This window comes from Halobacillus trueperi (assembly GCF_003386945.1).
Taxonomy (GTDB): Bacteria; Bacillota; Bacilli; order Bacillales; family Halobacillaceae; genus Halobacillus; species Halobacillus aidingensis.
Map to the genome: position 1 here is coordinate 173,015 of NZ_QUAE01000006.1, position 57,671 is coordinate 230,685.

Consider the following 57,671-nt stretch of genomic DNA (forward strand, 5'->3'; position numbering starts at 1 on the left):
TCCACATCTCTTTCCTTTTCAAGAGACGGGCCTTCTTTATTCAGCTTTTTCATCATGGAGAAATACTTAGGCGGTTCTGGTTGTCCATCCAGCAATTCTTCTGTGAATGCTTTTTCATCTGTGTGATTTAAAGCCCAGTTGTTCTCTTTTTCATAACCTACAGTTGAAGAAGGGACGGCTCCTAATGATTTCCCGCAGGCACTACCTGCCCCGTGCCCCGGCCATACTTGCACGTAATCAGGCAGTTCTTTGAAGCGCTGGACGGATTGATACATATCCGCAGCACCTTTGCTTGCTGTGCCCTCGGCTCCGGCAGATTTCTCGAGCAAATCCGGACGCCCTACGTCACCAACGAAGACAAAGTCCCCTGTAAATATTCCCATAGGTACCGAAGAACCTCCCCCTTCGTCAGTCAATAAGAAAGAAAGGCTTTCAGGGGTATGGCCAGGGGTGTGAATAACATCAAGTCTCACATTCCCTACATAAATTTCATCGCCATCTTTCACAAGTTCGTGATTGATTTCATTAAGGTATTGATACTTCCAATCATCATCACCTTCATCTGATAGATACAATTTCAAATCCTTTTCGGCGTTAGCCAGTTCTCTCGCACCTGAAAGGAAGTCTGCATGGATATGGGTTTCGGCAGCTGCAGCCAGGTGAAACCCTTCCTTTTTGGCTGTTTCATAATAAGGAGATAAATCCCGAGCAGGGTCAACGACCATGGCTTCCCCTGTCTTTTGGCAGCCAATCATGTAAGACATTTGCGCTAACTCTTCATCAAAATAAGATTTAAAAAACATTCAATAACCCTCCATTTATGAAATCCTTGTTATGTAATATACCCTCATGTGTATAAAACAAACATAACCCTTTATTATTATTATCCACCAATGCTAAAAAATCCTTTATAAAAGAAACGTATCCAAATTCGCGAACAACGGAAAAGGAAACAAAAAGCAGCAGTGCCTAGACACTACTGCTTTTCAAAGTAACGAGCAAATTCTTTATAAGGAGTAATCTGATCCAAATTAGAAAATACAAGTTCCTTATTATTAAATTCATTAATTTCAGCAGCATCAATATCTTCATAAGCTTTGCCTGCTACCTTATCCTCAGAGAAAAATTTAATTTCATTCAGCATCCCGAGTACTCTCCGGCTCTTCGTTTTCGTATAAACGATTTCATCAGCCGCCTCCAACATTTGGTCGGCAATCTTTTTCTCAACGCCTAACAGCTGGAACAATTGCTTTAGAGAGCCTTTAATGACACTGTCGAGATGTTGGAATTGCTGCTTTCTTAAGCCAAACAATGTCAAGTTCAATCCTGTTGCATTATTCATTAAGAGAAGACATTTCCTTCGATTAATGGTAACAACATTCGCATGCCATTGGTAAATCTCTGGTACATTCTGATATTCTTCTACATTTTCAATCGGTTGATCAATTTCGTTTTGTAACTTTTTTGTTGCTCCGATTACGAACAATTTGTCCACCTCGTCCTTACTAGTCGATATTCTTATTCTAACGTGTATAGGTTAAAAAACAAAGAGGAACCAAAAAGTGGTTCCTCTTCATCTTATACCTTTGTTCTCCGCGCAAAATCGACGAATTGAAATTTATCCGGTCTGTGTCTGGATTCTGTGAATTGAAAGGCTGTCGTATCTCCTAAATAGACATAACTACGAATTACCACGACTTGATCATGTCCATTCAAATCCAGAAATTCTTCATCTTCAACCGTCACCGGTTCAACAACGATTTCCTTTTTCGCAAAGCTGATATCAAGTCCGAGTTCATTTTCGATATAGTGATAAAGAGAAGTTTCGGCAATATCTTTTGTCAGGTCATGGACAAGATCCTGCCTCAAAAAATCTTTATCTAAAATGATTCGTTCACCGCCAATTTCTCTTGATCGTACGACCTTCCATAGGTAAGAACCTTCCTGGCAGTTGAGCTGACGGCAGACTTCCGCCTCTTTGACAAGAGTCAGTTCATGGACATGTGTTTGAAAACTTTGGCCCAATCGTTCCGAGAGTTCCTTGAAGCTCGTCAAACCTGAAACCGGAAACTCGAATTTATCCCGGTCCAGCACCACAGAACCTTTCCCACGTACTTTTTGAATGTAACCATTCTGGGAAAGCAGGGTTAAAGCTTTACGTATCGTCTCTCTTGATGTCTCAAATCGTGCACACAAATCGTGTTCAGAAGGGAGAGTACCACCTGCGGCGTACTCTCCCTTTTGTATGTCTTTGACGAGTTTATGATAAATCTCGACATATTTATTTTTCATTCTATGCCCCCTCACCTGTTAATCGGTAAGATGATAAACGACCGACTCGTATGGGCGAAGGCTGATTTCACGGTAATCCTTTGCTGAATCTTCATAGTTGCTTAGAAGAATGTCAGCCTCACCAGATACCTGAACATCTTCTGGTAATGTGAACGTCGTATCTTCACCATAGAAGTTATTCACAACAAGCAACTGTTCCCCATTCCATTCACGAAGATAAGCGAAGACCTGATTGTGGTCTGGTACCAACAAACGATAATCTCCATGGGTTATGATGTCGTGAGATTTACGCAGTTCGATCAATTTTTGATAGTGGTTGAAGATGGAGTTCTCTTTGTTCATCACCACTTCTGCATTGATTTCCTTGTAATTATCCGCGACATCAATCCAAGGGGTTCCTTCAGTAAAGCCGGCATTTTCTTCTCTGTTCCATTGTACAGGAGTACGGGAATTGTCACGAGACTTCTGTTTTAAAATCTCTATGATTCCTTCCTCACTAACACCTTTTGCTTTTAACTCTTCATGCATATTCAGGGACTCCACATCACGGTAACGGTCAATGCTTTCGAATTTAGGGTTTGTCATTCCGAATTCTTCGCCCTGGTAAATGTATGGCGTCCCCTGCATCATGTGAATGGTCGTTGCAAGCATTTTCCCGGACTCTACCGGATAGTTTTCATCGTCCCCGAACCTTGACAATACGCGGGGCTGGTCGTGGTTACACCAGAACAAAGCATTCCAGCCATTTCCTGCATTCATTTCGCGCTGCCACCTTGAAAGGATCTGCTTCAACTCATGAAAATCAAAATCAGCGACTGTCCATTTTTCACCGTTCGGATAGTCCACTTTTAAATGGTGAAAGCTGAACGTCATACTCAACTCATCCCGATCTGGAGCCGTGTATTTGACGCAATGTTCAATGCTCGTCGAAGACATTTCTCCAACGGTCATAAGATCATAAGGTTTGAAAACTTCACGGTTCATTTCCTGCATGAATTCATGCACCCGAGGCCCGTCCGTATAGAATTTCCGCCCGTCACCAGGGGCAACACTTCCATCATCGTTAGGGAACTCCTGGTTTTTCGAGATCAAGTTGATGACATCCAGACGGAAGCCATCCACCCCTTTTTCCCCCCAGAAGCGCATCATTTCATAGATATCTTCACGCATCTGTTCATTTTCCCAGTTCAAATCGGCCTGAGTGACATCGAACAAGTGCAAGTAATACTGCCCTGTTTTTTCATCATACTCCCAGGCATTGCCTCCAAATTTAGACTGCCAATTCGTCGGCTCCTCCCCATTCACAGGGTCACGCCAAATGTAATAATCACGATACGGATTATCTTTCGACTTTCTGGCCTCCTGAAACCATTGATGATCCGTTGAGGTGTGGTTGACGACGATGTCCATAATCAGTTTCATGCCACGCTTATGCGTTTCTTCAAGCAGTGTTTCGAAATCCTGCATCGTCCCGAATTCATCATGGATATCGTAATAATCACTAATGTCATATCCATTATCATTTTGTGGAGACTTGTACATCGGGGTCAGCCAAAGGACGTCGACCCCGAGTTTATTCAAGTAATCCAGTTTCTCAATAATTCCCTGGATATCACCGACACCGTTTCCTGTCGTGTCATTGAAACTTTTCGGATAAATTTGATAAACGACAGCTTTTTTCCACCAAGGTTGTTCAATCATTGTAGCACCACCGTTTTTTAATTTTTATACGTCTTTTTTACGCTTCGCATAGAGATACGTTCCTACTAGCGGCAGGACAATGACGATGACCATACCGATAGCAAAGTCTAGCCAGTACTCCGCAACGATCGAGAAGATCCCCGGCACACCACCGACTCCGATGGAGCTTGCCAATACACCTTGTGCTGAGATATAAAGGCCGGCAAGAGCGGAAGAGGTGATGGCAATAATGAATGGATACTTAAAGCGCAGATTCACTCCAAATAAAGCTGGTTCTGTAATCCCGAGCCATGCAGAGATACCAGAAGATACACTCAAACCTTTGAGCTTATCATCTTTTGAAGCTAACCAGATAGCGAATGCGGCAGAACCTTGAGCGATGTTGGATAGAGCAAGCATCGGCCACAAGAACGTTGTTCCCGTGCTGCCAACAAGCTGAATATCAACGGCAAGGAACGTATGGTGCATTCCTGTAATGACGAGTACACCGTATAGCCCACCGTAAATGAGACCGCCTAACCAAGCGAATGTATCAAAGGTGGCGACAAGGCCGTCTGTGATCCAGTTACCGATTGCAAATGTAATTGGTCCAATGATGATGAACGTTAAGAAACCTGTCACTAACAAGGAAATCGGTCCGACGAATAACAATTGTATGTTATCAGGGATACGGTTACGTAAGAATAGTTCGATTTTCGTCAACAAATAAGACGCCACAAGGACAGGCAGGACTTGTCCCTGGTAACCGATTTTCTCAACGGTTAATCCGAATAAGTCCCATGTTGGTACAGAGCCTTCAGCTACGGCATCACCGTAAGACCAGGCATTCAATAGATCAGGGTGTACAAGCACGAGACCTATGACAATACCTAAAATTGGACTACCACCGAATTTTTTAACCGCGGACCAACCGATGAGTCCGGGTAAGAACACGAAGGCGGTATTGGCTATGATGATGATCATGTTCGCTATTCCTGACCACTGTGGATACACATCAATGATGGACTGGTCGTCCCAGAAAATCCCCTGTGCAGTCAATATGTTATTAATACCAAGCAGCAAACCAGCGGTTACGATGGCTGGGAGAATCGGAATGAAGATATCGGCAAGCGTTTTAATTGCGCGTTGAAGAGGATTCATATTCCCTTTGGAAGCCTCTTTCACTTCTTCTTTAGAAGATTCACCGACACCAGCAAGAGCTACGAACTCTTTATAAACTTTATCAACAGTCCCTTGTCCGACGACGATTTGAAACTGACCGTTCGTTGAAAAAGATCCTTTCACAGCATCAATATTGTTCAGTTTTTCCTGATCGACAATCCCTTCATCATGCAAAGCCAAACGGAGACGCGTGACACAGTGGGTCGCAGCAGACAAGTTTTCCTTCCCGCCGATGGCTTCTAAAATCTGCTCGGCCTGTTTCTTATGGTTCATTTTCTCTACCTCCCAATGGTTTTTTTACTTTTTCTTCACAGTCATTAATGGTGTAGAACCGGCGTTCAATTCAACTTCTTCAGCTAACTGCACATCAAAATCATCGCTGTTCGTGACAATGATTGGTGTTACTGTACTTTTCGCCTTTTCTTTCACGAGGTCCAAGTCGAAGGAAATCAATTTGTCTCCTACTTTCACCTTGTCCCCTTGAGACACAAAAGCTTCAAAACCTTCTCCCTCCATTGCCACGGTTTCAAGACCAATATGGATTAGAATTTCTGCACCACTTTTCGTTTCCAAGCCTACCGCATGCTTCGTTGGGAACAATTGAACAATTGTACCTTCTACAGGGCTAAGTACTTCACCGTCTTTTGGATCCACTGCAATTCCTTCTCCCATCATTTTCTGAGAAAACACGGGATCCGGTACTTCCTCCAATGCCACCTTCTTTCCAGTTAATGGTGAAGCCACTTTCATTTCTGTTTCTTTATTTCCAAACAATTTCTTAAACATATGTTTCTCCTCCTCAAACGCTTTCAATGAAGCTCTTATAACTTGTATATACATCAATTAATTATGATTATAATTTGTATATACATGTTTTGCAACCGTTAACAACCCGGCAATATAAATGGAATTCCCTTCCTTATCAATAAGAAACTTATAAATGTAAAAAAGTTGCTGGAATCAGGTCGTTCACGGTTTCCCTTTTTTAAGAATTATGTTATGTATTTAGGGTGTCGAAATAAATAGGAAGAAGGGATATTATCCTTACTAACGAATCTCGGGCAAAACGGAACCTGTGGATCATGTGGTTTGCCAATTTTTTTATAGCCGGAAGTATTACAATGGTCCTGCCGTTTTTATCTTTATATATCGAAGAACTCGGAAATTATACAGAGGCCTATGTCCAGACCTGGTCTGGATGGGTTTTCGGCATTACGTTCGTGTCCGCTTTTCTATGTTCCCCAATCTGGGGAAAAATTGGAGATAAATATGGTAGGAAGAACATTTTAATTATCTCTGCTACAGGGCTCGCGCTCTCCGTATTTCTTATGGGATTCGTCACATCCGTGTGGCAGCTTTTTCTTCTCCGTTTATTCATGGGCATCTTCACAGGATTTATCCCTATGTCACAAGCATTGATTTCTACCCAAACGCCTAAAAGTATCGCCGGTCAAGTACTAGGTTCATTGCAGACAGGAAGCATTACCGGAAGTTTAATGGGGCCGTTGCTCGGAGGTTGGATTGCTGATTCCATTGGCTATGCGACCACTTTTCAATATGTATCCATCACTGTCGCTCTGTCTGCTCTTATTGTTTACTTTGGCATTCATGAACAGCGTATTAAAAAAGAAGGAGACCATGAAAAAACAAGCTATCAATCCAGAGAGGTTCTTGCGCATATATTCAAGCACCCTGTGCTATTAATGGTTATGATTGTTTCTTTATTTGTCCAAATCGCCCATTTCAGTATCCAACCGATTCTTTCATTATTCGTCGGTGATTTACATGGGCCAGAAAATTTAGCCTTGTTCTCAGGAATCGCCTTTTCCGCTGCAGGGCTTGGGAACTTGATGATGGCCAAACAGTGGGGGAAAATCGCCGATCGGATCGGTTATGTGAAGATTCTCGTATTCCTTTTATTTATGGCAGGAATCGTTTACCTCCCCGCTGCCTTCGTTACGAATATCTGGCAGCTGGTTGTTCTCCGCTTTCTACTAGGCGTATCCATAGGTGGTATTATTCCTGTCCGGACCGCTTACATCCGCCAAGAGGCTCCAGTCGCTATGCAAGGTGAGGTATTAGGATACAACACGAGCATCCGTTTCCTTGGGAATATCATCGGTCCGTCAATGGGCGGAATGATTGCAGGGTTTTATGGCTTTTCTATGGTATTTTTCGTTACAAGTGCCCTCCTTGTTATCTCGGGATCACTCTTGTTTCTGGCAATGAATAAAAGAGTGACCTCTGCAAAGCATATTCCCGGGTATTAAGTGCACGTTTCTTTTTTGCATCTGTTAAGATAAGTGTAAAGACATCCGGAGGGGATATAATGAAACGTGCTTTAATCATCATCGATTATACGAAAGACTTTGTAGAAAATGATGGAGCATTGACCTGTGGACCACCCGCTCAAGCTTTGGAAAAATACATCCATGATGTAACGGAGACATTTATGAATGAGAATGACTTAGTCGTGTTCGGGGTAGACGTTCACGAAGAAGATGACCCTTACCATCCCGAGACAGACCTTTTCCCTCCTCATAATATCCGAGGAACGAAAGGACGGGAGTTGTACGGATCGCTTCAAAAACTCTATAAAGAAAATAAGCATGAGCCGAATACTCTTTACATGGATAAAACCCGTTACAGTGCCTTCGTCGGAACAGACTTGGACTTGAAGCTGAGAGAACGCGGGATCACCGATCTCCACCTTGTCGGAGTCTGTACAGATATCTGTGTGCTCCACTCAGCCATCGATGCTTATAATCTTGGTTACCACATTCATCTACACAAGGATGGAGTCGCAAGCTTTAATGAAGCTGGCCATACATGGGCTCTATCACACTTCGAGTCCACCCTGGGCGCAAAAATTCTATAACACCAAAGGCTCCGTCTGGATGTATCTCCAAAGGAAAGTATGTCCAACTCGAAATTTCCAGATCATAAAAACTCCCGTTGCTGCCGGCAACGGGAGTTTTTACGCGTGTCATTTTTCTCTCTAGGAAACTTGTGGTATAGTATTTCGAGTGTCTAATGAAATAATAGAAAGGAAGAAGAGACGATATGCCACTGACTTCTCGTCCTTCCCAGGAACATTTTCGTACGGTCTTCATATTAGCTGCTACAATTTTAATAGTTGTTATGAATACAACGATGTTCAACATCGCTTTACCAAATATATTAAAAGATTTCTCGCTCATGCCTTCAGAAGGAGCCTGGATCGTTTCAGGTTATTCCATTGTATTAGCAATTTTCACGATTACCTTTACGCGCTTGTCTGACTATATGCCGATTCGGACATTATTAACGATAGGGATCTGTATTTTCAGCCTTTCATCCATCATCGGATTTTTGGCGGACAGTTACGTCTGGTTGTTGATTGCTCGGTTATGCCAGGCGGCAGGAGCGGCAGCGATTCCTGGTTTATCCATGGTCTTTGCCGGAAGGTACATCCCGATGACGAGACGAGGAAGCGCCTATGCGCTGATTGCCTCTGCAACATCCTTAGGGTTCGGCCTTGGTCCAGTCATTGGAGGGTTGATTACAGACTATCTTGATTGGAACTACTTGTTCCTTGTGACAATAATGGTTTTCATCGTCATCCCGGTCTTGTACAAGTTTATGCCTGTTGAAAAAGCTGAGAAAGGGCGTTTTGATGTCTTTGGGGCTTTGTTATCCGGAATCAGCGCCACCATGTTTTTGCTTTACATTTCAACATTAACTCCATACTACTTGCTGGGCGGTCTCCTGTCTGCTTCTCTCCTATGGTGGAGAGTCAATCGGACGAAAGCGCCTTTCATCCAGCCAGAACTTGTAAAAAACAGCCACTACCGCCGCATTGTCTTTACAAGCTACATCGGCTTTACTTTGCACTTCGCTGTTTTGTTTTTAATGCCGATCATGCTGGAGCAAGTGTATGGACGTGGGGCAGCCGCCATCGGATTTATCATTTTCCCTGGCGCTATGCTATCCGCCGCAGCCGCGATTTACGTGGGACGACTGATTGATGCCTACGGAAACATCAGAATTCTATTTTTGTCTCAAATTTTACTGATGATTTCAGCCTTCATTTTCTTTTTCCTGGCTGGCAAGAGTCCGTATATGATTATGATTGCTTATATGTTTACAAGTTTCGGGTTCTCTAGTTTATCTTCAAGTTCGACCAATGAAGTTTCACGAATCCTGCCTAAAGAACAGATCGGTGCCGGAATCGGACTCAAGCAACAGATGCAATTCATTGGAAGTGCGACCGGTTCTGTTCTTGCCGGTATATTATTAGAATTTAGTTCACAACCTTATACCGCCGAGAACTTTATCCTACCGTTCGGTTCCCTGATCGTTTTAATGACGGCTTCCACCTTGGTCCTGTGGCTTTATTCATACAAGATCAGACGTATGGAATTTGTTCAAAAAACTGACATTTGAAATCCGATTAAGAATCGAATATGATGAACTATGGACATTTATGTTATTTACTACTGTATAGATATAAATATTAGGAGGAATCACTATGAGCTCAAAAGATTATCGAGTTCTGCTGTATTATAAGTATGTCGACCTTCCTGACTATGAAGAATATTGCCAAAACCACCTGAAATTCTGTAAAGACCTTGGATTGAAGGGACGTATCATCGTTTCTCACGAGGGCATTAACGGAACAGTTTCAGGTACTGTTGAACAAGTGGAAGAATATATGAACTATGTTCGCTCTGATGAGCGTTTCGCAGATATCCACTTCAAAATTGATGAGCATGAAGGACACGCATTCAAGAAGATGCATTGCCGCGTGAAGCCTGAGCTGGTCAACTGGAGTATTGAAGAAGATGATATTGATCCGAAGACGTTCGGTGGAAAACACTTAAAACCTAAAGAGTTCAATGAAATGCTGAAAGATGAAGATACTATCGTCATTGACGGCCGTAATGAATATGAATACCGCATCGGCCACTTCCGCAATGCGATTCAGCCGGATGTCAACCACTCCCGTGAGTTCCCTGAATGGATTGCCGAGAATGCTGACCAGTGGAAGGATAAGAAAGTCCTTACCTACTGCACAGGCGGCATCCGCTGCGAGAAACTGACAGGTATTCTTAAGAAGAACGGAGTCGAAGACGTCTATCAGCTTGAAGGTGGAATTACCACGTACGGCAAAGACCCAGAAGTCAAAGGTGAGCTCTTCGATGGTAAAATGTATGTATTCGACGAGCGTATCGCTGTTCCAATCAACCAAGTGGAAGAAAAGGTCATTGCAGAGTGCGAACATTGTGGGAAAGCAGAAGATCGTATGATCAACTGCAGTAACCCGGTATGTAACCGTCAATATGTATGCTGTAAAGAGTGTGAAGAAGAGCAGCATGCCGCATGTACAGCAGAATGTAAAGAACACCCGGAAAACCGCTGGGACGTTGTCCGCAAGAAACAAATTGATAAATACGACCGTATCAACGGTTAACTCTTATCCCCTCTCTCACATCCGTGAAGAGGGGATTTCTTATATCCTACATATGCTCCTGATTGTGGAAGACTCAGCTTCAAGATAGCCGGGGTTCGTTTGCCTTTTTTTGAGCTTTAGGGGTGGTTGGATATAGATGAGAAACGAACCCCTTTACTCAGTTAAATTTTCTTTCACTATCCCACCGTTAGAAGTATAAAGCAGTCTGTATCAAGCCTAAGGATTCAAACGCCCGGGTATGGGGTTTCTTCCACATACTCCCATCAAGCTGAATTGCTGCTTATTCAAGAGGCCGTTTCGAGACACTATTTAGGGAAAGGGGCGGAGGGAAACGGTGAGACTCCTATGGGGTGTGCGGGACAGCTGAGACCCCGGAAGGCGTAGCCTGAGGAGGCTCAGCGCCCGCCCCATGGAAAGCGAACCTTTTCCTGTAGCCCCTAGACTCACACAAACATCTCGAAACTGATCCTTCAAGAATACTGCCATATACTTTAACCACTAATAATTCTATGGGCGGCGTGGTAGGTGGAGCCTATGCCGCGGTCGAAGGATAAGGCGTGACGGATAGCACTGGTTACAAACGATTTCGCACGTCTGACCGCTTCTTCAACAGGGTAGCCATTAGCAAGTTCTGCTGCTATGGCAGCTGAATACGTACACCCTGCCCCGCTCGTATGAATGGTTTCTACTCTTTCCGTTTCAAGCTCAGTAATACTGGATCCGTCATAGAGTATGTCTACAGCAGGATATCCTTTTAAACTGCCCCCTTTTACAAGGACATACTCCGCTCCGAGATGATAAAGATCTCGTGCCACAACCTTCATATCCTCAGGGGTTTCAGGAACCTCACATTGAAGCATCCTTGCTGCTTCATGTAAATTAGGAGTTACAACTTTCGCGAGAGGCACAAGCTCTTGAGTTAAGGCTTCAATCGCATCGTCTTTCAATAATTGGGACCCCATCTTCCCGATCATCACAGGGTCCACAACGATATTTGCCACACCTGATTCCTTTATAACAGCGCCCACCTTTTTTATAATGTCTTCTGTGAACAGCATGCCTGTTTTAAGAGCATCCACTCCGACATGTTGCAATGCAGCATAGATCTGGGCTTCGATGGCTGCGATTGGCTGGGTAAAAATTCCTTGCTCTGTTTGGTTGTTGTTCGCTACGATGGCAGTTATAGCACTCATTCCATATACATTGAATTCTTGAAACGTTTTAAGATCTGCCTGAATGCCGGCACTTCCCTGTGCAGCAGAGCCGGCGATTGACAAAACTTTCGGTATGCTCATTCTAATCGTCCCCTCTCTTTCATCTATAGAAATTGTATCAATAATGGAAGCAGGCTTCTATTCCCACAGCCTTTTCATTCTGTAAAATTTAAGTAAGGAGGCCAATTCATGCAGCCGTTCACACAAAATATCATTCAAATTATACGTAGTATTCCAAAGGGATGCGTCATGTCATACGGACAAATCGCTGCCTGCGCTGGAAATCCGAGAGCGGCAAGGCAAGTAGCACGTGCTCTCCACAGCATGAGCGAAAAGCACGACCTCCCTTGGCATAGGGTGGTCAATGCAAAAGGAGAAATTGCAGTAAAGGAACCTTCCAGACAGCGCGACCTTTTAGAAAAAGAGGGCGTTGTTGTCATTCATGATAAAATATCTATGAGAGATTACCAGCACGATAATCCTCTCTGTTTTGAAGAGTAGGAAGCAATAAACTATGAATCTAACGAAGGATGTTACTCATGTTTGAAGTAAAACCATACCCTGAATTATCCTGGTCTTTGTCCAGGCATAAAACGATGTTATCCTGCCTAAGAAAATATGCGTACGATTATTATGTTTCGCATAATGGATGGTTGAGTTCTGCAGACACCTTAGCCAAACAAACATATCGTTTAAAAAAAATGACCAATTTGGAAATGCACTTCGGAAGCGTTGTCCATGATTTGATTTACCAGACCATTCAGCGTGTATTAAAGAATCAACCGATTATGGTGGAACAAGAATTCATGGATGAAGTCCGCCATCACTTGAATCGTGGTTTTATCGAATCAACGAAGAAAGAACATTTATGGATGAACAGGCCGAAGCACTATACCATGCTTCATGAAATCTACTACAGCCAGACAGACACTCTCCCGGAAACGAAGGTGCGCAAAATCACAGATCGTCTCCAAAAAACGGTTGCAAATTTTTACTCCAGCAAAACCTTCACGGATGTACGCAACAAAGAACAAATGAGGTTCATGGAGTCCGAAACCTTCCGTTTCCTTAAGACGGATGAAGCAAAGGTTTATATTGTGATGGACCTGGTGTATAAGGATCTCACCAATGACAAATGGATTATTGTGGATTGGAAAACAGGAAAATCATCCGATGAAGACCGTAACCAACTCGCCCTTTATGCTCTATATTTACAACATAAGCACGAAATAGAATCCATTGACGATATTATCATTCGAAACGAATATTTAGTTGACGGTACACATGTCGAACATCAGTTAACAGAGCAGGATCTCATTAATGTCCAACACTTATACCAAATCAGTATGGAGCAGATGAAGCTCTATTTAGAAGATGCAGAAAAAAACCAGCCACTCCCTATAGAGCAATTCCCGATGCAGGATGACCCGAGGGTCTGTGCTCGTTGTAACTACCAGGAGCTCTGCTTCCCTTCTTGACCGCACGTCCGTATGTTTACCAGATGCGGAAACAGGCTAAATAAGTATTGTAATCTTATTTCCAGAAGGAGTCGTGATTATAGATGAAAGTACTTGTAGCAGGAGCAAATGGAAATACAGGACGACTACTTATTCAATATTTAAAAGCGGATGGTCATGAGCCATACGGTTTAATTCGGAAAGAAGACCAAAAAGGTACCATTGAGAAATTAGGCGGAACCCCTGTTCTCGCTGATCTCACGAAAGATGTCGGTTATGCTGTCAAAGGTATGGACGCTGTCATGTTCGCTGCTGGTTCAGGATCAAGCACAGGCGCTGAGCAGACAGAAGCTGTTGATCGTGACGGAGCCATTAACCTTGCGAAAGCAACAGAAAATCTAGGTATAAAGAAATTTATCATGTTGAGCGGCATGGGTGCTGGAGATCCAGAGCGAGGCCCTGAAGAATTGAAGCATTATCTTGAGATGAAAGGGGAAGCGGATGACTTCCTGAAAACGACCGAGCTTGATTACACTATTGTACGTCCCGGCGGCTTGACGAACGACGAAGGGACAAGCAAAATCCAGGTCGGAGAAACCGTTGAGAGAGGAACTATTCCTCGCGCAGACGTTGCTAAGACAATGATCGCTTCCCTACAAGAACCAAACGCTTACCATAAAACATTCGAAATGATTTCAGGAGATACTCAAATCGAAGAAGCCCTGAAGACACTATCTTGATGAAACTGCTCAACCACTTCATGTGGTTGAGCTTTTTACATATCAAACGCCCTTTTTCCATTCCTATAACACCCTTAAAAGGAAATCATATACATTGAACAAGACAGTATTTTGCTATAATGTATGTAATTGGCGCTTTAAAGGAGTAGTGAATATGAAAGGATCGTTAATCAAACAACACCGCAAATTTAAGAATTTAACATTAGAAGAACTTGCATCAGGAATTTGCTCAGTTTCCTACTTGAGTAAAATTGAGCACGACATCATCAATGCCAGTGATGAAATATACCGTCTTCTCGGAGAAAGACTAAACATTAAGTTAACCGACATCAATGAAGAATTTGATGAAAAGATTCACAACGCCCTCCTTGAATGGAACCAAGCTGCACAAATGAGAGACTTCCCTCTAATGGATGAATTATATGAAGACTGCAAAGCATCTTTAGAAGACAATCAAAACATCGAACTCGTTAATTTGTATCAAATAATAGAAGTACGCCATATCATGACTAAAGAAAGAAAGCCCATTGACGAAAAAAAACTAAAAGAAATTCGTACCACTTATGAAGATGCAACAAATGAATATAAATTCTTCTTTCATAAAATCGTAGGAGTTCATCACCTATTTTTAGGGGAATTACCTCAAGCTTTACAACATTTCAATGATACTGAAAAATTAATGAAGAAATTACCATTTGATGAAGGTGAAGTCTACTTACATTTAGCTCTCACTTACTCAAAATCAAGAGCTTATGTTGAGTCTAACCATTACGCCTTCCGTGCATTAGATTTATATAAATCTACTCTACATTATTCACGAATGGTCGATTCCTATATTATTATTGCCATCAATTATAATTCATTAGGCGCTTTGCAAATCGCTGAAGATTATTTGTTAAAAGTTTTAAAGATTGCAAAATACCATCTTCCAATCCATGAAACCCGCCGAATATACCACAACCTTGGAAGTAATTACATTAACCAAGAAAAATATGAACAAGCATACTATTACCTTCAAAAGGCATATGACATCGAAACTAAAGAAACTCCCTTCAAAGCAGGTACCATATACCTTCTTGCATTGGCCAGCTTTCATAATGGTGAAAAACAATTGTGTGAGGAGTATATTCAACAAGGAGAAAATATAGCCGTTGAAAATAATTACCTTAAATATAAGCACAAATTCTATATTTTAAAGTACATGCTTAATGAAAAAACTTTAAATGAAGAATTTATTAAAAAACTAGAAGACACAATTATTCCTGATTTCAGAAGACTTAATGAATATAAAGACTACAAAGAATTTACAGAGATGCTAGGAAATCTATTTTATGAAAAGCGTATGTACAAAAAAGCTGCTATGTATTACAAAGAATCAAACAATTATCGCGATACTCAAAAGAAAGATCTTCTGTAGAAAAAAGGTCGGAGGAACCATTCCCCCGACCTTTTTACATTCTCACAATATTTTTCTCCCAATTTTTAAATTCCAGTTCATCAAACTTCGCGCTCATCTTTTCATCATTAATATAGAAAAGGGCATCTTCCAATGAACAATCCACATCTGCTTCGCAATGGATAGCTGCAAGTTTTCTGGAAAGGTGCAGCATATCCAAGCTGTCTTCAATTTTCGTACGCTGCCCCTTTGTCAGTTCTTCTATATTCTCTAAAATTCCTTCGATGGATCCATATTTAAGAAGAAGCTTCAAAGCGGTTTTCTCTCCGATTCCTTTCACGCCTGGATAGTTATCACTTGCATCCCCCATGAGGGCTTTCAAGTCAATCATCTGCTGTGGTGTGATTCCTTTTTCATCTGTAAAGGATCCCTCATGATACTCCGCATAATTGCCATATCCTTTTTTCAATAATACAACATTCACATTCGGCTGCAGCAATTGAAGAAGATCCTGATCTCCAGTCAACAAAAAGACTTGGGAATGCTGACTGTACACTTGACTCAGTGTTCCCATACAATCATCCGCTTCGTAACCAACTTGTCCGACGTTAGGAATATCAAGAGCCTCCACAACTTCTTTGGCTAAATCAAATTGTGGAATCAATTCTTCTGGAGGGGCTCCACGATTCGCTTTGTAGTCTGGAAAAAGATCATTACGGAACGTCTTACTTCCCATATCCCAGCAGCAAATCACATGTGTAGGCTGGTAGGTTTCTATTGCCGTAAATAAGTGTTTCATCATGCCGTAGACACCGTTTGTCGGGATCCCTTTACTGTTGATCATATAATAATTGCTCATAGCTGTAGCATAAAACGCACGGAAAAGCAGCGCCATGCCATCCACGAGCATCACTCGATTGGTTGTTGTCATTTTTTAAGAACTCCTTTTGCCTTTGAATAGTTCTATTATAACAATTCTCCTCCTTTGTTCGTACTAGAAATTTTCACATATTTGTCTGTAAATTGACAATATTCTGTACAAGTGATACCTTAAAAAGTAAGCGCGCCTACTTACATAAACTTTTTTGTAAGCGGTTGCAAAAGTAAATTACTAGGAGGATGTTTTTATGGTATATGCTTTTCCTAATACGGAAGGATCTAAAGTTCAGTTCAAGGAACGCTACGACAACTTCATTGGCGGAGAATGGACAGCACCTGTCAAAGGGCAGTATTTTGATAATGTCACCCCTGTAACGGGGCAAACGTTTTGTCAGGTTGCACGTTCGACAGAGGAAGATATCGAGCTTGCCCTTGATGCAGCACACAAAGCGAAAGACGCGTGGGGTGCAGCATCTGTGACGGAACGTTCTTTGGTTCTTAACCGCATTGCAGACCGTATGGAAGAAAACCTTGAGAACCTTGCCATCGCGGAAACATGGGAGAACGGGAAAGCTCTCCGTGAAACCCTGAATGCTGACCTTCCACTCGCGGTCGATCACTTCCGTTATTTCGCTTCAGTTATTCGTTCCCAGGAAGGATCCATCGGCGAAATTGATAACGATACGATTGCTTACCATTTCCACGAACCACTGGGAGTCGTCGGTCAAATCATTCCTTGGAACTTCCCTCTGTTAATGGCGACATGGAAAATTGCTCCCGCTCTCGCTGCTGGGAATGCAATTGTCCTAAAGCCTGCGGAACAGACACCAGCATCCATCATGTATTTGCTCGAAATAATTGAAGACTTGCTGCCTGCCGGGGTATTGAACGTTGTGAACGGGTTCGGTTTAGAAGCAGGTAAGCCGCTGGCCCAGAGCCCACGCATCAATAAAGTGGCTTTCACTGGAGAAACAACAACCGGACGAATGATCATGCAATATGCATCTCAAAATATCATCCCTGTTACCCTGGAGCTTGGTGGAAAATCACCGAACATCATTTTTGAGGATGTCATGCGTGAAGATGACGATTTCTTAGATAAAACAATTGAAGGAATGGTCATGTTTGCTCTGAACCAGGGTGAAGTATGTACATGTCCTTCTCGTGCTCTCATTCAGGAGTCTATCTATGATGAGTTTATGGACCGTGCCATCAAACGAGTCAAAGAAATCAAGACAGGGAATCCACTTGATCCTGAAGTGATGATGGGTGCTCAAGCTTCCTCCGAACAATTGGAAAAAATCTTGTCTTACCTGGAGATCGGTAAGGATGAAGGAGCCGAATGCCTTACTGGAGGGGCGCGTAATCAGATGGAAGGCGACTTTAAAGATGGATATTACGTGCAGCCGACGGTATTTAAAGGCGATAACAGCATGAGAATTTTCCAGGAGGAAATCTTCGGACCTGTCCTATCTGTAACGACCTTCAAGGATAAAGAAGAAGCGATGAAGATCGCCAATGACACACTTTATGGTTTGGGTGCCGGTGTGTGGACACGTGATATGAATACAGCCTACCGATTCGGCCGCGGTATTGAAGCTGGACGCGTTTGGACAAACTGTTATCACGCCTACCCTGCCCACGCAGCTTTCGGCGGATACAAAATGTCCGGTGTCGGGCGGGAAAACCATAAGATGATGCTCAGCCATTATCAACAAACCAAAAATATGCTCGTCAGCTACAGCCCGCAGAAGCTTGGATTCTTTTAAAATCAGGAACTGAGAAACTCCTTGATTTCCGGCACTACGAAAGGAGCTGAAAAGATGGTTGAACGTGTAAAAGCGACCGACGCCGCTCTTGAGCTTATTGAAATGCTGAAGGAAAAACACGGCCCTCTTCTTTTCCACCAATCAGGTGGGTGCTGTGATGGAAGCTCTCCGATGTGCTATGAAGAAGGCGATCTTTTGATCGGCAGTCAGGATGTATTGCTTGGTAAAATCGGGGACACCCCTTTTTACATCAACAAAAAGCAGTATGACTACTGGAAGCATACACAGTTGATCATTGATGTCGTAGATGGACGCGGAGGGATGTTTTCCCTGGAGGGAGTCGAAGGAAAAAGATTCCTCACCCGCTCGCGCGCATTTACGGATGAGGAGTATAAAGAACTGAAGGAAAGCATAGAGTCATAACGTAAAACACCCAGGGATCCCTGGGTGTTTTATTATTTCTTACCTGAGTCATTAATCTCTCCCCATAGTGGCTCGAGGGATTTTTTTATATAATCATAGTAAACCGATAAGGCTGAGGATGACCGTGACGTTCAATCCTCAACCATTATCATCCCCCTCCCCTATGATCCCTAATGAAGGAACTCATACCATCACTTTGAGTATTTGTATATGCCCACTCTTTCTGTCACTGCACACCCGCATTTCTCAAAAACTTTCAACATTGGTTTGTTATGGACACTTGTCGCACCAACGCTGTAGGTGGCATGGAAGCTGTTCTTAAGGAGATGTAATCCCTCCTTATATAGAGCAGCGCTCTTGTTCTTTCCTCGTTCTTCCGGAACTAATCCGAAATAAAAGATCCTCCCTTCATCCTTTGTTCCTGGTTCAATATGTGGCATAACCACTCCAATAGGCGTACCATTTTCATAAGCAGTCAAACACGTATCCTCATAACCTTGTCCAAGCTCTTTTTTGACACTTTTCATTTGTTCGTCCATGTTCAAGGATTGGGGAGCGTTCAATGATCCTTCCATTGCCCGGCGCCATGTCTCTTTAAATACCCCTTCCTCTCCATCCCTCAGGGAGATCATTTCAAAAGGCGATCGTTCCGTATCGATAGGGGCCAACTCATCCAATTCACAACGTACAAAGTAAACCTCATCATGATGTTTGAAGCCAAGGTCTTTGATGTAGATCACCGTCTCTTCTTGAAAAGTAGATGGGACGAGGATCGTACGATTTCTCATTCCATCATACTTAGGATCCTTTACAAACTCCCCTGCCAATGACTGAAGCTCTTCACCTGTGAGAAGTCCTGTATCTTCAATGGTTACAAAATTTTCCCCCTCCACGAACTTCACCTTTTCATAAAGACTTTCCATACTTCCCCCCCTTTGCTCTATCGTACCTTACATCTTAAAACATATCATTTCCCAATGAGGGAATAGACCCGTTATGATACAAGCAAGGAGAGTGATTAAAAAATGAACAAAGAAATCCAGTTAGTCAAACGTCCCGAAGCCGCTCCTACACATGAGCATATAAAAATGGTTGAAACGGAACAACCTGTCCCATTGCAGGGAGAAGTACTCGTGAAATTGCTTTATGTATCCGTCGATCCTTATATGAGAGGACGCATGAGTGCTGCTAAATCCTATATCGCTCCTTTCCAATTAAATGAACCTATGGAAGGTGGCATTGTCGGCGAAGTTGTGGAATCGAACGCGGATACTCTACAAGAAGGTGACATCGTCACAGGTATGCTTCCTTGGAAAGAGTACGCGTCGGCTCCAGCAGATACGCTTAGAAAAATCGACCCTAGTCTCGGCCCAGTCACCACATCCCTAGGGATTCTCGGAATGCCTGGGTTAACCGCTTATTTCGGATTGATGGATATCGGTCAGCCAAAAGAAGGCGAAACTCTGGTGGTTTCCGGAGCTGCTGGAGCCGTCGGTTCTGCAGTCGTCCAAATTGGTAAAATTTCAGGCTGTCATGTTGTCGGAATTGCTGGTTCAGATGAAAAGTTAGCATACCTGAAAAACGAACTTGGCGTCGACGAAGTCATCAACTATAAAACAGAAAGTGTACCTGATCGCTTAGAAGAAACCTGCTCAAATGGAATTGACATCTATTTTGATAATGTCGGCGGCGATATTTCAGACGCTGTCTATCCATTATTGAACAAATTCGCACGCATCGCCCAATGTGGAGCCATTGCATCCTACAACGTCCCGAACGATCAAGGACCACGGATGCAGATGCACTTGATTAAATCCAGCGCGCTCATTAAAGGGTTCACAGTCGGTGATTATCAGGATCGATTCACAGAAGGATTCTCTCACTTGGCTCAATGGCTCCAGGAAGGCCGTTTGAAATATGAAGAAACGATCACAGAAGGATTTGAAAATATCCCAGATGCATTCTTCGGGTTATTTGAAGGAGCAAACCTTGGTAAACAACTTGTCAAAGTTGCAGAACCCTCTCAAAAGTAATAGTCGTTAAAAAACAGACTAAAAAAGGACTGAGAAATGTGATTTCTCAGTCCTTTTCTCTATGATATTAAGAGTCACCATGATGAATGTAAATGCCGATCTCTTCTAAAGCCTGATGCAAACCTGCCTTCGTATGTACTTGAGTAAAATCCACACCCATATCCACAAGGGATTTTGCTGTTTCTGGCCTTAACCCTGTAAGAGTTGCATGAACACCAACGAGTTCAAGGGCATGAACAACCTGATAAATGTAGTTTGCGATCATCGTGTCAATCACTGGAACACCGGATACATCAATAAAAATATAATCCAATTCAAATTCCGAACTTTTATTTAAGGAGGTTTCCATGATCAGCTGGGCCCGGTTGGTATCAAGTTCCCCGATTAGTGGAAGGACAGCAACTCCCTTTGTGATCGGTACAACGGGAACAGACAGTTCAGCCATCCGCATTTCTTTTCTTTCCCACTCCATACGAATGTTTCTGGAGTACGTTTGACTAAAATGTTTCGTAATTTCATCTAATACTTCATTAATGGTTTTGCAGATGTGAACCACCGTGGAAGAAGAAAATTCATCGTTGGTTAATTCCTCAGAAAATATCCCCCAAATCGCTCGACGAACAAAGTTCATCGTTCGAAGGGATTGATCCAGCTCGACTTCCGCCTCTACCTTCTGCTCCCCTTCACGATTTGCCCACATTTCAATGTGGTGCATCGAAAAAGTACCATCACCGATGATCACTTCACCGATATAGGAGAATAGCTCTTCCCAATTCGCTGTTCGAATGGTAGCAGCCCCGAACTCCTCTGTTTTCAACTCTCGCACTCGATTAGCTAATTGATCCGAGTTTTTCTCGATCTTTTCGCCGATGTATGTGATTTCATCTCTCATCTTGGATACCCCTCAACTCAAATTATTATCAAATAGTAATGTAACACAGAACACTAGATAAAACGAACGCCCTCCGGTATGATAAAGGAAGTTTACGCATAGGAGGACACTATGAATAAAATATCGTTGGTCTTGTTTCTGATTTTATGTTTATTGTTTCTTTCTCATGGTCTTTATCAAGGCGTCGCGAACGGCCAGTGGACATCACTAACCTTTGCCATCATCGTCATCGCCCTCGGTGCATACAGCATGCTAAGAAAAAAACGCAAATAACCCTTTCAAAGAATAGCTCCCTTTTCTTGAAGACTTAGTTTCGAGACTTTTGTTGAGTGAATAGGGCTGCGGGGAATGACTCGCTTCCCGTGGGAGCGCAAGGAGCACATACCGCGTATCCTTAAAGAAAGCCTTACCTAGTTGAAATAATGAATGACAATTCCTGGCCATGGATACGGGGTCAGGGAAACGGCGATTCGCAGTGCTTTGAATCAGTCAGTAGAAAAACACACATGTTCGTGTCTCCATTCGTTTTTCATGCGGACGTTTCCCTGACCCTGTTCCCACGCCTTATTCCTGCAGGATGTATGGTTAAAACAATTCTATAACGGCGTGGGTGAACAGGCCTTCATTACAGAGCTCGGCAGGTTACTGTTAAAGGGATTTCGAGAACCTCGTATGGCAAAGGGGCGGAGGGAAACGGTGAGACTCCTATGGGACGTGTGGGACAGGTACAGACACCAAAGGAAGAAGTCCGAGGAGGCTCACCGCCCGCCCCATGGAAAGCGAACTGTTTCCCGGAGCCCCTAAAAGCACAGAATCACCTCGAAATCGAGTCTTCAAGAATCCTGCCATATATCGTAATAAAGGCCCTCGCTGATGAGGGTTATTTTATGCGTACCTCGGAAGGTCGTAGCGGCCGAACCATTGGTGTCTGTGATCAGAAAACCAGCGGTATAAGGGAGAAGCGACCCGGTGGACTCCTGGGAAGGAAAAAAGAATGCCGATTACAGTGAATAAAGGCAAAGAAAGCAGCAGTTTCCGAATGGTTTCAAAACCTTGTTTCACTTCTCCTTCTTTTGTCAGCATATGAATCTCATCCAGCGTATTGCGCCCTTCCAAGTAAGGGTACTTCCCTGTCTCTTCTGTATCCTGAACAGCTACCCATTTAATTTGATGAAGCCAGTCAAACGTTCGGAACGTTTTCTTCACATAAAAACAAAACGGACATTGCGCATCATAAAAAACGATATGTTTTTTCATAAAACAAAACACTCCTTTATATTATTGAGCGTCCTCCTGTAGTTCAACCTTCACCCAGCCTCTGACTGCGTTAATCATCCATACTTCATCGAACTTGTGGATATCCTTTTTATAGAGAACCTTTTCTTTTAGTTTTCCACATCTTAATAAATTTTTCCTATACGTTCCCGCCAATAATCCACAGTCAACGGGAGGGGTGTAGTAATAACCGTCGATGTTTACGACGAGATTAGCTATTGTGAATTCCGTCAATTCACCTCTTCGATTCCAAAGCAACGTCGCTTCTGCTTCGTCGGATCGATGACGATGATAGACATCCCGATGAGTGGTTTTATGAAACAGAAAAGGATTTTCTTCGTTTATAGGATCGTCAGATAAGATGCCAGTAACACAAGAAGCAGATGATTTTATACCATAGACTTCTATTTCAGCTTTCCCTTCTTCGTCAACGAGCATGCGAGTTTTATAGAGACCACTTGGATAAGCTTTGGCAACTTGAGAGCATTTCTTTTCTAAATCACTTCTTTTAATGGGATAAGCAAAATACGAAGCCGATGCAATGATTCGGTCCAGGTGATCGTCGAGTAAGTCAATCGATCCATTTTCCAGCTTCATCGTCTCCAAAAGTTGAAATTTTGGACGATCTTCTGTCAGAAGGCGCGCCTTCGTCTTTAATTCCTCAAACTCTCCTTCCGAAGTTGAGTCCCACGTAATGCCTCCTCCTGTACCATAAACGGCTTTTTCTTGTTTTTGATCAATCATAACAGTACGAATAGGAACATTGAAAATGGCTTCTTTCTCCGGTGTCATATAACCGATAGCTCCGCAATACACTTCACGCGGCGAGTCTTCTAATCTTTGAATGTATTCCATGGTCCTTACTTTTGGAGCTCCTGTAATCGATCCACACGGAAACAATGCTTGAAATAATTCGTACATGGTGTAATTTTCCGGCAACCGACCTTCTACAGTCGAAGTCATCTGGTGGACCGTGGGATAGGTTTCCACTTCAAATAGATTGGGGACATGGACACTCCCGGGCACAGCGATTCTACCTAAATCATTCCTCAATAAATCAACAATCATAAGGTTCTCGGAGCGTTCCTTTTCTGATGTCTGAAGATGCCGGCGCTTCACCTCATCCTCTTTGCTATTACGTCCTCTAGCTGCCGTACCTTTCATTGGCTTTGTTTTCAATTGGTTTTCATCGACTCTAAAAAACAGCTCCGGAGAAGCAGATAGAATCTTCCGATCACCCATGTTCAAGTAGGCACTATAGGAGGCCAGCTGATTCCTGACAAGTTTTCTATACAAAGTGTAATCATCTCCAGAGAAAGAGGCTTCCATTCTAGTCGTAAAGTTCACCTGATAAGTATCGCCTCGTTCAATCCCGGCCTTCACTACTTCTATTCCTTTTTGATAAGAGGCATAATCTCCACGCAACTCCCAGTTCGAAACTCGAAATGGTTTAGAATCCGCATTCTGCCGATTTGTTTCAAATCCATTGAACACTCCGAACCACACAAGCGGCCATTCAGGATGAGAGTGAACGCGAAGGGCATGGTCAAAAGCGGGGGCAGCTTCATAGGATACATAACCAGCTACATAGTACCCCGCGTCAAGCCTTTCTTCCACTCGATCGAAGACTGCTTTCATCTCGTTCAGATCATAGGTAGTGAGAATCTCTACCGGGTGTTGAAAAACTTTAGGGTCCGGATTCCCTTTAGCGTTTGTAAATTCAAACTGTAAAAAAGGTGAGGTTGTCATACGCCCACTCCCTCTCTTCTACTTGCTTTGTAACGAACAGCTCGGTCATAAACGTTTCGAAGCAAATCAAACCCGTACTCCGTCAATATGGACTCTGGATGGAACTGTATGCCTTCCATCATCTTTTCCCTGTGGCGGACACCCATAATGACACCATCTTCAGAAAGGGCAGTAACTTCGAGTTTTTCCGGCAATGAAGGGAAATCTGCCTCAAGAGAGTGGTAACGGGTGACTCGGAAGGCTCCGGGAAGCTTGCGAAACATGGTACGGCCATCATTTGTAATCGTCGTCACTTTCCCGTGCATCGGTTGACTTCCTTTGACGACGATTCCACCAAAATGTTCCACCATCAGTTGATGGCCAAGACATATGCCTAATAAGGGAATTAGTCCACCAAAATGTAGCAAGACATCCTTACAGATCCCTGATTCTTCCGGCCTCCCCGGTCCTGGGGAAAGGACAATAAGATTCGGATCGAGCGCACGGATCTCTTCGATCTGCCATTCGTCGTTTCGTTTCACAACTACTTCCGAATCCATCTGTTTAAAATATTGGGCTAAATTATATGTGAATGAATCATAGTTATCAATGATTATGATCATAGTTGCGGACACCTTTCATCCTTGAATATATGTCTATTATACTACCGCCTGCTACGTTTTCCATAGAAGATAAGAATGGAAAATCATCACTTTGTAGTGCTTCAAAGGAAAAAAGAATCGAAAATATCAGTCTCATATATTAGAATAAATAGAAAGATCTCGTCGTTAGGGTGACTGCCATGAAATCAGAATTGCTAAAGTCGAAGAGTATATGGATTAAAATCGTTCTCATATTGATTGGCATTACGATGCCGCTCTGGCTAAGTGTTGAGAGGTCCGGCCTTGCAGCTGTAATCGAAAGGCTTCAGGCCGCTCCATCAGGGGCTACACTAATGATGGCTGCATTCGGGCTCGTCATGTTAAACACGGTACGAGCCCTCCCCCATTACATTGGTGCTCTTCTGCTCGGAGATGAGCTCGGAGTAAGGTTGAACCGCCCATGGTTGAAGGTCGCCGTCCCTGTAATGATCATCCCATTGGTTTACGCCTTGATTAACGGGTACAATTCAATCAACTATCATTTTGGAGGCCCGGCCATTTTTCTATTATTATCAATCGTCGTTCTTCATTTTTTAGGAAATGGTCAATTACGCCCTGTATTCAAAGCTTTCATTCTCGCTCAATTGCTATTCGGTTTCCAGTGGCTGGATACGGTACTTTTCCTAAGTGCTTTCGGATTCGGTGGCGGGGAAATTTCTATGGAAGTGAAAAGAATGGCCGCGGAGTTAGGGTTCGGAAGTACCTTAAGTTTTTACAGCCTCGTCTTTTTCGCAGTATTTATCGTAAATGCCACATTCCTTGCCGTGTACTTAACCGTTGCTGAACAAAAAGCAAAAATGAGACAGGACTTGGACATCGCCCGGCTCGACATGGTGGAGTCGCGTTCTGGAAGAGAAGCGTTACATCTCGTTCACGACTTAAAAACTCCATTATCGCTGATGGAGGGACTGAACAGCCTCATTCAAATGAAAACGAAGGACGACGAAATCCTTCAGTACACCAATAAAATTTCCTCGTCCATTCAAGCGACCAGCGATATGGTTTCTGAAATCTTATATCATGAGAAGAAAAATTGGTGCACATTGAAAACATTCATCGAATATGTACGTGCGAATAAACTTTCAGATTCAGCAACCATCTATGCGTTCGATTTGGCCGCCGATGAGAATATTGAAATCTACATTAATAAAATCAGAATGACACGAGCGCTTGTCAACTTAATTGATAATGCCAGTGATGCCGTTGAAGGAAAAAAAGACGCCAAGGTGACCATTGCTACTAAAGTAGAACAGTCAGGCATCCTGATTGGGGTGAAAGACAACGGTCATGGCATCAGCCAATCCAATATCAATAAAATTTGGAATGCAGGATACAGCACGAAATCCCATCCTGGTGTAGGGCTGACTTTCGTTAAAAATGTCGTCAAAGAACATGGTGCGGAGCTATCCATTGAAAGCGAACAAGGAGTCGGAACGACATTCTGGATCCATTTACCGAAGGAGAGAGTACGAGATGAAAATATTGATCATGGATAATGACGAATCCTTACGTTACATGCTGACAGAGTTTTGTAAACATGCCGGGTGGGAGTCGGAAACGGCAGTGAACGGACGCGAAGGTGTCGATATGTTCTTAAAAGGAACCTATGACGTCATCCTTGTCGATTATCATATGCCGGAAATGGATGGCCTTCAAACCGTCAGGGAAATCCGTAAACACAACACAGTCGTTCCTATACTCGTGCTGACAGTAGATGAACGTCAGGAAGTAGCGGATCGCTTCCTGGAAGAAGGAGCCACCGACTTTGCCTTAAAACCAGTAAAAGCTCCTGACCTCATTTCCAGAATCAAGCTGCATGCACAAATCGCTAATATGAAAAATAAGCACGAAGAAGATGACGATATTTTTACCGCCAAAGGAATTAGTAAAGGAACATTAAGTTCCATTTCAAACTACTTGCAGGAAAATCGTGAAGCCTATCCTGTAGACGTCATCTCAAAAGACATCGGCCTTGCCTACCCGACTGTATACCGATACCTCATGCATTTACTAGAGGAAGGCAAAGTCAAACAAGTGGTCAGTCATCAGAAGATTGGACGGCCGAAAAAGCTTTACAAATGGTATGCCCATTAAGTGTCTCTCGTGACTAGGAAGGGTATAACATGAAGGAGAAGTATAGAGAAGGAGTGGTAAGATGAGATCGGGGAATCCCGTTTTAAAAGATGATACATTTCAGCGTTCTGCAGCTTCAGGAAAGTCGATGACCCTGGGTGGAACGACAGCAAAAATATCTCTGCTGTTTTTATTTTTGGTAGGAACAGCGGCGTACACATGGTACCAGTACTCACTGGGAGTCGATGTCACGCTCATGATGATCATCGGTGCCATTGGAGGGCTTATATTCGCTTTAATAACTGCCTTCTTCCCTAAAGCTGCGCCTGTCACTGCCCCTATATACGCAGCACTCGAAGGTTTTTTCATCGGTGGCATTTCCGCCTTCGTCGAGGGAGCTTATTCCGGGATTGTCATTCAAGCTGTCAGCTTAACGCTCGCCGTGATGGGAGCTTTATTGATTCTTTATGCAACAAGAGTCATTAAGGTTACAAGAAACTTCCGACTGATGGTTGTTTCCGCTACGTTAGGCATTTTCCTCGTCTATCTTGTGAATTTCATCCTGAACTTTTTCGGCATGACCGTTCCCTATCTCCATTCCAGTGGCCCTGTTGGGATCGGAATCAGCCTCTTCATCGTGGCTATTGCTGCCTTGAATCTCGTTCTTGATTTTGATTTCATTGAGAAAGGCGTCAACCGCGGTGCACCCAAGCACATGGAATGGTACGGAGCATTCGGCTTAATCGTAACCCTTGTCTGGTTATACATTGAAATTCTCCGCCTTCTTCAAAAACTCAGACGCTAAACGCCCAAAAAGAGAGTGATCGCCTAAATAGGCAATCACTCTCTTTTTTCCTCTTCCATTAAAGCTCCCTTTTCTTGAAGACTCAGTTTCGAGACTTTTGCGTTAGGGGATGGTGGTTGGGAAAACGGCTCGCTTTCCGTGGGGATGACGGCAAGCCTCCTCGGACTTCGTCCTGTGGGGTCTCGACAGCCAATCCATTCCCACAGGAGTCTCCCCGTTTTCCCAACCACCATAGATAGAAAGATGCTCGAAACTACATTCAAGGATCAAGCGCTTTTGAGACGGAGAATAATATAGCAACAGTACTTTGACATTTTCATCCTACTTTTATAGGCAGGTGCTCAGAGGAATGATTTCGAGAAGCAAATTGGGATAGGGTCGGCGGGGAATGGGGAGACTCACCGCGCTCCCGCGGAAAGCGAGTCATTCACCGCCGACCCGTCCCACTCATACAAAAGTCTCGAAATCGAGCGTTACTTAGCCTGCCATTAACCTAAACAACGTTACTGATCAAAAACCGTGTTGGTTTAGGAAATCAATGATGCCCTCGACAAGTCCATCTGCAAGAGGCAGGTCAGGGTTTGTGTAGGTCGCTAAATTTTCATCTCTATTCTCGGGAGCCTCCTTCAGCACATGATTCATCCCTTCCACAAGCATGAGCTCCGCCTCTGGCTCCGCTTTTTTCAAGAGTTGTGCTTCTGATTCTGGTACCTGAATATCGTTCGTGCCATTCACAATTAATGTCGGAACATCCAATTCAGCCAATTGCTCCGCAGGATCATAAGCCATCCATGAAAGGAGAAAAGGCTGGACACCTTGAGAAAACACTCCTTGCAGAGCCTGGCTGACATCAGGAACTGTCTCCCCTTCCCGCATTTTACCAAGGATCGTTTGACTTTCTTTGAACAAGTCTTCGGGTAAACTGTCCCCGAGTTGCTTTTCTAATACATGATCAATGGTCTGACCGGCTCCTGCCAAGGAAATGAATGCTTCTGTCGTTTCACCACCTGACGCCATCATCCCGACAAGAGAACCTTGACTGTGACCAATCACAGCTATGTCTGTAAAGCGTTTATCATCTTCCAGTGTTTCCAGCCACTGTTTAGCATCATCAATAAAAACTTCAAATCTCATTTCACTGTTGCCGGTTACAGCATTTATATTTTTGCCAGCGCCTCTTTTATCATATCTTAAGGAAGCAATCCCTTTGTCTGCTAAGGATTCTGCCAAAAGTTTGAGACTATCATTGTTTCCTGCACCTTGAGAGTTTCCATTCCGATCCGTCGGTCCTGAACCGGGGATAATTAAAGCGACAGGATAAGGCCCTTCTTTTTCAGGCAGCAATAACTCACCATATAATTGACCTGTAGAGGTTTCAATGGATAAGAAATCACCCTCTTCTTCCTTCACTTCTTTCTCACCTTTTCTCAATAAGAATGGGAAATTTTGTCCGTTTTGTGTAAAAGTACCATGCAATTGCTCTCCTTCTAATTTTCCATCAAACTGAACAGACTGCCCAGGAAGAGGCATCTGAAAAGAGACACTTCCTTCATTGGTATCTATCTCGGTTAATGAAAAATCCGTAACATTCTGTGCAGGAATGGTAATCGTCCCCGTCCACTCTTCTCCAGATTGAAAATCGACCAAAATGTTCAATGGTTGATTGGGAATTTGGATTTCCCCCTCCCAGTGACCTTCCAATTCTTTATTTTCCTGCCCATCTGCTTCCTCATTTTTCTCGTTGCAGCCTGTAATTATAAAAAGTACGATTCCTATCAATAATAGCTTTTTCATCGTCATCCTCCCTCATATCTATCATTTTACAAGAGATGAAGGAAATTTATAACAATATGAAAGCAAACCATTTCATTTGTTTTGGATCATCACACCTAATAAAAACACTCCGCCAAAAAGGGACGGAGTGCTTTCATCTATGCTTGGGTCTGAGTTGACTTCTTACTATTCAGGAAGAACGTTGTGATAAACATAAGAGCAAGGAAAATAATCACGATACTGAAACCACCAGCCATTCCGAAAGCTTCGGAAGCTAGTCCGATGATGTAACCAGCAATACCACCGCCGATTCCAGCAGCTATATAAATGAGTCCAAGCGCTGAACCACCTGTTTTAGATAGCTGAGTACCAAACGCTGTCGCTGTCGGGAACAATGTTGAGAAGAACAACCCTGCCCCAGCGAACAAGTAAGGGAAATTCTCAGCGACTAGGAAACTGGCACCGACCATCAACAATGCTCCGGCAGAAAACGTAATTAAAATAATCCGCTCATTGATCCAATTGGTCAAATAGGCGACACCAAGGCGTCCCGCCATGAAGAAGATGGAGAAGACAGACAAGATGGTCGCTACCATGTCCTCTTTATCAGCCGTTGACATGCCACCCAGATCCAGTGACTTCAAGTACGTCGGGAAGAAATTCATGAACGATACTTCCGCAGACACCTGGAAGACGAGAAAGATCATGAGAAATACGAACTGAGCGTCTTTCAACATAGGAATGAATGCTTTCAAATCGATTTTTTCTGCTTTCCCTGATGGAAAAGCTACGCTAGTAATATAGATGATAACAGCTACTAAACTGACTGCAATTCCTATATAAAAATAACGCCATGATGCAAATTGGAACATGTAGTTTAGAAATTGTGGAAATAGCACCATTCCTAACCCGTACACTCCCATCGCAAAGTTGAACATCTGATTCTGTTTTTTCGGATAAGCCGCGGGAATGATCGCATTGGAAGCAACACCGAGCGCCCCTAAACCGAACCCGACAATCATGTAGAAACCTAAGAAGAACATAATATTAGGCGCAAGACCTGTACCAAGAAAGCCAAGTCCCATAATGATGGCACCGATGATGGTCATCGTCCGCAGGCCTTTTTTATCTGTGTAATAACCGATTACGACACTGGCAAGCGTGAATCCGAGTTGGAAAATAAAGACTACCAGACCAAATTCACTCATATCCAAACCTAGATCCTTTTCCACTTGATCCAGTACGATTCCTTTTGTATTAGTAACACCACCCGAAATGAATTGGGTGAACATAAGAATAATTAATGCATGTATACTTTTTCCCTTTGTCATGTGGGGTACCTCCTGAAAATTGTTTGAATCGGAACATTTTCAGGAGATTCCCCGCTATATTTCAGTTGAAACTACCTTTTTACATGTAAACGTTTTTTCAGTAAAGTTTTCACGCTCTCCGCCCACTTAAGCTGGATAACCTTCCAAGTATCTCCTGAACTTCATTTTATTCCAGGCTGCCTACCATAGCGAATTCTTCGACCCCTTTGTGGTCATAACCCCCATCCGTAATTTTTCTTACGTCTGTAAGCATCTTTTTCATTGGAACATGAATACCTTTCATACCTGTAAATGCTTCGGCTACAAAAAATGGTTGAGTTAAGTAGGACTCTAATTTTTCTCCACGCTTAAACAGCTGTGTATCGGCATCTGACAAGTGGTCCACCCCGCTCGCACGGACAATAGACTTCAATTCACGATACCGGCGCAACACTTTTTGTGCTTTTTGCTGGGTTGAAAAGTGTTCCTGACCCAAGTTTGCACCTTCTAAAACGGAAGATGTGGAGTAGATCGGATGAATAGCTGGATACATATGCCGTACAGATAGATCCATATCAAACTGCCATAAGGTTTCAAGGGGGCCATAAGGCAAATCTTCATCCACAGCCTCCCCTTTCAAATCCACTAGAAACGTAGTGACGGATGTCTCCCCTGCCCATTTTTCCTGAAGCTGATAGATACTTCCATTCTGTACATGAGAACGATCCGATACGAAAATGACTTCATGAGTTTTCGAAGCTTGAACAACAGCCTTCTCTGCTTCGTCTATGGTGAGGTGAATAGAATCTACATCATCTGTAATGTCCGAAACCTCCGGATGATCTCCTTCCGGCTGAAGCATGACGATATAGTATCCTTCTTTTTTCAACCGACGAAAGATTTCCGCTAAAACCACTAGCTGCCCCATCCCCGGTCTTGCCACTAAACCAGCTGTGCCACCTTTAGCCAATGGCGCGAACAAGTCGATCGTTTTAATTCCCGTTTCAATCATTTCGAATTTCTCCCCTCTGATAATCAGTTCATCCACACTGCATTCCGCTAAGCTTGCCAAAGCAACTAATGTGCGTACTTCGGTTCTTCCCAACGCAATTTTACCTGTACAAAGATTCGAAACTGTTGCAGGCCTTAAACCTACAGATCTTGCCGCTTTCGTTAAGTTCGGTACACGCCTTCTCAACAGCGCGACATTCAAGTGAATAGATTCCATCATTTACCTCCTCTGTTACTTTATACAGTAATACCAAATACTTTCAAAAGCAACAACTTTTTACTTTAAAAAGAAATTTAAATTACGTTTAAATTTAAAATTCCTAGTCTCCATTTTATGGTAAACTGTTAGAAAAGCTTTGGAGGTAAGGAAATGGAGAAGATTACTTTTCGGAATAACCAAGGATTAAAACTAAGAGGAGTTTTGCAGAAGGGGACAAATGACAAATTGGTCATCATGTGCCACGGCTTTCGTTCCAATCGCTCATCACGCGGTCGATTCGATCGATTTGCAGAAAGTTTCCAACGAATCGGATACCATGTGCTGCGATTCGATTTCGGCGGGTGTGGAGAAAGTGAAGACCGACCGTTGAGCCTTGAATCCGAAGTCAGTGACCTTACAGCTGCCATTGATGATGCGGTTTCCAACGGATTTACTGAAATCGCTCTTTACGGCCACAGCTTAGGTGCACGTGTTTGCCTCGAAAGCTATCAACCTACTTACATTAAAACCATGATCCTTACAGGAGCAGGGACCGGTCCCGTTACATACGATTGGAAAGAAGAATTCACTCCCTCTCAACTAGAAGAACTAAAAGAAACCGGTTATCTGAAACAACCCGTACAAGACCCCTATCGTGAAGAGATTGTGATATCAAAACAAATGTTAGTAGACTTTGAACAAGTAGATCAGGAGAGGTTGTTGTCCTCCATCCAATGCCCGCTCCTGGTTGTCCATGGTGATCAGGGGGAAGAAGAAATTTTGCTTCCTTTAACTCAAAAAGGAATGAAATACCTCTCGCCCTCCTCACATTTGACGATAATCGAAGGAGCTCCCCACAGCTTCGAAGGATACCTGGATCACGTCGAAAAAGCAGCCATCGACTGGTTCCACAAACACTTTTAACTAACGCTCTCTTTTCTTGAAGACTCAGTTTCGAGACTTTTGTTGAATGGATGGGGGCTGCGGGGATGAATCGCTTTCCGTGAGATTGCAAGGAGCACCTCCCGAGTAGGCCTTAAGAAAGCCTTGTCTGGTTGAAATAATGAATGATGAATCACTTGCCATGGATACGGGGTCAGGGAAACGACGATTTGCAGTGCATTGAATCAGTCAGTAGAAAAACACACACGTTCGTGTCTCCATTCGTTTTTCATGCGGACGTTTCCTAGACCCTGTTCCCACGCCTTATTCTTGCTGGATCTATGGTTAAAATGACTCTATAACGGCGTTGGGGAACAGGGCTTTTTTTACAGAGCTTGGCAGGTTACTATTAGAGGGATTTCGAGAACCTCATATGGCAAAGGGGCGGAGGGAAACGGTGAGACTCCTATGGTGTGTGCGGGACAGCTGAGACCCCGCAGGGCTTAGCCTGAGGAGGCTCAGCGCCCGCCCCATGGAAAGCGAACCTTTTCCCGCAGCCCCTAGAATCCCACTAACATCTCGAAATCAAGTCTTCCACAATCCTGCCATATTGTTCAATAAGGGACATAGATAAAGAACCAGAAATCCCTTTGAAGGGACTTCTGGTTCTTTAGATGATTTCGTTATACTTGTGCCGCCAGGGGCGTGCTTCTTCAAGCTGAGAAGCTAACTTCAACAGTGTTCGTTCATCACCAAACCTCCCGGTAAAGTGGGAACCGATTGGCACATTTTCTTCATTCCAGTAAAGAGGAACACTCATCGCCGGCTGTCCAGTTACGTTCGCTACTGGGGAAAGATGGGCATATTCGGCAGACACAGCCAATATTTCATCGATCGTTTTTTCTTCTCCATTATAACAACCTAAAGGTAAAGCAGACTGGGAGTTGACGGGGTGTAAAAGCACATCATACTGATCAAAGAACGAGTGGAATTTAACGCTTTCTGTCGCTAGAAACATACGTGCTTGCTCGTATTCCATCGCCGTGTAACCTCCAGCCTTTCCAATCAACGTTGAAAGCATCTTCTCTAAATTTTGATCATTAGGCTTTATTCCATTCATTCTTGCCGCACCTTTGACAGCTAAAGCACCACCGACGACCCATACAGTAACGAACGCATCCATAAAGCGATGGAGATCAAAATCGGGATAAGCGACTTCTACTTCATGCCCGAGCGACTCACAAAGCTCTGCCGTATGACGAATGGCGCGTTGCACATCTGGCTGTATAGGCATCAATTCTCCGAAATCTGCCATATAAGCAATTTTCAATGACCCAAGATCCTCATGAGCGATTCCGGCGTAAGGATCGCCTTTAGCTGGGGTTGCAAAGAGGTCGCCTTTTTGCGGGCCTTCCAGTAGATCAAGGAGTGCGGCACTGTCTCTTACCGATTTTGTTACCCCATGACTGACGGCAAGGCTATTCAGATGCATGGAAAAAGGCGTCCTCCCCCTCGTCGGTTTTAAGCCGAACAAACCGCAGTTGGAAGCAGGGATACGAATGGATCCTCCTCCGTCACTGGCGTGTGCAAAAGGGACCATACCGGATGCAACAGCTGTGGCTGCTCCTCCACTTGAACCTCCAGGTGAATATTTCTTATTCCACGGATTTTTTGTGAAACCTAGATGGACAGATTCCGTAGCAGGCGTGAAGCCGAACTCAGGTGTATTACTTTTTCCAATAAAGGTAAGTCCACCCCTTCTGAAGCGTTTGACGATTTCATCATCCCCTTTCGCCTCAAAGCCTTCCATCACCTTAGAACCGTAGGACAGCGGATGTCCTTGTACAGCATTCAAATCTTTGATAAGAAATGGAAGACCCCGAAAATACCCGTCTGTATTGAAAGGTTCATCTATGTAGTGGACAACAGCATTCAATTCAGGATTCTTACGTTCCATAACTGTTTTATAGTGATGAATGACTTCTGATATGTTCAATTCTCTACTTTCTAGTTTCGCTTTTAATGCGATGGCATCAAACTGATGAAGCTCTTGAATTTCCAAGGCTGACTCTCCTTTCATGAACCATAAGTATAAACCGACACACAGCTTCTTCCATTTTCTTTCGCCTTGTATAACGCTCGGTCGGCTTTTGTGAGAAGTTCTCCTTGATCCACCCCATGTTCAGGATAGATGGACACACCTATCGACACACTGATTTCAATCTCACACCCTTGCAGATGGATCGGTCGGAGCACACGATCCAGCATTCGATCCGCAACTTGACGCGGGTGCTTGGTATCAGCTAAGTCTGATAAAAGAATAACAAATTCATCGCCACCTAGACGAGAGAGCGTGTCCGTTTTTCTTAACCCTTGACTGAGACGTTTAGTAAAGATGACAAGTAATTCATCACCGATTTGATGTCCATAGCGGTCATTAATTTGTTTGAAATTATCCAAATCAAAGAATAATAAGGCAAAAATCGAATCTTGGTCTTTCACCCGTTTCAGCTCATCTTCCAGCTTTTCAAAAAAGTACCGCCTGTTCGGAATGTTCGTCAACTGGTCATGATAAGCCATCTCTTCTAATTGATGCTGTTGTTTCCTTCGTTCCGAAATGTTCCGGCAAATCGTCTGGACCGCCTTGATTTGATGGTATTCCACAAGACCTCCATGCAATTCAACATCAATGATCGATCCATCCATTCTTAGAAGCTGGCGTTCGATCGGACCTTTCACATATCCCCCTGACAATAACGTGCTTAGACGTTTTCGTATATCTTCATATGGTTCATTGTAGAGGAATTTCTTTATATCCTGACCAAGTAATTCTACAGCTTTTTCCGCCCCCAGCAAGTCCATCCCTGCTTGGTTCACATAAATGATGCGATCTTCTTCATCATGCAGAAAAATCGAGTCCGGGGAAGTTTCAACTACCGATTCATAACGGCTCTCACTTTCTACACGTTGACGTTCTTTCTCTTCTATCAGCTTCATCGTTTGGGTAGACCCCATTTTTATGTACAGGAGATAAGATTCCCCAATTTCTGCAGATTGTATAGCATAAGAGATTTGAAACGGATTAGGATAACGGTCAGAGCTCTCAACTAAAGTTTCGCGACAATTATCCGCCCTTTCCATCGTCTCCTCGATATGGTCCCGTTTCGCCTCACAATAAATGTCATTTAATGCACACCCTTGAAGGTCTCCATACACCCGCTGCATCGTCGCATTGATGTAGGTAAAGATCATGTTCCCTTTTACATTTTGAATGATGGCTACCGCGTCACTTAAATGGTGAAACAAGTTTTTAAATATTGATGGTTGGTTAATTAAGGAATGGATGGCATTCATATATAAGCACTTCTTTCCTGTTAATAATAAGGTGAAAAGAACTAGAAAATAATGTTTTAACTTAAAAATTATAACACTAGTTCATCATCCCCTTCCATTTATATACAGACTTTTTACATTTTTCTTAATTATCCCCCCTACTCTCATCGATCCACATAGCAAACTTGCTGCGTTTGATTTTACTTACTCTAATGGAAATCTTTTTCTACATAGGTTTAGGTGAAAATGGGGAGGGTAAATAAACCGAAAGCTTTCAGGAGATGAGTCCCAAAATGAAGGTCTATAAAAATTCCGTTCTTACATTCCTTCTCTATTCCTTATTCATTCTCGCTGCTCTTGCGATCCATCACCTTTTATCCCCCACCCCTTTTCAATATGTCAGGAGTTTCATCTGCTTTGGATTAACCCCTGCTTTCATTCTTTATGCAAATCACAAACAACTTTGGTTCCGTTCCAGTCTCCGTTGGGTTATAAAGTTAAGCCGTCGCCCGGTTTTAAGCTCAATTCTCTTCGTAATGAGCGCACTCGCAAGCTTCGATTTAGCTCTTCATCTTCCACTAAGTGAGTTTGTTCACCTGTTCCTTTTAGGTTTCGGAGCGTTTATTTACTGGACACCTCTTTTGTTGCAATGCTCTTTCATACAGCTCCAAAACTACATGAGACGTTTTCTTTATTTAATGCTGACATCCTTATCCTTTGTGCTCTATCATGAAGCTTCTTTCTTCTTCAGTGAAGGAACCGATGCTGAGGCCTTTTTGTACACGGGTGTGATGATCATGATCATCCAGTTGTTTTCCTTGATCCTGGAGTGGGCCGAGGACGAGAAAGAAAATGATCCTGTAAACGTCAAAGGATACTTCAAATCCATCTCTAAAAATTGACCACCCTAAGCTCCCTTCCTTTAAATACAGCTTTGAGATGTTTAGGGTGTTTCCGTTACGCTTGTTAGCGGTTGGAGGTCAGGGGAATAACTCTTTTCATGGAAGTGCGGTGAGCGTACGAGTGATTTCCCTCCCCCCTGCTCTCAGTTCATATAAAACCACGCCTTCCAAAACCCTGCAATATAAGGATAAAAAAGCCGGATTCCTGTGTTTGGAATCCGGCTTTTCCGTTGGTTATCGAGGGGTCATGAATAGTTGTGTCCAGTATCTTTTATATGGTCCTGCTCCTTCGATGTATCCTACACCAATATGTGTGAAGTCTTCATGAAGAATGTTGGCTCTATGCCCATCACTGTTCATCCAACCTTCTACGACTTCTTCGGGTGTCCGTTGACCGGCGGCGATGTTTTCACCTGCTGCCTGGTAACGGAAATCGAATTCGTCCATCATATCAAATGGGGAGCCGTAGGTTGGTGAAGTATGACTGAAATAACGTTTGTCCGCCATATCCTGTGACTTTACGTTGGCTAATGCACTCAAACGATTATGCGTTTGTAAAGGCTCAAGTCCCCGCTGTTCCCGTTCTTTATTAACCAGAGCAACAACTTCTTGTTCGAACTCTTTCAATTCATAACCAGAGAGTGAATTCTCTGACACCCGTTCACTCGGGCGATCTGAAGTCACTTGCTCTTCTGGAGGTGCATCAGGGTATTTCCATTCCACATCTTCAAGAAGCTTAAAAAACGATTGGACATCTACTGCAAAATTCTGAAACTCATTTTTTATATTTGTATTCTCTACTAAGCCCTGCACATGTTGCGATACCCTCTCATAGGAAGCCCGCGGGCCTTCTTTCCAAAAGTCCTGGGCAGAAACTGGTGTCGCAATGACGATGATGACAAACAAGGCCACAAGAAAGAGAAAGAACTTTTTAATCATATCGATTCTCTCCTCACTTCAGGCTAGAAGTACTCTCTTCCAGTATTCCATGGCATCGCTTCAAAGGCAAACGGCAATATTTAACGATGGGAGGCTTTTAATTTCCCTTTATAAATCTCTGCTTTATGGAGGGGAAGCTCCAAGTCACGCGCAAACTTCTTCAAACGTTTCTCTTCTACAGGGTTCACTAGGGAAACAACCGTTCCTTCTTGAGATCCAATTCGTCCGGTCCGACCCGCACGGTGAATATAGGATGTCATATCTTTAGGAACATCAAGGTTGATGATATGGTTGATTTCAATAATATCCAGGCCTCTGGCAGCCACATCAGTTGCAAGTAGTAATGGATATTCCCCTTTTCGGAATTCCTTAATCGCTTTTGCCCGCTGCTCTTTTTTCGCATCACTGTGCAACAAGCCGATATCCAGGTGTTTGTACGTCAGTTTCTCGGCCATGACATTCAACTTGGCAATATCCTGCATGAAGGCAAGACCTTTGAACCCTTCCATCCGCGCCAGTTTTCTTAATGTCTCGATTTTATCTCTGTCTTCACAAACAATATAGGTATGAGTCACGTCGGGTTTCTTCAGTTCTTCTGTAACCCGGATCACTTCCGCCTCTTCATCCATGAATGTTTGAGCTATTTCAATGACCTCATCAGGCAATGTGGCTGAAAACAACAGCGTTTGCGTATCACGCATCGTGCTTTTCAACACATCTTCAACCGTATGGATGTGTTCTGGAACAAGTAATTGATCTGCTTCGTCCATAATGACCGCTTTGATTTCATGTGCCTTCAATTTTTTCTTCTGTAGCAATTCATACACACGGCCTGGGGTACCAACAACGATGTGCGGCTTTTTCTTCAGCTTGTCCATCTGTCGCTTAATATTCGCTCCACCAATCATCGTCATGCTGGTGATGCCGCTTCCTTTCGTCCAAGTCTGTACCTCCTGATGAATCTGCATGACTAATTCATGCGAAGAAGCCATGATCAACACTTGTGTATGCTTCTGTTCGGGGTCCACTTTTTCAATCAGCGGTAGTAAATAAGCCAAAGTTTTCCCACTGCCTGTAGGGGCTTCCGCCACCACATCTGTGCCTTGTAAAATGAAAGGTATGGCCTGTTCTTGAACTTTCGTCAAGCTCTCATATCCTGAAACCTGCCATGCCTCTTTCGTAGATGGGGATAATTCCTCAAACCACGATTGGTTGATATCTGTCATCTATTATCTTTCCTTTCCATATATCTTTAGAATTCCTAATATACCCTTCTATTACCCACCCTGCCCTCCAACTAAAGCTCCCTATTCTTGAAGACTCAGTTTCGAGACTTTTGTTGAGTGGATGGGGCTGCGGGGAATAGCTCGCTTTCCGCGGGAGCGCGGTGAGCCTCCTCAAGCTTCGCTCTGCGGGGTCTCACCATGCACTTTTTTCCCGCAGGAGTCTCGCCATTCCCCTCCGCCCCTTTGCCATTTAAGTATCTCGAAACCACTTTCGGAATTAGCTGCTTTTATGCACATGGTTATTGGAGGGGAATGAACTCCTAAGCACACTATTCTGCATGCAAAAAGCTTGTTATAGAGCGCTTTTTACGTATAAGACCAGGATAGTGGAAGGCACCCTCCCACAGTAAATGGGTTCGTTTCTCACTTTCATGGTAGGGGGTGGTTGGGAAGCTGCGAGACTCCCGTGGGAGAAGGAGATAGGCGAGATCCCGCAGGACGTAGTCCGAGGAAGCTCGCCACTCCCCCACAGGAAAGCGAGTTGCTTCCCGACCATCCCTGACACTCAACCCAGCAACGAATCCCGGAAACATCTCGAAATCGAGTCTTCAAGAATACTGCCATTTAGTTGAAGAGGGAGTTTTGTATATAAAAAATAGACCTCTTTCCATATTGGATAATGGAGAGGCCTTTCATACATGATCCATAGCTTATTCTTATTATACCACCATTAAGAAGAAGATTCGATAAACTTCTTCAAATGCTGAAGGTGATCCTGAACTTCTTTTTTGATGATCTGCGTGATGAGCGGTTTCATCAATTTGTTTCGTAAACCTTCCGTGTAAAGCTCCCCTTGGAAGTCTACTCTTGTTCCCTCTGAAGTCTGCACGAATTCATAATGATACCGCAAATCCAATCCATGCTGATGACTGCGGACAGAGTATTTTCGATTGGGGTCAAAGTCGGTGACCTCAATGATTGAGCGCGCTTTTCTGCCTCTGATTTCGCGAGTTTCCTGGAACCTGTACCCTTCTTTGACAGGTCCCTCACTCAATAGTTGTACATCAATGACTGTATCCATAATTTCAGGGCTGTTGTTGAAATCCGTCGCCATCTCAAAAACTTCTTCTACAGGTTTTTCGATGATGACGGACTGATTCATAAAAGCCATAAGCATCCTCCTCTGTTAAAAGCTCTACCCCCTATATTCTCTTTACACGCTCCGACTCCTTTTTTACATGACAAGAATATCCTGGCAAAACACACACAAGCTAATGGAAGCACTCAAGAAAAGCGAGGTATATGTATATGGGTTGGATCTCCGTCGTTCCTTTCATCGTGGTCATTATTGCAGCTATATGGACCAAACAAGTCATTCCCAGTTTACTATTCGCTGTTGTCGTGGCCGGTTACATTATCGACCCGCACTGGCTGGGCGGGATGATGACAGCCTTAGGTTTCATCATTGAAGGATTAAGGGATGAAGCCAACTTAAAGATCATCCTTTTTCTATATGCTTTCTCCGCTTTAATCGGACTTGTAAAAATGTCAGGAGGGATCAAAGGATTCGTCAAAGAAGCAACAGAGCGGATCGACCATAAAAAAGGAGCGTTCATCCTAACCTGGTTGTCTTCTTTAGGAACTTTCAGTGCCCCGAGTTTTCGGATCGTTACCATTGGACCAGTGATGAAAGCATTGAGAAGGAACATCCCGATGACAAAACAGGAGCTTGGTTTCGTCATCGAAACGACAGCCTCTCCCCTCGTCGTCTTGATTCCAATTGCTACCGCGTTTGTTGGATATATGACATCAGTCATTGAACTATCCTTGCAGCAAGCAGGGACGGAAGGAGACGCTTATTCCTTATATATCAGCAGCATTCCGTTCAACTTTTTCGCCTTTTCTATGCTGGCTGTCGGTTTTTATATGAGTTTTTTCCATAAGAATAAAAAACCTGCAACCGATGCCGAGAACATGGACCAAGAAAAAAGAGAAGATGATGATCAATGGGAAGACTGTCATCCAGCCGTTACGAAAAATCTACCCGCACAGCCTTGGCACCTGATTGCTCCCTTGATCAGCGTCATCCTCCTTACTTTCTTTCTTATGTATATGGTCGGAATCAGAGATGGAAAGTCCGGATTTGATGCCTTGATTAATGCAAACGTACTTGATGCGATGGTACTTGCTGTCGTTCTTACCCTCATCGGGTTTGTCGTTTACTTGAAATTTCGAAACGAGAAACTTAGGAAAATGATGAACACCCTCGTCGATGGAGGAAACGAAATGATGAGCGTCATCGTTCTCCTTGCCATGGTATGGGGATTGAGCAGTGGATCTGAAGCGCTAAAATTCGCGGATACCATTTCTAAGTCTTTCGACTGGATCCCCGCAGGGTTTGTAGCCGTCATCCTATTTGTTGTCGGCTGCGGCCTCTCTTATTTCATCGGGTCTTCCTGGGGCACATGGGGGATTCTTATGCCTGTCGGAATATCAATCGCCACCGTAGCCGGAAGTTCACTACCGATTGTCATCGGGGCCGTCTTTGCCAGCGGAACATTTGGGGCCTTCGCTTCTCCTTTGAGTGATGATACGAATACGACTGCTGGAATTTTAAATTTGAATCCGATTAAATATGCCAAATTCAAGCTGAAACCGGCCCTCATTGCAGCCGGATTCGCTTCTGCGATTTACTTTGGTTTGTCGTTCTTTTTATAGCGGATGCGAAAGTGCACGACAAGCGGATTCCTTTGGAGATTCCCTCATGAACTGGATGGAAATCGCCTCAGATAAAAATACGGCCCTCCTTTCCTCCTGAATAAGGCCTGTGATACCTTGTTATTGGAGGAGATTCAAAATGAAAGACTTTCATGCATATCTTTGGTCCACCTTATTATTCAGTTCATTTATAGGGTGGACCCTCTACCATTTAGTAGGGACAGGCGCCTTTTTCTTACCTGTAATCGCTCTTTTGATTTTTATATCTATTCAGTTAAATCGTTTAGAAAGTAAAAGGAACAAGAATGAACGTGCGTAACAAACCGTTTTTTCATGTTGTTCCGAGTCCAAAAAGAAAAGCAAGGAAGTTTTAACGTGCTTCCTTGCTTTTTTGTTCAGTTATTTAATTGGAAGGAATAAGCGGTAACTCGTTTCAGCACCTGTATAAGGTTTGTATTCCTCAAAGCCGAATCCTTCTACCTGTTGATACCCTTCACCCTTTATCCACTTATGCAAATAAGCGTAAGGATTGAAATCATGAATGGAAGGATCATATTCAAGCATGGCATACGTATGAGCAGGGATCGTCTTTGTAATCATGTTTGGCGGAATTTTCTCAAAGCTATCGACCTCTACAGCAGCAATCCAATAAAAAGCATCGGTCATCTCATTCCAATTTGGCGGGTCGACGAACATTCCGATGGAACGCGGCGCGTTGACCCTGTTTCTTACTTTCGGCAGATTTGTCGTATGGAACTGCTCCATCAATCGCGGAATTTTAATTTCCCGTTCATCCATCATGGTTTGACAAGAGACACCGACGACCTTGATATTGGACCTACGAACAACCTGGGGTTCCACAGCGGTTGTCAATTGCTTACTCATTGCATGGCCACTCCTTTTGGTTTTGAATATTCTCTCTAACTACTTCCACATCGATCCTAGATTTCCTTGTAAAAGTTGTGTGTTCGATGAAATTCGTAGCCTTTCGACCTTCTTTTTACATGATATTATTGATGAGGTCTATTCCTATATCCTATTGTTTGTTCGGTCTGAATTATGCTCATAAATTCACTTCCATCCGACGACCGCTTGTAAGATGGCTTTCTGGACGTGCATACGATTTTCGGCCTGCTGAAAGACTGCCGAATGATTCCCGTCAATGACACTTGCTGTCACTTCTTCCCCTCGATGGGCCGGAAGGCAATGCAAAAAGGAGACATTTGATTTAGCTTCCTTTAGTAAAGATTCATTTACTTGGTAGCCTTCAAAATCCAACAGGCGCTTTTCACTCTCTTCTTCCTGCCCCATACTCGTCCAAACATCTGTGTAAATGACGTCCGCATGCTTCACGGCTTTTTCTGGATTCTCTTCCAGTACGACGGATCCACCATATCGTTTCGCCAGCGCTTGGGATTTTTCGGTAATCAGAGGGTCAGGTTGATATCCGTCCGGAGCTGAGACGACCATTTCCATGCCCATCATAGCTGCCAAAATCATCAGCGAATGAGCGACATTGTTTCCGTCACCGATGTAAACAACCTTCACTCCACACAAACGCCCTTTCAATTCTAAAATGGTAAAAATATCAGCGAGTGCCTGACAGGGATGGTAGATATCGCATAAGCCGTTAATGACAGGTACAGAGGCGTGTTCAGCAAGCTCCTTCAATTTTCCATGCGATGTCGTTCTGAACATGATGGCGTCAACATACCCCGAGAGCACGCGAGCCGTATCGGCAATGGTTTCACCGCGGCCGACCTGGATGTCTCTCGTGTTTAAATAAAGAGCATGGCCGCCCATTTGAACCATCCCGACTTCAAAAGAAACGCGTGTTCTTGTTGAAGATTTTTCAAAAATCATCGCCAGGTTCTTCCCTTTTAAAGATTGAGAATAAGGATTTTCTTTTAAGTGTTGTGCCTGCGCTAACAATTGGGAAACCTCTGATTGATTATAATCAAGCCAAGTCAAAACGTTCTTTCCATGCATTGAACCATCTGTTGAATACATTTGTTCCATCAAATTCATTACGATCGCACTCCTTCACGTTTATTACCCGGCAGAGGGGCAGGGTCGAAATTTTCACAAGCCAATGATTGAATATAGGCATCGAACGTTGCTTTCTCACTGAAAACGGTCATTCCATTCTTCACAGCCTGTATTCTGCGTTCACTCGCTTCGGAACTTGATTCATCATTGACATAAATAGAAGCATCCTCAAGCTTGAGCCACTCATCAAAATCCTTAGTTGAAAAAGTTGAATCCCCTTCTACAAAGCAAGAATCTTTTACATCATGCACATTCGGTAAATGGGAGAACACTTTTCGCAAGGCTTCATCTATGGTCTTTCCAAGGCACATCCCCTCACCCGTCGATTTCATATTCGGACCAAGCTTATGATCCACCTCCGTCAAGGCATAGGATGAAAAGACCGGATACTTCACGGCTGTTTGTTCAAAAACAGGTGTGGGAATGGACATCAAATCCACTTCACCGGATGCCAATACCCGAACAGCTAAATCCACAAGGGGAACGTCTGCCACCTTACTCACAATTGGTACCGTCCGACTCGCTCTCGGATTCACTTCCAGCACATACACGTTTTCTCCGCTCAGTAAAAACTGGATGTTCATCATTCCTTTGTAACTAAAGTACCGGACGATTTTTTGGGAGTAGACTTCAATAGTCTTCTTGACTTCTTCACCAAGCTTTGATGGAAAAAGCGCCATACTGTCTCCGGAATGAACGCCTCCCGGTTCTATATGCTCAATGATCTCAGGAAGATAGAGGTTTTCACCGTCCGCCACGAGGTCCACCTCTACTTCTTTTCCTTGCATAAAGGTGTCCAGAACAATCGGATAGTGACGATCATCCGCTTCCTGAAGCGACTGTCTCAACTCGTTCATATCTTTGACAATGACCATCCCCTGGCCCCCGATGACATAGGACGGGCGGCAAAGAATCGGAAACGAGTAATGCTCTGCTGCTTTTAGAGCTTCATTTTTTGTATGACAGGTGGTACCTGAAACATAAGGAATATCTAAATCATTTAATGCCGCATAGAATCTATCCCTGTCCTCCAGCGCATCTAAAACGTCTGTACTTACTCCTGCAAGGGGGATCCCCTCCGTCTCTAGTTCTGCTGCCAAATTAATGGCGGTCTGCCCTCCGAATGAAGTGAATACAAGGTCAATACCTTCATGATCAACGATGGATGTTATGATTTCTTTTTGAATCGGTTCGAAGTAGAGGCGATCCGCGGTTTCGTAATCGGTACTGACGGTTTCTGGGTTGTTGTTCACCATGATCGTCGTCCACCCTTGCTTTTGCAGACTTTGGATGGCTTTCACCGCACTATAATCAAATTCAACCCCCTGCCCGATTCGTATCGGTCCGGATCCGAGAATCAACGCTTTTTTCTTTCCTGGCAGTGGTGTAATTTCATTCACACCTGCAAATGTGCTATAGACATAGTTCGTTGCCGCTTCAAATTCCGCTGCACACGTATCGACGAGCTTGAAATGGCGGTGAACCCCGAAATCCTCTCTCCTTTTTTGCACTTCTTTTTCAGATATCCCAGCAAGATGAGCAATCTCCTGATCTGAAAAACCACAGATTTTCACTTGTCTCAAAAGCGCTTCACCCAAAGTCTCTTGTTGCAGACACTTTTCTAAATCAACAAGATTTTTCAGTACATGTAAAAAGAAGCGATCAATTTTAGTATTTTCATGGATTGTCTCCAGACTTTCACCTTTTCTTAGAAGGTGGAGAATAGCGAAGTAGCGCAAGTCTGTAGGCTCCTCCAGGTGATCCCAGGCGTTATGAATGTCGGGTACTTTCGTATCCAGGGATTGGACGGCTTTTTGAAAAGCCCCTTCCAACGTCCGGTCGATGGCCATGACTTCACCTGTCGCCCGCATCTTCGTCCCGAGCTTACGATCCGCTTCTGAAAACTTATCGAACGGCCAGCGGGGGAATTTAACGACGACATAATCCAGCGCTGGTTCAAAGCTTGCGTACGTATAGCCCGTAAGCGGATTTTCAAGCTGGTCAAGCGTATAACCAAGAGCCACTTTTGTCGCCATCTTTGCAATCGGATAACCCGTGGCTTTCGAAGCCAGGGCTGACGAACGACTGACGCGCGGATTAATCTCGATGACATAGTATTGACGACTCTCTGTATCAAGCGCGAACTGAACATTACACCCTCCAATGACATCGAGTTCAGAAACAATCTTGAACGCCGCTGACCGAAGCATTTGATAATCGTTATCCGACAATGTCTGGGAGGGAGCGACAACGATGGAGTCTCCGGTATGAACACCCACAGGATCGAAGTTTTCCATATTACAAACAGAAATACATGTTCCATTGTGATCCCGCATGATTTCATATTCAATTTCCTTAAAACCTGCAATACTCTTTTCGACGATGACCTGGTGAATCGGACTCGCTTTCAGCCCCGTCGCGATCAAATCTTCCAGTTCCTCCGGTCTGTGAACGATTCCACCACCACGTCCACCAAGGGTATAAGCAGGTCGACTAATGATCGGGTAACCGACTTGTTCAGCAAAGGCTTTCGCCTGCTCAACCGTAGTAATCACTTCACTTTCGGGGACTGGCTGGGATAATTCATGCATCAACCCGCGGAACAATTCTCTGTCCTCCCCTTTTTGAATGGAATGGACACTGGTCCCTAATAACTCGAGATCATAATCCTGCAAAACGCCTTCTCTTTCCAGTTCAACGGCTAGATTGAGAGCGGTCTGTCCCCCGAGCCCGGCAAGGAGCGCATCAGGTTTTTCTAGATCAATGATTTTCGTTAAGCTTTCAACCGTCAATGGTTCACAATAAACCACATCAGCCACGTCATGGTCTGTCATGATGGTTGCCGGATTGTTGTTGACAAGGACAACCTCACACCCCTCTTCTTTCAGAGCAAGACATCCTTGTGTTCCTGAGTAATCAAATTCTGCCGCCTGCCCAATCATGATCGGACCTGATCCAATGACTAATACTTTACGAGACATGCGTCTTCACCCCTTTGTTCTTCACAAGTGTAAGAAAGTTATCAAACAACCATTCCGCATCTTTCGGCCCGGGATGGGCTTCCGGGTGGAATTGTGCGGACATGATTAGTTTTGAGTCATGCATCAAACCTTCGATGGAACCGTCATTGACGTTATAAAACCTTGTTACGAGCGGCGTCCCATTCAGGCTGTCTTCTTTGACCACATAGTTATGATTCTGCGAGGATAGGAACACTTTTCCTGAAACCACATCTTTGACTGGATGGTTGGCACCGCGGTGACCGAATGTCAACTTCGTCGTATCCCCTCCAAAAGCAAGAGCAATGACCTGATGCCCCATACAGATTCCGAAAGCCGGAAACTTCTCCAAAGCCTTTTTCAAAAGTGGTAAAACGTCTACCGTATCTTTCGGGTCTCCTGGTCCATTTGATAGAACAATAGCGTCCGGTTGAAGCGTATCCAGCATCTCGACCTTAGAGAAAGGAAGTACCGAAACCCGGACACCTCTTTCAAGAAGGGCATTCAAAATCGATTTCTTCCACCCGAAGTCGATGAGTGCTACATGCATGCCCGCTTCTCCATAAGTTTCAATTTTTTCACCACTCACCTGCTGTATTTGATGGCTCTTTGTCGGCTGGAATAGATAATCTGTCCCGCGAGAAAGAGCGGCTTGCTGTGTTCCTTCTGCACGGATGGCCTTGGTGACTTCTCTTGTATCTACCTCAGTCATGTATGGAATGTTTTGTTCGTTCAAGTACGTTCCTAAGGACTTTCTCGCCTGAAAATGCGAAGGAACATCCGTACATTGGTACATGACCACACCACTTACTTGAATTTCTTCACTTTCCCCATCCTCATCGTTGATGCCGTAATTCCCTATCAATGGATACGTAAATACGACAATTTGTCCTTTATAAGAAGGATCGGTGAGAACTTCCTGGTATCCCGTCATGCCGGTGAAGAAGACGACCTCGCCCTGAACGTTTCGGTCAAAGTGCCGCGAAGCCTTCCCTTCAAATGTTGTTCCGTCTTGTAAACATAAGTATCCTTTCATTCCATCACCCCACAAAATGAATATTTATTATATATTGCGTATTTTTATACATTTAACTTCTGGGAAAGACGGTTCTGAACACGACTGTGAACATCACCGCCTATACATTTTTTATGCTTTTTGCAAACTGTCTTCCTGCTGTTGGATCGCTTCGGTAATTAAAGCAACAGCTTGGTCCATTTCCTCATATTCCACAGTCAATGGAGGGAGCAGCCTCAAAACATTCGGCCCGGCTACTACAGCCAAAAGTCCTTTTTCCCTTAATGAGTGAACGATTTGGATCGCTTCACCCGATATGGAAATCCCCAACATCAATCCTTTGCTGCGTACTTCTTTCACACTGTTAAAGCGCGCCAATGAATCTTCAAGCTTATCTTTGAATACCGTCCCTTTCTCTGTAACAGATTCCAGGAAATCAGAAACGAAGATTTTCTCAAGCGTCGCTTTCACCGCCGTTGAAGCTAATGGGTTCCCACCAAACGTAGAACCGTGAGATCCAGCTGTGAAGGAATCTTTCAATTCGGCTTTCCCTAACATAGCCCCGACAGGAAACCCACTTCCCAATCCTTTGGCAGCTGTCACGATGTCAGGATCCAGCCCATGGTGTTGATAGGCAAAGGCCTTTCCTGTACGACCGATGCCGGTCTGAACTTCATCAATGATCAAAAGGGCGCCTAATTCCCGGCATTTATCTTCGACCGTTTTCAGAAATTCTTTGGTTCCCGGTACGACTCCACCCTCTCCCTGGATGACTTCGACCATAATCGCAGCCACATGACCGTCGTGCACTTCCTCTATTTTTTGTACATCGTTATAAGGGAAGTATTCGAAAGTCGGAAGCAGAGAACCGAATCCTTCATGAATCTTTTCCTGCCCTGTTGCACTCATCGTAGCAAATGTCCGTCCGTGGAAAGATTGCTTGAATGTAATGATTTTCTCTCTCCCTGTATGTTTACGGGCAAGCTTGATTGCCGCTTCATTCGCCTCTGCCCCGCTGTTACAGAAAAAAGCATAGTCTAGTTCAGACGCATCACAAAGCAAATTCGCTGCCTCTTCCTGAACAGGGATTTGGTATAAGTTTGATACATGCCACACTTGATTCAACTGTTCTTCCAGCGCTTCCTGCACTTCTGGAGGTCGATGACCGAGATTACATACAGCAATCCCTGATACAAAGTCTAAATAATCCTTCCCTTGATCATCGGTCACCGTGGTTCCCTTTCCAGATACAATCGTTAAAGGAAAGCGATTATACGTAGGAAATAAACTCACTCTACCATCTCCTTCCTTTTTGCTCTAATGGATGTGCCATTCAACGAATCGCCTTGCATCAAAGCTTGTTCTCCACTTACAATTCTTACTTCTTGTAAATGGTCGGATAATGCTTCCGTTGCAGAACGGACCTTAGGAATCATTCCGCCATAGATGACCTTTTGCTCGATCATACCATCAATTTCCTCGGGTGTCGTGCAGTCGAGAATTTCGTCTTCAACGAGAATGCCTGGAACATCTGTCACATATAAAAGCTTTTCAGCTCCTACAGCTGTTGCTATAGCCCCGGCTGCTACATCTGCGTTAATATTCACCGTTTGATGATCTTCGGTTTTCCCAAATGGTGCGACGACAGGAAGAAAACTTTCAGCAAGAAGATTCTTCAGTATAGTTGGATTTACTTCTTTCACCTTACCTACAAGACCTAGGTTTTCTTTATCCAAGTAATCGGCTTGCAGCAACGATGCTTCAGATCCTTTGACTCCGACGGCTTTGACTCCCTTTTTCATCAGATGACCGGTAATCCTGCCATTCACAGAACCCCCAAGAACCATTTCTACCACTTCGAGCGTTTCTGGAGTCGTTTTTCGTAATCCGTCATAAAATTCACCTTCGATGTTCAGCTGATCCAGCAATCTTGTGATCGCAGGTCCTCCTCCATGAACAATGATTACTTGATAATGTTCCTGCAGGTCCAGAAAGCTGTTATAAAAGTCTTCGGTGAGTTGATCGAGCATACTTCCCCCAAGTTTTATGACAATAAGAGGCTTAGGTTCTGTAACTTGCATTGATTTTGACGTAGTCATAAGTCAAGTCACACCCCCACGCCGTGCCTTCCCCATCTCCTTCATAAAGATGGATGGTTATTTTCACTTCTTCATTGTCCAAATCTTCGGTTGCCTGTTCTTCAGAAAATGGACATGGCGTTCCGTTACTGAATACCAGTTGATCTTCAATGTAAATATCACACTGAGTCGGATCTACTTCAGCCTCACTATGGCCGATGGCGCCGACAATCCTTCCCCAGTTGGCATCCAACCCATAAACAGCTGTCTTCACCAGGCTCGAACCAACCACTTTTTTACCGATGATTCGCGCTTCTTCATTTGTGCGGGCCCCGGTGACCTCCACTTCAATCAGTTTTGTGGCACCTTCCCCATCTTTGGCGATTTGTTTGGCAAGATCTTCACAAACAAGCTGAAGGGCGGTTTGAAAAGCTTCCCAGTCCGGGTGGTCTTCTGTTAATGATTCATGATCTATTTCTCCATTCGCAAGCGTCAGGACCATATCATTGGTCGAAGTCTCTCCATCAACCGTAATCTGGTTGAAGGATTTATCGATAGAAGGACTTAACGCGCGTTTTAAATCACTAGGTCCAATGGTTGCATCAGTCGTGATAAAACCAAGCATTGTCGCCATATTCGGGTGAATCATCCCCGATCCTTTAGCTGCTCCACCGATGGTGACGGTTTTCCCTTCTACCTGTACCTGGTAGCACGCATGCTTTTGACAAGTATCTGTCGTAAGAATCGCTTGTTGAAAATCTTTATACCCTGCTTCTGATGGCTCAACATTCTCACAGCCGTGGGTGATCTTTTCCATTGGAAGCTGCTGTCCGATCACACCCGTAGAGGCTACAGCTACGTATTCATCCGGAATCTCAAACCTTTTTGCAATCATCCGACGCATCTCGTAAGCATTGGCAAGACCTTCTTCTCCTGTGCACGCATTAGCGACTGCACTATTGATCACGACACTTTGAATTTTCCCCTGTTCTGCAATGCTTTCCTGCGTCACCTGAAGAGGCGGGGCCTGGAAATGGCTTTGAGTGTACACAGCCGCTGCAGAAGCCGGTCGATCACTCATAAGAAGGGCGAAGTCCTTTTTTCTGTATCTTAATCCGCTATGAATTCCACCTGCCTTGTACCCTTTCGGCGTAAGAATGGATCCATCCGCTACTTTTTCGATTGTTTGGGTGTTCTTCGCTTGTATCAAACCATCTCTCCCTCTCTTCATTAAGGATAAACAGGCAGTGGTGCAAGCCCTGTTCTCTCATCATATTGAAATACAAGATTCATATTTTGGACCGCCTGACTGGCTGCCCCTTTCATTAAGTTATCAATGACACTTACGATGGTGACCCGCTTCGTCCGGGCATCAATGGTAAGACCGATATCACAGAAATTAGACCCATACACATCTTTCGTGCATGGAAACCCGCCCGATTCCCGGACCCTGACGAACGGTTGCGGCTCATAGTAGCTCTTAAACTTCTGCCGTAAATCCTCTTCACTCATCTCTTCTTTTAACTGAAGATAGATGGTCGCCATGATTCCTCTTGTCATCGGAACGAGGTGTGTGGAAAAGGTGACAGGTTCTAGTTGGTCGTCCCAAATGGTTAATTGTTGTTCAATTTCCGGGATGTGCTGATGTTGATTCACTTTATAAATTTGAAAATTTTCCTGGGCATGAGCAAAATGGGTGATTGGATTTGGATTTTTCCCAGCTCCTGACAGCCCTGACTTCGCGTCAATTACGATCGAGTCAGGCTGCACCAATCCTTCTTTGACTACTGGTCCCAAACCAAGTAATGTCGCGGTCGGATAACACCCTGGATTGGCAATAAGGTCTGCCTTTTCTATTTGCTCTTGATTCCACTCCGGGAGCCCATAGACGGCATTCCCCAGTGTCCCATCAGGGGCTGCTTCTTTTTTGTACCACTGTTCATAAGTAGCAGGCTCTTTTATTCTTAAATCACCAGAAAGGTCAATGACTTTTGCATGGCCGCCCTGGAGTTGAGGTGTCAATTGACTTGAAACCCCAGACGGAGTCGCAAGGAAAATGACGTCCAAATCCTCCTTCATCTTCTCCGGTTCTAAATCATGTAAAACATAAGATTCTCCCCCTTGGAATTGAGGGTAAATGTTTTCAAATTTCTCCCCAGCCTGGGAGGATGAATATAAGGTTATCGCTTTAACTTGTGGATGATTTGTTAATAAGCGGAGCAATTCAATTCCGCCGTATCCGGTCGCACCTACAATCCCTGCTTTCACTCTAAATCCACCTCTATGTATATTTATTATTTCATCTGTATATTTACAATATTATTAACCCTTAGGAAGCAGATGTCAATAGATTCCCATCACAATTTGTTAGTTTTACAGATTCTTAATGGAAACACTGCATAATCTCAACAATTCCTATCGAAAGCGGATTTTGAAAAAGAAAAAAGATCACCATTTATACACATGTGGATAAGTGTCGCTCCCTTCTCACAATCTCTCCTTTTATTCACATATGCACAATTTTATACACATTATCAACAGTACCCCCCCCCTTATTTCACTAACGCTCCCTTTTCTTGAAGACTCAGTTTCGAGACTTTTGTTGAGTGGATATGGGGCTGCGGGGAATGACTCGCTTTCCGTGGGAGCGCGGTGAGCGCATATCGCGCTCCCTTAAAGGAAGCCTTGCCTAGTTGAAATAATGAATGACCATTCCTGGCCATGGATACGGGGTCAGGGAAACGACGATTTGCAGTGCTTTGGATCAGTCAGTAGAAAAACACACTCGTTCGTGTCTCCATTCGCTTTTCATACGGACGTTTCCCAGACCCTGTTCCCTTACCTTATTCGTGCAGGATCTTTGGTTAAAACAACTCTATAACGGTGTGGGTGAACAGGTCTTCATTACAGAACTCGGCAGGTTACTGGTAGAGGGATTTCGATAACCTCATAGGGCAAAGGGGCGGAGGGAAACGGTGAGACTCCTGTGGGAAGTGCGTGGTAGATGAGACCCCGCAGAGCGTTAGCTCGAGGAGGCTCATCACTCGCCCACGGAAAGCGAACCTTTTCCCGGAGCCCCTATACTCCCACAAAGTCTCGAAATCATGTCTTACACAATCCTGCCATATTCTTTAAGAAACCATGCAAAAAACACCCCGGCCGCGGGTGGCGGGGGTGTTGGTGGTTAGACGGTGAAGGACTGGAAAATGTTTTTTTCGTTCATTGGGAAGACTTCGCGTCCCACAAGGTGGTTGATAATGACTTTATTCCGATGGATCGATAGACCAAGGTTGGTAGATCCTACACCGTGGGTATGGGAAATCCCACTGTGTACATAAATTTCATTTTCTGTTTCCTCTGTCGTGACAAGTCGGTAATCTGCGGTCACCTTGTATCTTCCTTCTTCATCCCATTCAAGGAAATCTTCCAAGTGGTGGACAAAATCTGGAACAAAAGGCTTGTAACCTGTTGCAGCAATGACAAGATCCGTTTGATGGGTGAACGTTTCTTTTTTCTGATAGTGGTAACATTCGAGTTCATAGCCACCATCTGTTTTTGGACGAACATCTTTTACTTCACTAAGGACCTGCAATCCGACATTCAGGTCTTCTCGCCCGACCGAATACTCGTAGAGGAGATTGTAGATGTCATTGATTGTATGATTGCTGATTCCTTTATAATACAGTCCTTGATTAGCGAAGATCTCATCTTTCTGTTTTTGTGGTAGCTGGTAAAAATAATTCACATAATCCGGTGAAAAGTGCTCGAGGCTTAGCTTAGATTCTTCCATCGACTCAAAACTCGCCGAACGTGTAATCCAGTCGAGACGGTAGCCACAGTCGCGTTGTTCCTTCAGCAATTCACGGAAGGTCTCGGCAGCACTTTGGCCAGAGCCGACCACCGTAATCGAGCCCGCTTTACGGCATTGGTCCTGATTTGGTAGGAAATCCGCTGTATGGAAAACGTCTTCTGAAGAGGCAGATTGGAATGAGCGCGGCATGACCGGTACGCTTCCTGTTCCCATCACTAAATTCTTCGTGTGGTAAACCTCTGTTTCTCCGTTTTCTCCATTCGTCAATTCTACTTCGAAAAGTTCTTCGTTATCTTTGTAATGCCTTATATTCGTGACCCTTCTTCGGAATCGGCAACTGTCGAGCTGACGAGCGACCCATTGGCAGTAATCGTTGTATTCCCTTCTCGGGATGTCGAGCCGCTGCAAAAAGTAAAACTGATACATTCGCTCATTTTTGCTGATGTAGTTCAAAAAGCTGTATTTGTTCGTCGGATCTGCCATCGTCACCAAATCAGCGATAAAAGGGACTTGCATTTTTGTCCCTTCAATCAACATTCCCGGGTGCCAGTCGAAAGCTTCCTTCTGTTCAAAAAACAGGGATTCAACTTCGTCTATCTCATCCAGCAAAGCAGCCAGACTCAAATTGAAAGGTCCTACACCTACTCCGATCAAATCATAAATCTTTTCTCGTTGTTCCATCATCGACGACTCCTTTATATTACGTTCCTCAATTGTTTAGGGAAATGGTCTTCTCTTCCCACAAAAATCATCCTGAGCCTTTCCACTCAATAAATGATGTCTTTTCAGAAAAATGACCGATTTCTGAAAAGGATGTACTAACCTTATGTTATCATAACCACATCCTTACGATAATAGCCGAACATGAAGGAGGAGGAACTAGTGAGCCGTATTCATTTAGTGGCAACGAACGAACGCCGTTTTTTCATGGCAGACCTCCTGCTAGCTGATGAGTCTGAAGCCATTATCGAAAGTTATATCGATGATGGTCTGTTTTATACCATTCATCTGGACGATGTACACATTGGTGTCTGTTTGTTCGTGTTTCCTGAAGAACACACGGTGGAAATTAAAAACATCGCCATACAAGAAGCCTATCAAGGACAAGGATACGGGAAACGAGTAATCAACGCAGCCTTTTCCCTTTTTCAAAAGAAAGGGTACAAAGAAATGCTCGTCGGAACTTCTAATTCTAGTATTGAAAACTTAGCCTTTTATCAGAAAGCTGGTTTTCGGTTCCATGAGATTCATCGCGACTTCTTCCTTCAATACTCGGATCCTTTTTATGAAAATGGGATAAGAGGAATGGACATGATTTATTTCCGCAGACCTCTAACCATTTGATATGATGCTATGCCTACACCATCTAGAAGTAACGGTTGTATTTGGACGGATTCATATTGGAAGTGAAATTCAGCAAAAAAGACTACTTCTAAAAGAGTAGTCTTTTTTGTATCTTGATGTATTATTCTTTTCCTCAGATGAGTCCTACAAAATTCTTCGCTAAATCCCTCTACCGTTTTTTATTCATTATCCTTAACGTCTTTTACAAACTGCTTTTGCACCTGCTGATTAAAACAACGTTAAAAAGATGGATATACTTTTCATAAATTCCCAATATATGAACATGCTAATGAAAAACAACGTAGAGAGGTGGGAGCTTGTGAAGGGTAACACGACGAATAATAAAAAATCTCCTAGTGCTCAGCCTCTCTTTCAATCATTGGATGAAAATTTGAACGATATCCGCACAACTCTTGGAAACAGCTCCGACCTTGTGACACGTCCCTTCTCCATTCATAAGACATCCGCTGCTGTTCTTTACATGGATGGGCTCGTAGATAAGAACACGGTGCAAAACTTCATTTTGGAATCTTTAATGCTCGAGGTTCCAGAAAAAAGGCATTTTACTCACCATCTATATGAATCCATTAAAGAAGCCAATCTCCCCATCGGTGAAATGTCGGAAGTGGAAGATAAACAGGACCTTCTGAAGAAGTTACTTTCTGGTGAAACTATTTTGCTCCTGGACAAGCAAACGAAAGCTTTATCCGCAAGTACAAAAGGCTGGCGCGACAGGGGCGTACAAGAGACTACATCAGAAAGCGTCATCCGCGGGCCGAAAGAAGCTTTCACTGAAACGATTAGAACAAATACCGCTCTTTTAAGACGGAAAATTAAAGACCCTAATCTCAGAGTAGAAGCGAAAACCATCGGAAGGAAAACTTGTACGGATATTGCGGTTGTTTATTTAGAGGGTACAGCTGAAAAAGAAGTCCTTGATCAAGTGAAGGAGCGACTGAACCAAATCGATATCGATGCTGTGTTAGAGAGTGGATATATTGAGGAATTCATTCAGGATGCTCAGTATTCCCCTTTCCCTACGGTTTATAATTCAGAAAAGCCGGATGCTATTGCTGGGGGAATATTGGAAGGCAGGGTTGCCATCCTGATTGATGGAACTCCGAATGTCCTTTTAGTGCCTGCTCTATTTGTGAACTTTATGCAATCCAGTGAGGACTATTACCAACGAGCAGACATTGGAACATTGGTGAGATTGCTGCGATTGTTTTGTTTTTCAGTGGCCTTATTCATGCCATCGCTCTATATCGCTTTTACAACGTTCCATCAGGAAATGATCCCCCCTCCTCTTTTGATCAGTCTTGCTTCTCAAAGGGAAGGAGTACCCTTCCCCGCTTTTGTGGAAGCTCTTATGATGGAATTGACTTTTGAAGTCCTTCGAGAAGCCGGGGTCCGTCTGCCAAAACCCGTAGGTTCCGCTGTTTCGATTGTCGGAGCGCTGGTACTCGGTCAATCAGCTGTGCAAGCCGGACTTGTCTCCCCCGCCATGGTCATCGTGGTGGCTATTACCGCAATCAGCAGTTTCGTGTTTCCTGCTTACAATATGGCCATCTCAATCAGAATCCTTCGTTTTCCATTGATGATTCTAGCGGCCACCTTCGGGTTGTTCGGAATCATTTTAGGCATGATTGCCATGGTTTTTCATTTGTGCAGCTTGCAATCGTTCGGCAAGCCATATATGGCTCCTCTCGCTCCTATGATTGGGAAAGATCAAAAAGATGTGTTAATTCGCTTACCCCATTGGGGACTTCTTTCACGACCGAGTTTCTTTACGAAGAACGATCAAAAACGAGTCGATTCCAAATCGAAGGAGAGGTGAAGATGTATATGAACATATGTCTCAAAGCAATCACCCTAGCGGTTTGCCTCCTCCTCCTTGCCGGATGTTGGAATAGTAAAGAATTAGATGACCTTGGTATTGTCGTAGCTGTCGGAATCGATAAAACAGAAGACGATCAGTTCCTATTGGTCACTCAAGTCATCAATCCCTCAGAAATTGCGACAGATGCACCGACTACAAGGCCGCCTGTTTCGATTTATGAATCTACAGGAGATTCCATCTTCGAAGCTTTTCGTAATATGACAGAAAAGTCGCCGAGGAAGATGTACCTG

51 protein-coding genes (2 of these 51 running past the window's edge) are annotated in these 57,671 nt (G+C 43.8%); 21 read left to right on the plus strand and 30 right to left on the minus strand.

The genetic code is table 11. From position 1 onward, the window contains the following. From DYE48_RS10090 to DYE48_RS10115, 6 genes are all read right to left on the minus strand, one after another. Positions 1-803, minus strand: the 5' portion of a protein-coding gene (locus DYE48_RS10090) for an MBL fold metallo-hydrolase (protein ID WP_115823495.1). The gene continues 607 nt to the left of window position 1, outside the view; only the first 803 of its 1,410 coding nucleotides appear in the window; the start codon lies at positions 801-803; the stop codon falls past the left edge of the window. A gap of 173 nt (positions 804-976) precedes the next feature. Further along, positions 977-1,486 carry a DUF6933 domain-containing protein gene (locus tag DYE48_RS10095; protein ID WP_115823496.1) on the minus strand — a complete coding sequence of 170 codons (510 nt, stop codon included), beginning with the start codon at positions 1,484-1,486 and terminating at the stop codon, positions 977-979. Between the two features lie 92 nt (positions 1,487-1,578). Beyond that, complete coding sequence (gene treR, locus DYE48_RS10100) at positions 1,579-2,292, minus strand: trehalose operon repressor (protein ID WP_115823497.1); 714 nt, start codon at positions 2,290-2,292, stop codon at positions 1,579-1,581. Between the two features lie 18 nt (positions 2,293-2,310). Continuing rightward, entirely contained in the window at positions 2,311-3,993 is a 1,683-nt protein-coding gene (treC, locus tag DYE48_RS10105) for an alpha,alpha-phosphotrehalase (RefSeq protein WP_208639649.1), read from the minus strand. A gap of 24 nt (positions 3,994-4,017) precedes the next feature. Further along, entirely contained in the window at positions 4,018-5,427 is a 1,410-nt protein-coding gene (gene treP / locus DYE48_RS10110; RefSeq protein ID WP_115823498.1) for a PTS system trehalose-specific EIIBC component, read from the minus strand. Between the two features lie 24 nt (positions 5,428-5,451). Then, a complete protein-coding gene (locus tag DYE48_RS10115; RefSeq protein ID WP_115823499.1) occupies positions 5,452-5,940 on the minus strand; it encodes a PTS sugar transporter subunit IIA in 489 nt (162 codons plus the stop codon). 296 nt (positions 5,941-6,236) lie between these two features. On the opposite strand from DYE48_RS10115, the gene DYE48_RS10120 reads away from it, so the two are divergent. The 4 genes from DYE48_RS10120 (at position 6,237) to trhO (ending at position 10,606) form a co-directional block, all read left to right on the plus strand. Beyond that, a complete protein-coding gene (locus DYE48_RS10120; protein ID WP_115823500.1) occupies positions 6,237-7,424 on the plus strand; it encodes an MFS transporter in 1,188 nt (395 codons plus the stop codon). Between the two features lie 59 nt (positions 7,425-7,483). Then, entirely contained in the window at positions 7,484-8,032 is a 549-nt protein-coding gene (locus tag DYE48_RS10125) for a cysteine hydrolase family protein (RefSeq protein ID WP_115823501.1), read from the plus strand. Positions 8,033-8,217: 185 nt separating this feature from the next. Then, a complete protein-coding gene (locus tag DYE48_RS10130; RefSeq protein WP_115823502.1) occupies positions 8,218-9,579 on the plus strand; it encodes an MFS transporter in 1,362 nt (453 codons plus the stop codon). An 85-nt stretch (positions 9,580-9,664) separates the two neighbouring features. Then, complete coding sequence (gene trhO / locus DYE48_RS10135) at positions 9,665-10,606, plus strand: oxygen-dependent tRNA uridine(34) hydroxylase TrhO (RefSeq protein WP_115823503.1); 942 nt, start codon at positions 9,665-9,667, stop codon at positions 10,604-10,606. Positions 10,607-11,097: 491 nt separating this feature from the next. Here trhO and thiD read toward each other — a convergent pair whose 3' ends face one another. Further along, positions 11,098-11,901 carry a bifunctional hydroxymethylpyrimidine kinase/phosphomethylpyrimidine kinase gene (gene thiD / locus DYE48_RS10140; protein ID WP_115823504.1) on the minus strand — a complete coding sequence of 268 codons (804 nt, stop codon included), beginning with the start codon at positions 11,899-11,901 and terminating at the stop codon, positions 11,098-11,100. 108 nt (positions 11,902-12,009) lie between these two features. Between thiD and DYE48_RS10145 the strand changes: the two genes are divergently transcribed. The 4 genes from DYE48_RS10145 to DYE48_RS10160 all read left to right on the plus strand — a co-directional run bounded on the left by DYE48_RS10145 (position 12,010) and on the right by DYE48_RS10160 (position 15,434). After that, positions 12,010-12,321 (plus strand): MGMT family protein, encoded by a 312-nt coding sequence (locus DYE48_RS10145; RefSeq protein WP_115823505.1) that lies wholly within the window; start codon positions 12,010-12,012, stop codon positions 12,319-12,321. 38 nt (positions 12,322-12,359) lie between these two features. After that, a complete protein-coding gene (locus tag DYE48_RS10150) occupies positions 12,360-13,298 on the plus strand; it encodes a PD-(D/E)XK nuclease family protein (protein WP_115823506.1) in 939 nt (312 codons plus the stop codon). A gap of 83 nt (positions 13,299-13,381) precedes the next feature. Continuing rightward, positions 13,382-14,017: an SDR family oxidoreductase gene (locus tag DYE48_RS10155; protein ID WP_089654367.1), complete on the plus strand. Its 636-nt coding sequence runs from the start codon at positions 13,382-13,384 to the stop codon at positions 14,015-14,017. A gap of 154 nt (positions 14,018-14,171) precedes the next feature. After that, a complete protein-coding gene (locus DYE48_RS10160) occupies positions 14,172-15,434 on the plus strand; it encodes a helix-turn-helix domain-containing protein (protein ID WP_115823507.1) in 1,263 nt (420 codons plus the stop codon). A 34-nt stretch (positions 15,435-15,468) separates the two neighbouring features. On the opposite strand, the gene DYE48_RS10165 is transcribed toward DYE48_RS10160, so the two are convergent. Further along, positions 15,469-16,344: a 5'-3' exonuclease gene (locus DYE48_RS10165; RefSeq protein ID WP_115823508.1), complete on the minus strand. Its 876-nt coding sequence runs from the start codon at positions 16,342-16,344 to the stop codon at positions 15,469-15,471. Positions 16,345-16,540: 196 nt separating this feature from the next. Here DYE48_RS10165 and adh point away from each other — a divergent pair, with 196 nt between their 5' ends. Continuing rightward, positions 16,541-18,061, plus strand: coding sequence for an aldehyde dehydrogenase (adh, locus tag DYE48_RS10170; RefSeq protein ID WP_115823509.1), 1,521 nt, complete (start codon positions 16,541-16,543; stop codon positions 18,059-18,061). Between the two features lie 54 nt (positions 18,062-18,115). Next, positions 18,116-18,484, plus strand: coding sequence for a DUF779 domain-containing protein (locus tag DYE48_RS10175; RefSeq protein ID WP_115823510.1), 369 nt, complete (start codon positions 18,116-18,118; stop codon positions 18,482-18,484). A 191-nt stretch (positions 18,485-18,675) separates the two neighbouring features. Here the strand turns inward: DYE48_RS10175 and DYE48_RS10180 are convergent, their stop codons facing one another. After that, entirely contained in the window at positions 18,676-19,407 is a 732-nt protein-coding gene (locus DYE48_RS10180; RefSeq protein ID WP_115823511.1) for a GNAT family N-acetyltransferase, read from the minus strand. A gap of 102 nt (positions 19,408-19,509) precedes the next feature. Between DYE48_RS10180 and DYE48_RS10185 the strand changes: the two genes are divergently transcribed. Continuing rightward, positions 19,510-20,517, plus strand: coding sequence for an NADP-dependent oxidoreductase (locus DYE48_RS10185; RefSeq protein WP_115823512.1), 1,008 nt, complete (start codon positions 19,510-19,512; stop codon positions 20,515-20,517). Between the two features lie 67 nt (positions 20,518-20,584). Here DYE48_RS10185 and DYE48_RS10190 read toward each other — a convergent pair whose 3' ends face one another. Continuing rightward, on the minus strand, positions 20,585-21,409 hold the full coding sequence (locus DYE48_RS10190) for an STAS domain-containing protein (RefSeq protein ID WP_115823513.1): 825 nt from the start codon (positions 21,407-21,409) through the stop codon (positions 20,585-20,587). Positions 21,410-21,520: 111 nt separating this feature from the next. Between DYE48_RS10190 and DYE48_RS21140 the strand changes: the two genes are divergently transcribed. Continuing rightward, the gene (locus DYE48_RS21140) at positions 21,521-21,682 is read left to right on the plus strand and encodes a hypothetical protein (RefSeq protein WP_167449482.1); all 162 of its coding nucleotides are present in this window, start codon (positions 21,521-21,523) and stop codon (positions 21,680-21,682) included. Between the two features lie 612 nt (positions 21,683-22,294). Here the strand turns inward: DYE48_RS21140 and DYE48_RS10195 are convergent. The 3 genes from DYE48_RS10195 to DYE48_RS10205 are packed head-to-tail and all read right to left on the minus strand — an operon-like array spanning position 22,295 to position 25,035. Then, entirely contained in the window at positions 22,295-22,666 is a 372-nt protein-coding gene (locus DYE48_RS10195; RefSeq protein WP_115823514.1) for a thiol-disulfide oxidoreductase DCC family protein, read from the minus strand. A 21-nt stretch (positions 22,667-22,687) separates the two neighbouring features. Beyond that, positions 22,688-24,433 (minus strand): aminodeoxychorismate synthase component I, encoded by a 1,746-nt coding sequence (pabB, locus tag DYE48_RS10200; RefSeq protein WP_115823515.1) that lies wholly within the window; start codon positions 24,431-24,433, stop codon positions 22,688-22,690. After that, positions 24,430-25,035 (minus strand): anthranilate synthase component II, encoded by a 606-nt coding sequence (locus DYE48_RS10205; RefSeq protein WP_115823516.1) that lies wholly within the window; start codon positions 25,033-25,035, stop codon positions 24,430-24,432. Before DYE48_RS10205 ends, pabB begins: the two co-directional genes overlap by 4 nt. A gap of 179 nt (positions 25,036-25,214) precedes the next feature. On the opposite strand from DYE48_RS10205, the gene DYE48_RS10210 reads away from it, so the two are divergent. The 3 genes from DYE48_RS10210 (at position 25,215) to DYE48_RS10220 (ending at position 27,952) form a co-directional block, all read left to right on the plus strand. After that, on the plus strand, positions 25,215-26,570 hold the full coding sequence (locus DYE48_RS10210; RefSeq protein WP_115823517.1) for a sensor histidine kinase: 1,356 nt from the start codon (positions 25,215-25,217) through the stop codon (positions 26,568-26,570). Next, positions 26,548-27,168, plus strand: coding sequence for a response regulator (locus DYE48_RS10215; RefSeq protein WP_115823518.1), 621 nt, complete (start codon positions 26,548-26,550; stop codon positions 27,166-27,168). Before DYE48_RS10210 ends, DYE48_RS10215 begins: the two co-directional genes overlap by 23 nt. Positions 27,169-27,229: 61 nt before the next feature. Further along, the gene (locus DYE48_RS10220) at positions 27,230-27,952 is read left to right on the plus strand and encodes a Bax inhibitor-1/YccA family protein (RefSeq protein WP_115823519.1); all 723 of its coding nucleotides are present in this window, start codon (positions 27,230-27,232) and stop codon (positions 27,950-27,952) included. A gap of 510 nt (positions 27,953-28,462) precedes the next feature. Here the strand turns inward: DYE48_RS10220 and DYE48_RS10225 are convergent. The 3 genes from DYE48_RS10225 to DYE48_RS10235 form a co-directional block, all read right to left on the minus strand. Beyond that, on the minus strand, positions 28,463-29,746 hold the full coding sequence (locus tag DYE48_RS10225; RefSeq protein ID WP_115823520.1) for an alpha/beta hydrolase family protein: 1,284 nt from the start codon (positions 29,744-29,746) through the stop codon (positions 28,463-28,465). A gap of 137 nt (positions 29,747-29,883) precedes the next feature. Then, entirely contained in the window at positions 29,884-31,056 is a 1,173-nt protein-coding gene (locus tag DYE48_RS10230) for an MFS transporter (protein ID WP_115823521.1), read from the minus strand. A 166-nt stretch (positions 31,057-31,222) separates the two neighbouring features. After that, a complete protein-coding gene (locus tag DYE48_RS10235; protein WP_115823522.1) occupies positions 31,223-32,263 on the minus strand; it encodes an ATP synthase beta subunit C-terminal domain-containing protein in 1,041 nt (346 codons plus the stop codon). A 153-nt stretch (positions 32,264-32,416) separates the two neighbouring features. On the opposite strand from DYE48_RS10235, the gene DYE48_RS10240 reads away from it, so the two are divergent. After that, positions 32,417-33,169 (plus strand): alpha/beta hydrolase family protein, encoded by a 753-nt coding sequence (locus DYE48_RS10240; RefSeq protein ID WP_115823523.1) that lies wholly within the window; start codon positions 32,417-32,419, stop codon positions 33,167-33,169. Positions 33,170-33,797: 628 nt separating this feature from the next. Here the strand turns inward: DYE48_RS10240 and DYE48_RS10245 are convergent. Beyond that, complete coding sequence (locus tag DYE48_RS10245; protein ID WP_115823524.1) at positions 33,798-35,189, minus strand: amidase; 1,392 nt, start codon at positions 35,187-35,189, stop codon at positions 33,798-33,800. A gap of 14 nt (positions 35,190-35,203) precedes the next feature. After that, positions 35,204-36,481: a sensor domain-containing diguanylate cyclase gene (locus tag DYE48_RS10250; protein WP_115823525.1), complete on the minus strand. Its 1,278-nt coding sequence runs from the start codon at positions 36,479-36,481 to the stop codon at positions 35,204-35,206. Between the two features lie 272 nt (positions 36,482-36,753). Here DYE48_RS10250 and DYE48_RS10255 point away from each other — a divergent pair, with 272 nt between their 5' ends. After that, complete coding sequence (locus DYE48_RS10255) at positions 36,754-37,362, plus strand: hypothetical protein (protein ID WP_115823526.1); 609 nt, start codon at positions 36,754-36,756, stop codon at positions 37,360-37,362. Between the two features lie 234 nt (positions 37,363-37,596). On the opposite strand, the gene DYE48_RS10260 is transcribed toward DYE48_RS10255, so the two are convergent. The 3 genes from DYE48_RS10260 to DYE48_RS10275 form a co-directional block, all read right to left on the minus strand. Next, on the minus strand, positions 37,597-38,301 hold the full coding sequence (locus DYE48_RS10260; protein ID WP_115823527.1) for a CAP domain-containing protein: 705 nt from the start codon (positions 38,299-38,301) through the stop codon (positions 37,597-37,599). Between the two features lie 80 nt (positions 38,302-38,381). Continuing rightward, positions 38,382-39,527: a DEAD/DEAH box helicase gene (locus DYE48_RS10265; protein ID WP_115823528.1), complete on the minus strand. Its 1,146-nt coding sequence runs from the start codon at positions 39,525-39,527 to the stop codon at positions 38,382-38,384. A gap of 730 nt (positions 39,528-40,257) precedes the next feature. Next, the gene (locus tag DYE48_RS10275; RefSeq protein WP_115823530.1) at positions 40,258-40,698 is read right to left on the minus strand and encodes an SRPBCC family protein; all 441 of its coding nucleotides are present in this window, start codon (positions 40,696-40,698) and stop codon (positions 40,258-40,260) included. Positions 40,699-40,829: 131 nt separating this feature from the next. Between DYE48_RS10275 and DYE48_RS10280 the strand changes: the two genes are divergently transcribed. After that, positions 40,830-42,245, plus strand: a complete 1,416-nt coding sequence (locus DYE48_RS10280; RefSeq protein WP_115823531.1) for a Na+/H+ antiporter NhaC family protein — start codon at positions 40,830-40,832, stop codon at positions 42,243-42,245. A 399-nt stretch (positions 42,246-42,644) separates the two neighbouring features. Here DYE48_RS10280 and DYE48_RS10290 read toward each other — a convergent pair whose 3' ends face one another. The 9 genes from DYE48_RS10290 to DYE48_RS10330 form a co-directional block, all read right to left on the minus strand. Further along, on the minus strand, positions 42,645-43,130 hold the full coding sequence (locus DYE48_RS10290; RefSeq protein WP_115823533.1) for a GyrI-like domain-containing protein: 486 nt from the start codon (positions 43,128-43,130) through the stop codon (positions 42,645-42,647). A 186-nt stretch (positions 43,131-43,316) separates the two neighbouring features. Beyond that, positions 43,317-44,273 carry an ornithine carbamoyltransferase gene (argF, locus tag DYE48_RS10295; RefSeq protein WP_208639650.1) on the minus strand — a complete coding sequence of 319 codons (957 nt, stop codon included), beginning with the start codon at positions 44,271-44,273 and terminating at the stop codon, positions 43,317-43,319. Next, positions 44,273-47,275, minus strand: a complete 3,003-nt coding sequence (locus DYE48_RS10300; protein WP_115823534.1) for a carbamoyl phosphate synthase large subunit — start codon at positions 47,273-47,275, stop codon at positions 44,273-44,275. Before DYE48_RS10300 ends, argF begins: the two co-directional genes overlap by 1 nt. Beyond that, positions 47,265-48,329: a carbamoyl phosphate synthase small subunit gene (locus tag DYE48_RS10305; protein WP_115823535.1), complete on the minus strand. Its 1,065-nt coding sequence runs from the start codon at positions 48,327-48,329 to the stop codon at positions 47,265-47,267. Before DYE48_RS10305 ends, DYE48_RS10300 begins: the two co-directional genes overlap by 11 nt. Before the next feature lie 111 nt (positions 48,330-48,440). Beyond that, the gene (locus DYE48_RS10310; RefSeq protein ID WP_115823536.1) at positions 48,441-49,601 is read right to left on the minus strand and encodes an acetylornithine transaminase; all 1,161 of its coding nucleotides are present in this window, start codon (positions 49,599-49,601) and stop codon (positions 48,441-48,443) included. Continuing rightward, positions 49,598-50,407: an acetylglutamate kinase gene (gene argB / locus DYE48_RS10315; RefSeq protein WP_115823537.1), complete on the minus strand. Its 810-nt coding sequence runs from the start codon at positions 50,405-50,407 to the stop codon at positions 49,598-49,600. Before argB ends, DYE48_RS10310 begins: the two co-directional genes overlap by 4 nt. Beyond that, on the minus strand, positions 50,370-51,596 hold the full coding sequence (gene argJ / locus DYE48_RS10320; RefSeq protein ID WP_115823538.1) for a bifunctional ornithine acetyltransferase/N-acetylglutamate synthase: 1,227 nt from the start codon (positions 51,594-51,596) through the stop codon (positions 50,370-50,372). Before argJ ends, argB begins: the two co-directional genes overlap by 38 nt. A 20-nt stretch (positions 51,597-51,616) precedes the next feature. Continuing rightward, the gene (gene argC, locus DYE48_RS10325) at positions 51,617-52,654 is read right to left on the minus strand and encodes an N-acetyl-gamma-glutamyl-phosphate reductase (RefSeq protein ID WP_115823539.1); all 1,038 of its coding nucleotides are present in this window, start codon (positions 52,652-52,654) and stop codon (positions 51,617-51,619) included. 916 nt (positions 52,655-53,570) lie between these two features. Continuing rightward, the gene (locus DYE48_RS10330; RefSeq protein ID WP_167449483.1) at positions 53,571-54,878 is read right to left on the minus strand and encodes a lysine N(6)-hydroxylase/L-ornithine N(5)-oxygenase family protein; all 1,308 of its coding nucleotides are present in this window, start codon (positions 54,876-54,878) and stop codon (positions 53,571-53,573) included. A 201-nt stretch (positions 54,879-55,079) separates the two neighbouring features. On the opposite strand from DYE48_RS10330, the gene DYE48_RS10335 reads away from it, so the two are divergent. The 3 genes from DYE48_RS10335 to DYE48_RS10345 form a co-directional block, all read left to right on the plus strand. Then, positions 55,080-55,541: a GNAT family N-acetyltransferase gene (locus DYE48_RS10335; protein ID WP_244199408.1), complete on the plus strand. Its 462-nt coding sequence runs from the start codon at positions 55,080-55,082 to the stop codon at positions 55,539-55,541. Positions 55,542-55,824: 283 nt separating this feature from the next. Further along, positions 55,825-57,378: a spore germination protein gene (locus tag DYE48_RS10340; RefSeq protein ID WP_425269296.1), complete on the plus strand. Its 1,554-nt coding sequence runs from the start codon at positions 55,825-55,827 to the stop codon at positions 57,376-57,378. A 2-nt stretch (positions 57,379-57,380) separates the two neighbouring features. Continuing rightward, positions 57,381-57,671 carry the start of a Ger(x)C family spore germination protein gene (locus DYE48_RS10345; RefSeq protein WP_115823543.1) on the plus strand. Its footprint extends 906 nt past the window's final position, so 291 of the gene's 1,197 nt are visible here — the first part of the coding sequence; the start codon lies at positions 57,381-57,383; its stop codon lies off the right edge, out of view.

What these genes read in the sequence shown, in the direction of transcription:
- DYE48_RS10255 (WP_115823526.1), top strand. Translation starts at nt 36,754, where the DNA reads ATGAAGGTCTATAAAAATTCCGTTCTTACATTCCTTCTCTATTCCTTA.
- DYE48_RS10145 (WP_115823505.1), top strand. Translation starts at nt 12,010, where the DNA reads ATGCAGCCGTTCACACAAAATATCATTCAAATTATACGTAGTATTCCA.
- DYE48_RS10190 (WP_115823513.1), bottom strand. Translation starts at nt 21,409, where the DNA reads ATGAGAGATGAAATCACATACATCGGCGAAAAGATCGAGAAAAACTCG.
- DYE48_RS10155 (WP_089654367.1), top strand. Translation starts at nt 13,382, where the DNA reads ATGAAAGTACTTGTAGCAGGAGCAAATGGAAATACAGGACGACTACTT.
- DYE48_RS10225 (WP_115823520.1), bottom strand. Translation starts at nt 29,746, where the DNA reads ATGAAAAAGCTATTATTGATAGGAATCGTACTTTTTATAATTACAGGC.
- treC (WP_208639649.1), bottom strand. Translation starts at nt 3,993, where the DNA reads ATGATTGAACAACCTTGGTGGAAAAAAGCTGTCGTTTATCAAATTTAT.
- DYE48_RS10205 (WP_115823516.1), bottom strand. Translation starts at nt 25,035, where the DNA reads ATGATCATAATCATTGATAACTATGATTCATTCACATATAATTTAGCC.
- DYE48_RS10250 (WP_115823525.1), bottom strand. Translation starts at nt 36,481, where the DNA reads ATGAATGCCATCCATTCCTTAATTAACCAACCATCAATATTTAAAAAC.
- argF (WP_208639650.1), bottom strand. Translation starts at nt 44,273, where the DNA reads ATGAATTTGATGGAACAAATGTATTCAACAGATGGTTCAATGCATGGA.
- DYE48_RS10260 (WP_115823527.1), bottom strand. Translation starts at nt 38,301, where the DNA reads ATGATTAAAAAGTTCTTTCTCTTTCTTGTGGCCTTGTTTGTCATCATC.
- adh (WP_115823509.1), top strand. Translation starts at nt 16,541, where the DNA reads ATGGTATATGCTTTTCCTAATACGGAAGGATCTAAAGTTCAGTTCAAG.
- treP (WP_115823498.1), bottom strand. Translation starts at nt 5,427, where the DNA reads ATGAACCATAAGAAACAGGCCGAGCAGATTTTAGAAGCCATCGGCGGG.
- DYE48_RS10180 (WP_115823511.1), bottom strand. Translation starts at nt 19,407, where the DNA reads ATGGAAAGTCTTTATGAAAAGGTGAAGTTCGTGGAGGGGGAAAATTTT.
- DYE48_RS10165 (WP_115823508.1), bottom strand. Translation starts at nt 16,344, where the DNA reads ATGACAACAACCAATCGAGTGATGCTCGTGGATGGCATGGCGCTGCTT.
- DYE48_RS10175 (WP_115823510.1), top strand. Translation starts at nt 18,116, where the DNA reads ATGGTTGAACGTGTAAAAGCGACCGACGCCGCTCTTGAGCTTATTGAA.
- argB (WP_115823537.1), bottom strand. Translation starts at nt 50,407, where the DNA reads ATGACTACGTCAAAATCAATGCAAGTTACAGAACCTAAGCCTCTTATT.
- DYE48_RS10220 (WP_115823519.1), top strand. Translation starts at nt 27,230, where the DNA reads ATGAGATCGGGGAATCCCGTTTTAAAAGATGATACATTTCAGCGTTCT.
- DYE48_RS10150 (WP_115823506.1), top strand. Translation starts at nt 12,360, where the DNA reads ATGTTTGAAGTAAAACCATACCCTGAATTATCCTGGTCTTTGTCCAGG.
- DYE48_RS10115 (WP_115823499.1), bottom strand. Translation starts at nt 5,940, where the DNA reads ATGTTTAAGAAATTGTTTGGAAATAAAGAAACAGAAATGAAAGTGGCT.
- DYE48_RS10330 (WP_167449483.1), bottom strand. Translation starts at nt 54,878, where the DNA reads ATGGAACAACGAGAAAAGATTTATGATTTGATCGGAGTAGGTGTAGGA.
- trhO (WP_115823503.1), top strand. Translation starts at nt 9,665, where the DNA reads ATGAGCTCAAAAGATTATCGAGTTCTGCTGTATTATAAGTATGTCGAC.
- DYE48_RS10305 (WP_115823535.1), bottom strand. Translation starts at nt 48,329, where the DNA reads ATGAAAGGATACTTATGTTTACAAGACGGAACAACATTTGAAGGGAAG.
- DYE48_RS10300 (WP_115823534.1), bottom strand. Translation starts at nt 47,275, where the DNA reads ATGTCTCGTAAAGTATTAGTCATTGGATCAGGTCCGATCATGATTGGG.
- DYE48_RS10265 (WP_115823528.1), bottom strand. Translation starts at nt 39,527, where the DNA reads ATGACAGATATCAACCAATCGTGGTTTGAGGAATTATCCCCATCTACG.
- DYE48_RS10340 (WP_425269296.1), top strand. Translation starts at nt 55,825, where the DNA reads ATGCTAATGAAAAACAACGTAGAGAGGTGGGAGCTTGTGAAGGGTAAC.
- DYE48_RS10290 (WP_115823533.1), bottom strand. Translation starts at nt 43,130, where the DNA reads ATGAGTAAGCAATTGACAACCGCTGTGGAACCCCAGGTTGTTCGTAGG.
- treR (WP_115823497.1), bottom strand. Translation starts at nt 2,292, where the DNA reads ATGAAAAATAAATATGTCGAGATTTATCATAAACTCGTCAAAGACATA.
- thiD (WP_115823504.1), bottom strand. Translation starts at nt 11,901, where the DNA reads ATGAGCATACCGAAAGTTTTGTCAATCGCCGGCTCTGCTGCACAGGGA.
- DYE48_RS10195 (WP_115823514.1), bottom strand. Translation starts at nt 22,666, where the DNA reads ATGAAAAAACATATCGTTTTTTATGATGCGCAATGTCCGTTTTGTTTT.
- DYE48_RS10280 (WP_115823531.1), top strand. Translation starts at nt 40,830, where the DNA reads ATGTATATGGGTTGGATCTCCGTCGTTCCTTTCATCGTGGTCATTATT.
- DYE48_RS10230 (WP_115823521.1), bottom strand. Translation starts at nt 31,056, where the DNA reads ATGACAAAGGGAAAAAGTATACATGCATTAATTATTCTTATGTTCACC.
- DYE48_RS10120 (WP_115823500.1), top strand. Translation starts at nt 6,237, where the DNA reads ATGTGGTTTGCCAATTTTTTTATAGCCGGAAGTATTACAATGGTCCTG.
- DYE48_RS10160 (WP_115823507.1), top strand. Translation starts at nt 14,172, where the DNA reads ATGAAAGGATCGTTAATCAAACAACACCGCAAATTTAAGAATTTAACA.
- pabB (WP_115823515.1), bottom strand. Translation starts at nt 24,433, where the DNA reads ATGACAACCTCACCTTTTTTACAGTTTGAATTTACAAACGCTAAAGGG.
- DYE48_RS21140 (WP_167449482.1), top strand. Translation starts at nt 21,521, where the DNA reads ATGAATAAAATATCGTTGGTCTTGTTTCTGATTTTATGTTTATTGTTT.
- DYE48_RS10275 (WP_115823530.1), bottom strand. Translation starts at nt 40,698, where the DNA reads ATGGCTTTTATGAATCAGTCCGTCATCATCGAAAAACCTGTAGAAGAA.
- DYE48_RS10130 (WP_115823502.1), top strand. Translation starts at nt 8,218, where the DNA reads ATGCCACTGACTTCTCGTCCTTCCCAGGAACATTTTCGTACGGTCTTC.
- DYE48_RS10240 (WP_115823523.1), top strand. Translation starts at nt 32,417, where the DNA reads ATGGAGAAGATTACTTTTCGGAATAACCAAGGATTAAAACTAAGAGGA.
- DYE48_RS10215 (WP_115823518.1), top strand. Translation starts at nt 26,548, where the DNA reads ATGAAAATATTGATCATGGATAATGACGAATCCTTACGTTACATGCTG.
- DYE48_RS10185 (WP_115823512.1), top strand. Translation starts at nt 19,510, where the DNA reads ATGAACAAAGAAATCCAGTTAGTCAAACGTCCCGAAGCCGCTCCTACA.
- DYE48_RS10125 (WP_115823501.1), top strand. Translation starts at nt 7,484, where the DNA reads ATGAAACGTGCTTTAATCATCATCGATTATACGAAAGACTTTGTAGAA.
- DYE48_RS10210 (WP_115823517.1), top strand. Translation starts at nt 25,215, where the DNA reads ATGAAATCAGAATTGCTAAAGTCGAAGAGTATATGGATTAAAATCGTT.
- DYE48_RS10235 (WP_115823522.1), bottom strand. Translation starts at nt 32,263, where the DNA reads ATGGAATCTATTCACTTGAATGTCGCGCTGTTGAGAAGGCGTGTACCG.